The organism is Cupriavidus sp. 05N38, assembly GCF_056397345.1.
In genome coordinates this window covers 1-57,671 of the sequence record NZ_JBFTNF010000031.1, presented here as the reverse complement: position 1 = coordinate 57,671, position 57,671 = coordinate 1, and the positions used below count along the sequence as shown (strand labels likewise).

51 protein-coding genes and 3 pseudogenes (1 of these 54 running past the window's edge) are annotated in these 57,671 nt (G+C 64.0%); 33 read left to right on the top strand and 21 right to left on the bottom strand.

Annotated elements, in window-relative coordinates; all coding sequences use genetic code 11:
• Positions 1 to 197, bottom strand: partial view of an alpha/beta hydrolase gene (locus tag AC1DK4_RS22540; protein WP_441621091.1) — the start only. It extends 991 nt beyond the left edge of the window; only the first 197 of its 1,188 coding nucleotides appear in the window; the start codon lies at positions 195 to 197; its stop codon lies off the left edge, out of view.
• Between the two features lie 228 nt (positions 198 to 425).
• Positions 426 to 1,484, bottom strand: a complete 1,059-nt coding sequence (locus AC1DK4_RS22535) for a porin (RefSeq protein ID WP_441621039.1) — start codon at positions 1,482 to 1,484, stop codon at positions 426 to 428.
• A 263-nt stretch (positions 1,485 to 1,747) separates the two neighbouring features.
• Here AC1DK4_RS22535 and AC1DK4_RS22530 point away from each other — a divergent pair, with 263 nt between their 5' ends.
• Entirely contained in the window at positions 1,748 to 2,575 is an 828-nt protein-coding gene (locus tag AC1DK4_RS22530; protein WP_441643482.1) for a hypothetical protein, read from the top strand.
• Positions 2,576 to 2,783: 208 nt separating this feature from the next.
• On the opposite strand, the gene AC1DK4_RS22525 is transcribed toward AC1DK4_RS22530, so the two are convergent.
• Positions 2,784 to 3,758, bottom strand: a complete 975-nt coding sequence (locus AC1DK4_RS22525) for a GlxA family transcriptional regulator (protein ID WP_441621035.1) — start codon at positions 3,756 to 3,758, stop codon at positions 2,784 to 2,786.
• A 185-nt stretch (positions 3,759 to 3,943) separates the two neighbouring features.
• Here AC1DK4_RS22525 and AC1DK4_RS22520 point away from each other — a divergent pair, with 185 nt between their 5' ends.
• Entirely contained in the window at positions 3,944 to 5,134 is a 1,191-nt protein-coding gene (locus AC1DK4_RS22520) for an MFS transporter (protein ID WP_441621033.1), read from the top strand.
• A gap of 117 nt (positions 5,135 to 5,251) precedes the next feature.
• Here the strand turns inward: AC1DK4_RS22520 and AC1DK4_RS22515 are convergent, their stop codons facing one another.
• Positions 5,252 to 6,577: an MFS transporter gene (locus AC1DK4_RS22515; RefSeq protein ID WP_441621031.1), complete on the bottom strand. Its 1,326-nt coding sequence runs from the start codon at positions 6,575 to 6,577 to the stop codon at positions 5,252 to 5,254.
• A 74-nt stretch (positions 6,578 to 6,651) separates the two neighbouring features.
• Positions 6,652 to 7,803, bottom strand: a complete 1,152-nt coding sequence (locus tag AC1DK4_RS22510) for a lactonase family protein (protein WP_441621089.1) — start codon at positions 7,801 to 7,803, stop codon at positions 6,652 to 6,654.
• A 155-nt stretch (positions 7,804 to 7,958) separates the two neighbouring features.
• On the opposite strand from AC1DK4_RS22510, the gene acnA reads away from it, so the two are divergent.
• The 3 genes from acnA to AC1DK4_RS22495 are packed head-to-tail and all read left to right on the top strand — an operon-like array spanning position 7,959 to position 12,276.
• Positions 7,959 to 10,595, top strand: a complete 2,637-nt coding sequence (gene acnA / locus AC1DK4_RS22505) for an aconitate hydratase AcnA (RefSeq protein ID WP_441621030.1) — start codon at positions 7,959 to 7,961, stop codon at positions 10,593 to 10,595.
• Between the two features lie 28 nt (positions 10,596 to 10,623).
• A complete protein-coding gene (locus AC1DK4_RS22500; RefSeq protein WP_441621028.1) occupies positions 10,624 to 11,520 on the top strand; it encodes a GntR family transcriptional regulator in 897 nt (298 codons plus the stop codon).
• An 18-nt stretch (positions 11,521 to 11,538) separates the two neighbouring features.
• Positions 11,539 to 12,276, top strand: coding sequence for an ABC transporter substrate-binding protein (locus AC1DK4_RS22495; protein WP_441621026.1), 738 nt, complete (start codon positions 11,539 to 11,541; stop codon positions 12,274 to 12,276).
• A 142-nt stretch (positions 12,277 to 12,418) separates the two neighbouring features.
• On the opposite strand, the gene bglX is transcribed toward AC1DK4_RS22495, so the two are convergent.
• Positions 12,419 to 14,707: a beta-glucosidase BglX gene (gene bglX, locus AC1DK4_RS22490; RefSeq protein WP_441643485.1), complete on the bottom strand. Its 2,289-nt coding sequence runs from the start codon at positions 14,705 to 14,707 to the stop codon at positions 12,419 to 12,421.
• Between the two features lie 273 nt (positions 14,708 to 14,980).
• On the opposite strand from bglX, the gene AC1DK4_RS22485 reads away from it, so the two are divergent.
• A complete protein-coding gene (locus AC1DK4_RS22485) occupies positions 14,981 to 16,504 on the top strand; it encodes a glucan biosynthesis protein G (protein WP_477131787.1) in 1,524 nt (507 codons plus the stop codon).
• A 327-nt stretch (positions 16,505 to 16,831) separates the two neighbouring features.
• A complete protein-coding gene (locus AC1DK4_RS22480; protein ID WP_441621083.1) occupies positions 16,832 to 17,518 on the top strand; it encodes an ABC transporter substrate-binding protein in 687 nt (228 codons plus the stop codon).
• Positions 17,519 to 17,692: 174 nt separating this feature from the next.
• On the opposite strand, the gene AC1DK4_RS22475 is transcribed toward AC1DK4_RS22480, so the two are convergent.
• Positions 17,693 to 18,334 (bottom strand): DsbA family oxidoreductase, encoded by a 642-nt coding sequence (locus AC1DK4_RS22475; RefSeq protein ID WP_441621024.1) that lies wholly within the window; start codon positions 18,332 to 18,334, stop codon positions 17,693 to 17,695.
• A gap of 186 nt (positions 18,335 to 18,520) precedes the next feature.
• A complete protein-coding gene (locus tag AC1DK4_RS22470; protein WP_441621022.1) occupies positions 18,521 to 19,021 on the bottom strand; it encodes a winged helix-turn-helix transcriptional regulator in 501 nt (166 codons plus the stop codon).
• Between the two features lie 224 nt (positions 19,022 to 19,245).
• Here AC1DK4_RS22470 and AC1DK4_RS22465 point away from each other — a divergent pair, with 224 nt between their 5' ends.
• From AC1DK4_RS22465 to AC1DK4_RS22455, 3 genes are all read left to right on the top strand, one after another.
• A complete protein-coding gene (locus AC1DK4_RS22465; RefSeq protein ID WP_441621020.1) occupies positions 19,246 to 19,890 on the top strand; it encodes a cysteine hydrolase family protein in 645 nt (214 codons plus the stop codon).
• A complete protein-coding gene (locus AC1DK4_RS22460; RefSeq protein WP_441621019.1) occupies positions 19,887 to 21,464 on the top strand; it encodes an aldehyde dehydrogenase (NADP(+)) in 1,578 nt (525 codons plus the stop codon). The genes AC1DK4_RS22465 and AC1DK4_RS22460 overlap by 4 nt, the downstream gene beginning before the upstream one ends.
• Positions 21,465 to 21,548: 84 nt before the next feature.
• On the top strand, positions 21,549 to 21,842 hold the full coding sequence (locus tag AC1DK4_RS22455) for a hypothetical protein (RefSeq protein WP_441621017.1): 294 nt from the start codon (positions 21,549 to 21,551) through the stop codon (positions 21,840 to 21,842).
• Positions 21,843 to 22,040: 198 nt separating this feature from the next.
• Here the strand turns inward: AC1DK4_RS22455 and fumC are convergent, their stop codons facing one another.
• Positions 22,041 to 23,441: a class II fumarate hydratase gene (gene fumC / locus AC1DK4_RS22450; protein ID WP_441621015.1), complete on the bottom strand. Its 1,401-nt coding sequence runs from the start codon at positions 23,439 to 23,441 to the stop codon at positions 22,041 to 22,043.
• Positions 23,442 to 23,647: 206 nt separating this feature from the next.
• Here fumC and AC1DK4_RS22445 point away from each other — a divergent pair, with 206 nt between their 5' ends.
• A complete protein-coding gene (locus AC1DK4_RS22445; protein ID WP_441621013.1) occupies positions 23,648 to 23,836 on the top strand; it encodes a hypothetical protein in 189 nt (62 codons plus the stop codon).
• A gap of 144 nt (positions 23,837 to 23,980) precedes the next feature.
• Here the strand turns inward: AC1DK4_RS22445 and AC1DK4_RS22440 are convergent, their stop codons facing one another.
• Entirely contained in the window at positions 23,981 to 24,454 is a 474-nt protein-coding gene (locus tag AC1DK4_RS22440; RefSeq protein WP_441621011.1) for a winged helix-turn-helix transcriptional regulator, read from the bottom strand.
• 142 nt (positions 24,455 to 24,596) lie between these two features.
• Between AC1DK4_RS22440 and AC1DK4_RS22435 the strand changes: the two genes are divergently transcribed.
• Complete coding sequence (locus AC1DK4_RS22435; RefSeq protein ID WP_441621009.1) at positions 24,597 to 25,790, top strand: MFS transporter; 1,194 nt, start codon at positions 24,597 to 24,599, stop codon at positions 25,788 to 25,790.
• Positions 25,791 to 26,117: 327 nt separating this feature from the next.
• A complete protein-coding gene (locus AC1DK4_RS22430; RefSeq protein ID WP_477131786.1) occupies positions 26,118 to 26,555 on the top strand; it encodes an HU family DNA-binding protein in 438 nt (145 codons plus the stop codon).
• A gap of 149 nt (positions 26,556 to 26,704) precedes the next feature.
• On the opposite strand, the gene AC1DK4_RS22425 is transcribed toward AC1DK4_RS22430, so the two are convergent.
• Positions 26,705 to 27,670, bottom strand: coding sequence for a Bug family tripartite tricarboxylate transporter substrate binding protein (locus tag AC1DK4_RS22425; protein WP_441621005.1), 966 nt, complete (start codon positions 27,668 to 27,670; stop codon positions 26,705 to 26,707).
• Between the two features lie 288 nt (positions 27,671 to 27,958).
• Between AC1DK4_RS22425 and AC1DK4_RS22420 the strand changes: the two genes are divergently transcribed.
• From AC1DK4_RS22420 to AC1DK4_RS22385, 8 genes are all read left to right on the top strand, one after another.
• Positions 27,959 to 28,828: a LysR substrate-binding domain-containing protein gene (locus tag AC1DK4_RS22420; protein WP_441621004.1), complete on the top strand. Its 870-nt coding sequence runs from the start codon at positions 27,959 to 27,961 to the stop codon at positions 28,826 to 28,828.
• A 488-nt stretch (positions 28,829 to 29,316) separates the two neighbouring features.
• Positions 29,317 to 30,102, top strand: coding sequence for an alpha/beta fold hydrolase (locus AC1DK4_RS22415; RefSeq protein WP_441621002.1), 786 nt, complete (start codon positions 29,317 to 29,319; stop codon positions 30,100 to 30,102).
• A gap of 41 nt (positions 30,103 to 30,143) precedes the next feature.
• A complete protein-coding gene (locus AC1DK4_RS22410; protein WP_441621000.1) occupies positions 30,144 to 31,757 on the top strand; it encodes an MFS transporter in 1,614 nt (537 codons plus the stop codon).
• 107 nt (positions 31,758 to 31,864) lie between these two features.
• A complete protein-coding gene (locus AC1DK4_RS22405; protein ID WP_441620998.1) occupies positions 31,865 to 33,226 on the top strand; it encodes a sigma-54 interaction domain-containing protein in 1,362 nt (453 codons plus the stop codon).
• Positions 33,227 to 33,891: 665 nt separating this feature from the next.
• Entirely contained in the window at positions 33,892 to 34,833 is a 942-nt protein-coding gene (locus tag AC1DK4_RS22400) for an acetaldehyde dehydrogenase (acetylating) (RefSeq protein WP_441620996.1), read from the top strand.
• A 13-nt stretch (positions 34,834 to 34,846) separates the two neighbouring features.
• Positions 34,847 to 35,869, top strand: coding sequence for a 4-hydroxy-2-oxovalerate aldolase (gene dmpG / locus AC1DK4_RS22395; protein ID WP_441620994.1), 1,023 nt, complete (start codon positions 34,847 to 34,849; stop codon positions 35,867 to 35,869).
• 73 nt (positions 35,870 to 35,942) lie between these two features.
• Positions 35,943 to 37,280: an MFS transporter gene (locus tag AC1DK4_RS22390; RefSeq protein ID WP_477131785.1), complete on the top strand. Its 1,338-nt coding sequence runs from the start codon at positions 35,943 to 35,945 to the stop codon at positions 37,278 to 37,280.
• A gap of 87 nt (positions 37,281 to 37,367) precedes the next feature.
• A complete protein-coding gene (locus AC1DK4_RS22385) occupies positions 37,368 to 38,138 on the top strand; it encodes an IclR family transcriptional regulator (protein ID WP_441620992.1) in 771 nt (256 codons plus the stop codon).
• Positions 38,139 to 38,149: 11 nt separating this feature from the next.
• On the opposite strand, the pseudogene AC1DK4_RS22380 reads toward AC1DK4_RS22385, so the two are convergent.
• The 6 genes and pseudogenes from AC1DK4_RS22380 to AC1DK4_RS22355 all read right to left on the bottom strand — a co-directional run.
• Positions 38,150 to 38,320 (bottom strand): annotated as a pseudogene (locus tag AC1DK4_RS22380) (helix-turn-helix domain-containing protein); the annotation flags it as partial.
• Positions 38,321 to 38,388: 68 nt separating this feature from the next.
• Positions 38,389 to 39,207, bottom strand: coding sequence for an enoyl-CoA hydratase (locus tag AC1DK4_RS22375; RefSeq protein WP_441620990.1), 819 nt, complete (start codon positions 39,205 to 39,207; stop codon positions 38,389 to 38,391).
• 38 nt (positions 39,208 to 39,245) lie between these two features.
• Positions 39,246 to 40,661 carry an aldehyde dehydrogenase family protein gene (locus AC1DK4_RS22370; protein ID WP_441620988.1) on the bottom strand — a complete coding sequence of 472 codons (1,416 nt, stop codon included), beginning with the start codon at positions 40,659 to 40,661 and terminating at the stop codon, positions 39,246 to 39,248.
• Positions 40,658 to 41,428 carry an enoyl-CoA hydratase/isomerase family protein gene (locus AC1DK4_RS22365; protein ID WP_441620987.1) on the bottom strand — a complete coding sequence of 257 codons (771 nt, stop codon included), beginning with the start codon at positions 41,426 to 41,428 and terminating at the stop codon, positions 40,658 to 40,660. The genes AC1DK4_RS22370 and AC1DK4_RS22365 overlap by 4 nt, the downstream gene beginning before the upstream one ends.
• A gap of 3 nt (positions 41,429 to 41,431) precedes the next feature.
• A complete protein-coding gene (locus AC1DK4_RS22360) occupies positions 41,432 to 43,528 on the bottom strand; it encodes an acetate--CoA ligase family protein (protein ID WP_441620985.1) in 2,097 nt (698 codons plus the stop codon).
• Positions 43,521 to 44,525, bottom strand: coding sequence for a Bug family tripartite tricarboxylate transporter substrate binding protein (locus AC1DK4_RS22355; RefSeq protein WP_477131784.1), 1,005 nt, complete (start codon positions 44,523 to 44,525; stop codon positions 43,521 to 43,523). Before AC1DK4_RS22355 ends, AC1DK4_RS22360 begins: the two co-directional genes overlap by 8 nt.
• 127 nt (positions 44,526 to 44,652) lie before the next feature.
• Here AC1DK4_RS22355 and AC1DK4_RS22350 point away from each other — a divergent pair, with 127 nt between their 5' ends.
• From AC1DK4_RS22350 to AC1DK4_RS22340, 3 genes are all read left to right on the top strand, one after another.
• Positions 44,653 to 45,561, top strand: coding sequence for a LysR family transcriptional regulator (locus AC1DK4_RS22350; RefSeq protein ID WP_477116205.1), 909 nt, complete (start codon positions 44,653 to 44,655; stop codon positions 45,559 to 45,561).
• 211 nt (positions 45,562 to 45,772) lie between these two features.
• Positions 45,773 to 46,423 carry a Rossmann-fold NAD(P)-binding domain-containing protein gene (locus AC1DK4_RS22345; protein ID WP_441620980.1) on the top strand — a complete coding sequence of 217 codons (651 nt, stop codon included), beginning with the start codon at positions 45,773 to 45,775 and terminating at the stop codon, positions 46,421 to 46,423.
• A 95-nt stretch (positions 46,424 to 46,518) separates the two neighbouring features.
• Positions 46,519 to 46,905: a tautomerase family protein gene (locus AC1DK4_RS22340; protein ID WP_441620978.1), complete on the top strand. Its 387-nt coding sequence runs from the start codon at positions 46,519 to 46,521 to the stop codon at positions 46,903 to 46,905.
• A 180-nt stretch (positions 46,906 to 47,085) separates the two neighbouring features.
• Here the strand turns inward: AC1DK4_RS22340 and AC1DK4_RS22335 are convergent, their stop codons facing one another.
• Positions 47,086 to 47,979 (bottom strand): LysR family transcriptional regulator, encoded by an 894-nt coding sequence (locus AC1DK4_RS22335; protein ID WP_441620976.1) that lies wholly within the window; start codon positions 47,977 to 47,979, stop codon positions 47,086 to 47,088.
• A 133-nt stretch (positions 47,980 to 48,112) separates the two neighbouring features.
• On the opposite strand from AC1DK4_RS22335, the gene AC1DK4_RS22330 reads away from it, so the two are divergent.
• The 7 genes and pseudogenes from AC1DK4_RS22330 (at position 48,113) to AC1DK4_RS22300 (ending at position 54,647) form a co-directional block, all read left to right on the top strand.
• On the top strand, positions 48,113 to 48,742 hold the full coding sequence (locus tag AC1DK4_RS22330; protein ID WP_441620974.1) for a cysteine hydrolase family protein: 630 nt from the start codon (positions 48,113 to 48,115) through the stop codon (positions 48,740 to 48,742).
• A gap of 88 nt (positions 48,743 to 48,830) precedes the next feature.
• Positions 48,831 to 49,016: a hypothetical protein gene (locus tag AC1DK4_RS22325; protein WP_441620972.1), complete on the top strand. Its 186-nt coding sequence runs from the start codon at positions 48,831 to 48,833 to the stop codon at positions 49,014 to 49,016.
• A 30-nt stretch (positions 49,017 to 49,046) separates the two neighbouring features.
• Entirely contained in the window at positions 49,047 to 49,883 is an 837-nt protein-coding gene (locus AC1DK4_RS22320) for a D-2-hydroxyacid dehydrogenase family protein (protein ID WP_441620970.1), read from the top strand.
• Between the two features lie 3 nt (positions 49,884 to 49,886).
• Positions 49,887 to 50,012 carry a hypothetical protein gene (locus AC1DK4_RS22315; RefSeq protein WP_441620968.1) on the top strand — a complete coding sequence of 42 codons (126 nt, stop codon included), beginning with the start codon at positions 49,887 to 49,889 and terminating at the stop codon, positions 50,010 to 50,012.
• 1,521 nt (positions 50,013 to 51,533) lie between these two features.
• Positions 51,534 to 53,327, top strand: a complete 1,794-nt coding sequence (locus AC1DK4_RS22310) for a methyl-accepting chemotaxis protein (protein ID WP_441621081.1) — start codon at positions 51,534 to 51,536, stop codon at positions 53,325 to 53,327.
• 9 nt (positions 53,328 to 53,336) lie between these two features.
• Positions 53,337 to 53,744: pseudogene (locus tag AC1DK4_RS22305) on the top strand (hypothetical protein); the annotation flags it as partial.
• A 414-nt stretch (positions 53,745 to 54,158) separates the two neighbouring features.
• Positions 54,159 to 54,647 carry a helix-turn-helix domain-containing protein gene (locus AC1DK4_RS22300; protein WP_441621079.1) on the top strand — a complete coding sequence of 163 codons (489 nt, stop codon included), beginning with the start codon at positions 54,159 to 54,161 and terminating at the stop codon, positions 54,645 to 54,647.
• Here AC1DK4_RS22300 and AC1DK4_RS22295 read toward each other — a convergent pair.
• From AC1DK4_RS22295 to AC1DK4_RS22285, 3 genes are all read right to left on the bottom strand, one after another.
• Entirely contained in the window at positions 54,611 to 55,105 is a 495-nt protein-coding gene (locus AC1DK4_RS22295; protein ID WP_013956719.1) for an Lrp/AsnC family transcriptional regulator, read from the bottom strand. The two genes, AC1DK4_RS22300 and AC1DK4_RS22295, sit on opposite strands and share 37 nt — an antisense overlap.
• A gap of 97 nt (positions 55,106 to 55,202) precedes the next feature.
• The gene (locus tag AC1DK4_RS22290) at positions 55,203 to 56,141 is read right to left on the bottom strand and encodes a 2-hydroxyacid dehydrogenase (protein ID WP_441620966.1); all 939 of its coding nucleotides are present in this window, start codon (positions 56,139 to 56,141) and stop codon (positions 55,203 to 55,205) included.
• Between the two features lie 4 nt (positions 56,142 to 56,145).
• The gene (locus AC1DK4_RS22285; protein ID WP_441620964.1) at positions 56,146 to 57,000 is read right to left on the bottom strand and encodes a GNAT family N-acetyltransferase; all 855 of its coding nucleotides are present in this window, start codon (positions 56,998 to 57,000) and stop codon (positions 56,146 to 56,148) included.
• Positions 57,001 to 57,380: 380 nt separating this feature from the next.
• Between AC1DK4_RS22285 and AC1DK4_RS22280 the strand changes: the two genes are divergently transcribed.
• Both AC1DK4_RS22280 and AC1DK4_RS22275 read left to right on the top strand, forming a co-directional pair.
• On the top strand, positions 57,381 to 57,506 hold the full coding sequence (locus AC1DK4_RS22280; protein WP_269148712.1) for a hypothetical protein: 126 nt from the start codon (positions 57,381 to 57,383) through the stop codon (positions 57,504 to 57,506).
• Positions 57,507 to 57,530: 24 nt separating this feature from the next.
• Positions 57,531 to 57,671: pseudogene (locus AC1DK4_RS22275) on the top strand (ABC transporter permease); the annotation flags it as partial.

Here is a 57,671-nt window from a genome sequence, read left to right as displayed (position 1 = left end):
CGCGGCCCCTGCACCCAGCAGGCGCAGCCCGCATCGAGAACGAACGGCACGAGGTAATGCGTGATGGCCATCTCGCGCGGATGCATCAGCGAGACGACGGTCTTCTCCTTGCCGGTCACGCTGAACAGGAAGCCAAGCGTGCGTTGGCCGTCGGCCGTGCCTAGCGCGTAGGGCACCATCTGATATGAGCGGTTCATCAGGCGGGCGTCCCACGATGCGCCTCGCATCCCTGCCGTCACCTGCGGCTTGTCTTGTTCAGTCACGCTGTCTCCTTGGTAAATGCTACCGTCTCAATAATCTAGTATCTATTTGATATGCTGTCAAATAATTTTGGAATGGCTGCCCGGACTCATGAAAAAAGAGCGTGCCACGGATGCGGCACGCCTCAAGGCGCGACCTGGCCGGCGCGCCAGTTGACGCAAGGCTCAGAAGTTGTGCCGCAAACCGATCACGGCGCCAAACTGGTTGGCACCCGCGATCACCGAGCCGTCATACCCGTTTGCGCCCAGTGCGGAACCGCCCTTGTTCAGCGTATATGACGTCGACAGATAGGCATCGGTGCGCTTCGAGAAACGATAGTCCGCCGACAGAACGATCGACATCGGGTCCTTCGCCGATGTGCGGTCGTTGGTCTTGTAGACCGCGCCGGTCAAGGCGAATGCCTGGCCGAAGTTGTAGGTCACCCCCGTCCAGAACAGATCGGTACGCGTCATTGACGACAGGATCTGGCTGACCAGACGCCGATAGCCAAAGTACGCTGACACCGGACCGAAGTCGCCTGCGGCCGAGGCTACATAGCGACGCTCAGTTCGCCCCGCGGTGGCAGCGGATGTACCGTTGAGCTGGTCGTAGACGCCGGCCAGGCGGAATCTGCCCATGTCGTACGAGAACCCCGCGCTCATCTCGCGGCCAACCCTGCTGTTGCCCGGCACTTCCGAACCGTTCGCAATCGTGGAGTCCACGCCGAAGCTGTACAGCGCCGACGCCGTCAGCGCGCCGAACTTGCCGGTGTACTTCACCGCGTTATCGGTACGGCCTGCCAGCCACGTATCGTGCGAGTACGACGAATACTTGGGCGCGAAGAACATCGGATCGAAGCCGATGACCAGGTCGAATGTCAGGTTGTGATGCCGCCCCATCGTGACCTGCCCGTACGGTGTATCGAGCCCGACATACGCCCGGCGCCCGAACAGCCGCCCGCCCTGTGCCGCCGCCCCGGAATCGAGCACCATCCCGCCTTCCAGCAGGAAGATCCCCTTCAGACCGCCACCAAGGTCCTCGACACCACGCATCCCCCAGCGGCTACCGGCAATGTTGCCCGACGTCATGCGCACGAGGCTCGAACTCTGTTTTGCAGCATTCGGCACGTGGTTCAGATATTCGATGCCCGCATCCGCCACGCCGTACAGCGTGACAGACGATTGGGCGTGCGCGGTCGCACCGGTCGCTAGCAGCGCACCGGCGATGGCCAGGCTCCGTTTCATTTCTCCTCCGTAATTGATCTTGGATCGTGGCCGAGCGTTGGCCCACGATGTGCCGCCCAACGCTATCCGTCACTCAGCGGTTCCGAATCCACCGACGACTGAAATTGATATGCACACAATTAAAGTTACGGGATTTTTGATACCCAGTCAAATAATGGTATTCCCTAGACGCACGGTGGCATGAACTCTCGCCCTATGTCCGCAGGCCACCGTACTTCGACAACCTGTCGCGAGACGCAGCGCCCCTTCAGGATATCAAGGGCATGCGGCCCCTGGTCATCCTTGGTGATTCGGTGACTACCGACCATATCTCGCCGTCTGGCGCGATCAGCATCGGCACACCGGCTGCCGACTTCCTCCTTGCAAAGGGYATCGAGAAGCGCGACTTCAATAACTACACGACACGCCGTGGGAACCACGACCTCGCGGTGCGTGCGACGTTTGCCAATATCCGCTTGCGCAACCACATCGTGCCGGGCGTGGAAGGCGGCGTCACGAGGCTGATGCCGGACGGCACGCAGATGCGCGTCTACGAGGCGGCCACCGAATACCTGAAGCGAGATGTCCCGCTCGCGATCATTGCCGGCAAGAACTATGGTTGCGGCTCATCGCGTGACTGGGCGGCCAAGGGCGTTGCATTGCTCGGCGTGAAGGCGGTGATCGCCGAAAGCTTCGAGCGGATTCACCGCACCAACCTGGTCGGCATGGGCGTGCTCCCCTTGCAGTTCGAGGCAGGCACCACGGCGGAATCGCTCGCGCTCGACGGGAGCGAGACGATCGATATCCTCGCGCTGGCGGACCGCCTCGATATCTCCGGCCGCATAGAGGCGATCATCCATCGCAGCAATGGGACGACGATCAACGTGCCATTGACGATCCGGCTCGATACCGGCGAGGAAGTTGAATACTGGCGTCACGGCGGCATCCTTCCTCTCGTCTGGCGCGAGTATGTCTCCGGAAAATCCGAGGACCATGTATCCCACTCGGCAAAGCGTGTCCAGCCTGAAGTGGGTGGGCCGCAACACGAGCTGCCCGATGCCATGCCGGGTAGCGAAGTTCCCAGCGCGACCCAGGGTGCGACGTTAGGCTGATGGACAGGGAGGTTTGCCTCCCTGCTCTTTCCAGCTCATGCATTGCAAGTGTCGATTGACCGCTAGCCGGCGTAGGAACGCGTGCCGATCCCGGCATGCGCCCGCGCCACTGCAAGCACGACCTCCCGCCTGCGGCACGATGACGGTGGTCCTCTCCGCTGTGCCAGCGTCTTTTGCCGGCCTGGCAGCGATTCGCACGTCGTTGCGCTCAGTACGCATCTCCCTGGTCGGCGTGCAGAACCGATCCACGAATGTCCCTGCTCAAGCGACGGACAGCCTGGGGCGGCTGCCCGATGGTGCGCACGAATGCGCGCCTCATGCGCTCCCGGTCGGATAGACCCACTTCGTGCGCGATCACGTCCAGCGAAAGACGCCCCTTTTCCAGCAAAAGCCTCGCGGCTTCCACGCGCAGATGCTCGACGGCCTTGGCGGGCGATTGACCGGTCTCCGCGCTGAATGCCCGGCTGAACTGGCGCGGGCTTAGCCCGGCGACATCGGCAAGTTCGTCGACCGTCAATGCGTTACGCAAATTGGCGTTCGCGTAGTCGATGGCCTTCTGGATCCTGTCGGACTTCGGGTCGAGGTCAAGCAATGTCGAAAACTGCGACTGGCCGCCCGCGCGCCGGTGATAGATGACAAGCTTGCGCGCTACCGTGCGCGAGACGTCCTGGCCATGGTCCTTTTCAATCATGGCGAGCGCCATGTCGATCGTCGCCGTCATGCCCGCGGACGTCCAGATCGGTCCGTCCACGATGAAAATCTGGTCCTCCTCGACAGCGATCTTCGGAAAGCGGCACTGCAGATCGTGTGCGAACCGCCAATGGGTGGTCGCGCGCCGGCCATCCAGGACGCCCGCTTGCGCCAGGATGAAGGCGCCTGTGCACGGCGCCGCGATCCGCCTCGACGTCTTCAGCGAGCGCCTGACGAATGCAGTCAATGCCGCGGAAACGATGTCAATCTCGACGCCAGAGCCGAACATGACTGTGTCGAATGCGGCATCGCCGAAGGGCTGCGACTCGACGCGGATGCCTGCCGACGACGACACCAGTCCTCCCCCCTCCGACAGAACTGTCACGTCGTACGCCCGCTCTTCGAGTACGACGTTTGCCAGCTCGAACGCGGTGACTGCCGCCAAGCCCATCAGATAGAAGTTCGGGAATACGACAAAGCCGATCGTGTGCATGGGGCACCCTGTTTCACGTCCTGAATTGGACGTATATATGACATTTGAGACGCGGTCAACGACGATTATGATCGACTGGCAGTCAAAAAGCCGGCCGGGCCGGAGGCCGGGACTGCGTACCAACTCCGCGGCGACACGCCGCCTCGCAGGCCGTCCCCCAACCGCGTTTCGCAAAGAACCTTCGTATGGATCGTCGACTACTGATACTGGCGCTTGGCATGTTCGCAATGGGTACCGACAACTTTGTCGTCGCCGGTATCCTTCCAGGTGTGGCGGCCTCGCTGCATACATCCGTCAGCCTGGCTGGCCTCATGGTTACGTTCTACGCGCTGACCTATGCGGTGGCTGCGCCAGTGATGGCAGCCGTGGCGGGCGACTTGCCGCGCAAGCTTCTGCTCGTTTCGGCGCTTGGGATTTTTGTCGTCGGCAACGCGATCAGTGCGCTCGCCACCGACTTGCACTGGGTCCTGGTGAGCCGGGCCCTGGCAGGATTTGGCGCCGCGCTGTTTTCTCCAACTGCATTGGGCGTTGCCTCGGCAATTGCCACACCTGAAAAACGCGGCCGCGCGCTGGCCACGGTAACGGCGGGCCTCACGGGAGCCACGGCGCTCGGTTCGCCAATAGGGACTTTTATCGGCGGATTCGGCAGCTGGAGGACAACCCTCTGGTTCGTCACGGCGCTCGGGATTGTGGCGATGATCGGCGTCTGGACGATGCTGCCCTCCGTTCCCCTGCCCGCGTCCGTCAGGTTGCGAGAGCGGCTTGCGCCCGTGCGCGACATGCGCATCGCGCTTACCTTGCTGACTTCCTTATTCGCGTTCGGCGGGTTCCTGATGGTCTACACGTATGCGGGCGTGGTGCTGGAGGCCGTGACGCACGGCGATGAACGCATTCTCGCGGGGATGTTCCTGTTGTGGGGCGTCGCCGCGACGGTCGGGAACCTGATGTCCGGCCGTCTCGTGGACCGATTCCAGAGCCGCAACATCATCAATGCGATGCTATGGATCGCCATCATCAATTTCTGTGTGCTGCCGTGGACCTCTGCGCATGCGCTTGGCGCTATCGTTGCGCTGATCGTCTGGGGGGTATGCGGGTGGGGGCTTATCGTTCCGCAACAGCACCGTCTCGTGCAACTGTCGCCGCATGTGGCGCCGCTGCTGCTTGCCCTGAACAATACGGCCACTTATATCGGACTTGCCTGCTCGGGCGTGCTTGGCGGTGTAGTGCTCCGATCGATAGGCGCGCGGTACCTGAGTCTCGTCGCGGCCGCGTTGATTGCGGTGGCATTCGTTCTTGCCACGGCCGCGCATCGTTGCATGGCGCGGCCGCGTGCGCAGCATCGTGCTTCAGCTGGTAGCGAGATCGAACCTGCCTGATTCGTCGACGCCGCCTCGCTCTCAAGCACCGCCACAACCAACGCTTATGGCGCGCGGCCGGATGGCGGCTGGCCGTACCCGATCCTTCACGCCATTCGCATACCGCCGGCGGCGGGACTACGGCGTCTGGGCAGACGCCGCGGGAACATCCTCCGTGGAGCGGGCCTCCGCGATCCGGATGAAGAAGGCCATCAGGAAGGCAACCACCAGCAGGCTGGCGAGGAACAGCAGGCCCGTGGCGGCGCTGTGACTTTGGCCCTTGATATAGCCGATGGCGAACGGGCCTGCGAATCCCCCGAGGTTGCCGATCGAGTTGATCACCGCGATCGACACGGCTGCCGTGGAGCGTGTCAGGAACAACGTAGGCAGCGCCCAGAAGGGCGACTTGAACGCGTAGAGGCCGGCCAGGCTCACGCCGATCAGCGCGATGGCCATGTAAGGATCCGTCAGCACCCCTGCCCCGACCAGCGATGCCGCGGCAACCGCCAGCGGCAACGCCGAGTGCAGCCGCCGTTCGTTCCTGCGATCGGAACTGCGCGACCAGAAAATCATGACGATGGTGGCGAACAGGTAGGGCACCATCGCGATGACGCCGATCTGTGTATGCGTCAGGTTCGCCGAGAAGCTCTTGATGATCTGCGGCATCCAGTAGCCGACGCCCAGGCTGCCGCACTGGTAGACAAAGTAGATGAAGGCCAGGTACAGCACCCTGGGGTTGCGCATCACCTTCATCGTGCTCAGGTGAACCGCCTGCGGACGCGCCTGCCTGTCGCGTTCGAGTTCATCGTTGAGCCATTGCTTCTCGGCGTCGGTCAGCCATCTGGCGTCGGCCGGCCGATCGGTCAGGTACAGGTAGCAGAGCACGCCACCGAGGACTGCCGGCGCGCCCTCCAGCAACAGCATCCAGCGCCATCCGCTCCACTGCATCCAGTGCACGTTGTCCATGATCCACGTGCTTAGCGGCGCGCCGATGATGTAGGACACCGGAATCGCCGCCGTGAACAAGGCGACCGTCGTTGCCAGCTCCTTCGCGCGGAACCAGTGCGTCAGGTAGACGATGATGCCGGGAAAGAAGCCCGCTTCGGCAACGCCGAGCAGGAAACGCAGGACGTAGAGTTGTTGCGCGGTCTGCACGAACGCAGTGGCTACCGCCACCGCGCCCCACGTCACCAGGATTCGTGCAATCCATCGCCGCGCTCCGAACTTGTTGAGCATCACATTGCTGGGTACCTCGAAGAGAAAGTATCCGATGAAGAAGATGCCCGACACAAAGCCAAACGCTTCGCTGCTCAGTGCCAGCTCCCTGTTCATCTGCAGCGCGGCATATCCGATGTTCGCGCGGTCCAGATACGAAATGATGTAGAGAACGAAGACGAACGGGATGATCCGCCAGGTAATCTTCCTGACAATGGCCGCGTCGTCCAGGGTGATGGAATTCGGCATGGTGAGTGCGCCGGCGTTCGAACTGCCCGGCGTTGGTGACGTTGCTGGAATGCTGTGCGGCCGGGACATGCCGGTTACGCGGAGAAGATCATGCAGACGGGGCTGCCGGATTGCACACTGAACCCTGTTGGCTTGAGCCGGCCACTGGTCTTGTCGATGTGCATGGCGACGATCGAGTCGCTGTCTTCGTTCAGCACGTACATGTAGCGGCCGCCCGGTGCCGATGCGAAGAAACGCGGCGTGCGGCCTTGCGACGCTACTGCATCGACAAAGCGGAGATGACCCGTGGCCTGGTCGATGTGGAAGATGGCGATGCTGTCGTAGCCGCGGTTGGACGCATAGACGAAGCGGCCCGTCGCATCGACTTCGATCTCCGACGCACGGCTGTTGCCCGTGAACGTATCGGGCAAGGTGGACGCGATTTGCAGCGGCTTCAATGCGCCGGTGTTTCCGTCATAGGCGTATGTGGTGACAGTCGAGTCAAGCTCGTTGACGATATAGCCGAAGCGGCCATTGGGGTGGAATGCGATGTGGCGCGGTCCCGCTGTTTCGCGGGATTCGACAAAACCCGGCGCGGCCGGCGAGAGCTTGCCGTCGGCAAAGCGAAAGGTGAAGGTACGGTCCAGCCCCTTGTCGGGCACCACGACAAACTGGCCGCTCGGGTCGAACGGATTGAAGTGCGGCTTGGCCTGCTTCTGCTCAACGCGATGCGGGCCGACCGGGCCGTCGAGCTTCACCAGTTGCGTCATTTCACCGAGCGAGCCGTCGGCTTGCAGCGGCAGGACGGCGAGGCTTGCGCCGATATGGTTCGACACCACCACGTGCTTGCCTGTCGGATCGATCGCGAGGTGAACCGGATTCTTGCCGTGGGTGCTCTGGCGATTGATGAATTCGAGCTTGCCGGTGGCCTTTTCCACCGCGAAGGCGCTGATGTCGCTGAGGTCGCCATGAACCGCGTAAAGACGCTCGCCATTACCGCTCAGGGCCAGGAACGACGGATTGACGAGATCCTTGACGAGCTGCGTCAGTTGCAGCGCCCCCGTCAGCGAATCGATGCGGAAGACGCTGATGCCCTCCCCTCGCGCGTCGCGCTCACGGGTGGTTCTCGATCCTACGTATGCGTACATGTTGTTTCCTTTGGATGTGGTCTGGCTCCCCGGCGCGGCGGCATCCGCGGCGGCATCCGCGGCGCTGGCATACAGGCCAAGGGCTGAAACAGCCGACATGCCGACCGCCCCGCCAAGCAGGCGGCGGCGCTGGGCATTCAGCGCAGGAACAGCTCGGAGCGGGAGGGATTTCAAGGGCTTGTCTCCTGTAGTCCGCGGGTCATTGGGGTTTCCGCTTGATTGCATTTTTACGTAAACATGTGCAATATTCAGTCATGGAAAACACCTACCTCCCCGTCGAAGGCCAGTTTTGCGCTGGTGGCATCACTTATCGCCACATGGATTTGCCGGCGATGCTGGGCGACTCGCTGGCACGGCTACCCGTGGTCTTGCGCCTGTTGCTGGAGAACGTGGCGCGCAACATGGATGGCGAAGAGCGCGCAGATGCCATTTCCGCCATCGTCGCGTGGCTGGACACAGGCACCAGCGAGGCGGAAATCGCCTTCCAGCCGGGCCGGGTCTTGATGCACGACACCACGAGCACCCCAGCCCTGGTCGACATCGCCGCGATGCGGGACGCCCTTGCCGAAGCCGGTGCGGATCCGAACGCGCTCAATCCGGTGCTGCCGGTGGACTCGTCCGTCGATCATTCGCTGGCCGTCGAGGCGTTCGCCCGACCGGACGCGGCAGGTGTGAACCTGCAGATCGAGAGTCAGCGCAATGCCGAGCGCTACAGCTTCCTGCGCTGGGCATCGAAGGCCCTTCGCGGTGTGCGCATTCACCCGCCGGGCACGGGCATCATGCATACGATCAACCTTGAGCAACTCGCCACGGTGGTCGCCACGCAGCAGCGCGAAGGAAACCTCTGGGCGGTGCCCGACACCCTGATCGGTACGGACAGCCATACCCCGATGATCAACGGCATCGGCGTACTGGGCTGGGGGGTGGGCGGACTCGAAGCCCAGACGGTGATGTTCGGCATGCCTGTCATGCAACGAATTCCCGATGTCATTGGCGTGCGACTCACCAATGCCCTGGCACCCGGCGTCCTGTCCACCGACCTTGCGCTGACGGTCACGCAGCGCCTGCGCGCGATCGGCGTGTCGGGCGAATTCGTCGAGTTCTTCGGTCCCGGTGTCGCCACGCTGACGGCCGGAGACCGGTCCGTGGTGGCCAACATGGCGCCAGAGTACGGGGCCACCACCGGCTTCTTCCCGATCGACGACCAGACGCTGGCCTACCTGCGCGCCACGGGGCGCCCCGCGCAAAGCGTGACGCTGGCCGGCGAGTACGCGCGACGCACCGGACTGTGGTTCGACCCGCACGCCACGCCGCGCTACACGCGCGTGATCGAAGTGGACCTGGCCAGCATCGGCATGCATATTGCCGGCCCCCGGCGGCCGCAGGACCTGCTCTCCTATACCGATACCGCCGCGGCATTGGCGCGGTTTCCGTTCGAAGGCAAGCGGCAGGCCGACATGCCCCGCTACCCGGTGGCCATCGCTGCCATCACGAGTTGCACCAACACCTCAGATCCGGCCTTGCTGATGGCCGCCGGCCTGGTGGCGCGCAAGGCGCGCAAGCTGGGTCTGTCGGTGGCGCCCTGGATCAAGACCTCGCTGGCCCCCGGATCGCCCGCCGCGGCTGCCTACCTGGAACGCAGCGGCCTGACCGACGATCTGTCGGCCGTGGGTTTCGACATCGTCGGCTTCGGCTGCACCACCTGCATTGGAAATTCGGGCCCGCTGACGCCCGGGATCCGCGACGTGCTCGCAAATGGATCGGCGTGGCCGGTGGCCATGCTGTCGGGCAACCGCAATTTCCCGGGCCGCATTCATCCCGACCTGAACCTGGGCTTCATCATGTCGCCACCGCTCGTGGTGGCGTTCGCGCTGGCTGGCGACGCCGAGCGCGACCTGAGCCGGGACCCGGTACAAATCGCAGCCGATGGCACCTCCGTATTCCTCAAGGACCTGTGGCCCACGCGGGAGGAGGTGGCGGCCCTGCTGGCAAACGGTACCGACCCTGCCGACTACGGGCGCGCGTTCGCCATGGCGTCGCGTAATCCGGCATGGGCAGCCTTGCCATCGGCCGATGCGCCGCGCTACCCGTGGGACGCACGATCGACGGCATTGCGGCGCCCTCCGTTTGCCGCGCTCGACCAGGGCTCCCAGCTCGGTGACTACGACGCATGGCCGCTGCTGGTGCTCGGTGACGACATCACCACGGACCATATCTCCCCGGCCAGCGCGATCCCGAAAGACAGCTTCGTGGCCGACTTTCTGGTCAGCCGTGGCGATGACCGGAACGACCTGAACGTCTTCGCATCGCGCCGGGGCAACTGGGAAGTCATGATGCGCGCGGCGTTCTACAACAAGACGCTGGTCAACCTGCTGCGACCGGATGCGCCGACCGCGCATACCGTGCACGTGCCCAGCGGCGACGTCCTGCCGATCTTCGAGGTGGCGCAGCGTTACCGTCAGGATGGCGAGTCGGTGGTGCTGATTGCCGGGGAACGTTACGGCACCGGCTCATCGCGCGACTGGGCCGCCAAGGGCCAGCGCCTTTTGGGAATCCGGGCAGTGATTGCGGTAAGCTTCGAGAGAATCCACCGCTCCAACCTGATCGGCATGGGCATCCTGCCGTTGCGCATGCCTTCGGGCGTCGATCCGCAAGCACTGGCAATCCAGCCTGGGGACAAGGTCCATATCGGCGCGCCTGCGCAAGACCTCTCGCCACGCTGCAAGGTGCCGGTCAGCATTGTGCGCCGGGACGGGATGGTGGATGAATTCGAAGCCACCGCTGCCGTGGAAACCCGGCTTGAAGTCGATCTGCTGCGGCGCGGTGGCGTCATCCCATCGATCTTGCACAAGACGCTGGAACAACAGGGGGGTGCCATTGCCACGGCATGATTGCCCCTCCCCCGGCGGCTCGGACATCATGAATCACGACAGATCCATCGCGACGCAGATCGTCGAACTGATCCAGGCGGAGCGGCTGCCTGCCGGCGCTCACCTTCCGGCACAAATGCTGGCCGACAAGCTGCGCGTCTCGCGCTCTCCCGTCAACGAAGCGCTTGCGCTGCTGCACGAGAAAGGCATTCTCACGCGCGAGAAGAACCGGGGATTCTTTCTCGCACAGCCGGTAAGCACGCCGGCTACGGAGCTTGCTTCGCAACTGGGCCTGGCGGAGCCCGACGTCGTCGGTGCCGCCTATTTCCAGATTGCGGAAGACCTGCTGAAAGGCTCACTGCCCACGGAAGTCTCGGAGCAAGCCATCAGGACGCGCTACGGGCTGACCAGCACGCAGCTCAACACGGTATTCAAACGCATCGCACAGGAGGGCTGGGGAGAACGCAAGCCGGGCTACGGCTGGGAGTTCTCCACGATGCTGACCACGCCTGACTCGCTGCTCCAGTCGTACCGGATGCGGCTGGCGCTCGAACCGGCCGCCTTGCTCGAACCTGGCTATCGACTCGATGCGCGCACCATCGAAAGGCTGCGCACGGCAGAACTCCACCTGCTCAACGGCGGCATCGAGACGGACACGGCTGACCAGCTGCATGAGCGTGGCGTCCGCTTTCACGAATCGCTTGTCGAGGCCTCGGGCAACCCGTTCTTCATTGACGCGATCCGGCGCGTCAATCGCGTGCGCCGGCTCCTGTCCTACCGCTCGATGCGTGATCGAGAACGGTATGAGGAGCATGCAAGGCAGCATTTGCACCTGCTGGAGTTGCTGGAGCGGGAACGCAACGTGGAGGCGTCCCAGGCCATGCGCGAACACCTTGACCACACCCTTGCCGCGCTGGCCCGGATCAGCGAAATTCTCGAACCTTAGTTTCACGACTGGAACAACATGACTGCAGACAAGCAACTGCTCGACGCCTTCGCGCCCACCGGGGTATTGCGTGCTTCGATCAATCTCGGCAATCCGATCCTCGCGCACCGTGCTGGCGACGGGAGTGCCGGCGGGGTATCGGTGGACCTGGCGCATGCGCTCGCAGAGCGCCTTGGCGTGCCGCTGGAGCTTGTCGTCGTCGACGCCGCGGGGAAGTCTGTCGATATCGTGTCGAATCAACAGGCCGACGTGGGCTTCTTTGCCATCGATCCGAAGCGCGGCGCCGCCATTGCGTTCACTGCTCCCTATGTCCTGATCGAGGGCTATTACCTCGTGCGCGATGATTCCGAGGTGCGGACCAATGCCGATGTCGACCGCGCCGGCACGCAAGTGGTGGTGGGCAAAGGCAGTGCGTACGACCTGTACCTGACACGTGAACTGCAGCACGCGCAGATTGTGCGCTCGCCAACATCGCCCACCGTGGTCAAGACCTTCCTTGAACAAAACCTCGACGTGGCCGCCGGCGTCAAGCAACAGCTCGAGGCAGACATTGCCGGGCTGTCCGGGTTGCGTCTCCTGGGCGAGCGATTCATGGTGATCCGCCAGGCCATGGGTGTTCCGAAGGCGCGCGGTGAACGAGCCGCCACCTTCCTGGCGGATTTTATCGAAGAGATGAAAGCTTCGGGAATGGTGGCTTCCGCGTTGCGGCACCACGGAATCCAGGGGGCCACGGTCGCACCGGCATCGCCTTCCTGAGGCAAGCGCCGCGAGCGTCCGCTTCGCCGTGCGGATTCAACCGGTTGAATCCACACGCCAGAGCGGACATCCCTCAAGCCCTGCCCTGCGGGAACCGGCGTCCCGCAGGCCCGAAGGCGATCCGCCAAGGCGGACCAGCATGCTACTGGAGCGCGAAGCGCTGTTCCCGCACCGCTTGCGAGTCGAGCCCGATCTGGACATTGAAATCACCCGGCTCGACGACATACTCGAGTGCCGCGTTGAAGAACTTCAGCTTCTCTTCATCGATGGTGAATTGCACCACGCGCTCCTCACCCGCCTTTAGCGCAAGCTTGCGGAAGTCCTTCAACTCCTTCACCGGCCTGACCACGGAGGCCGCGACATCCTGGACATAAAGCTGGACAACTGCCTCGCCGTCGCGCTGCCCGGTGTTCTTCACGGTCACGCTGGCCTCGATCCGGCCATTGCGTGGCATGGTCCGGCTCGACAGCGTGACGTCGGACATGCTGAATTCCGTATAACTCAGGCCGTAGCCGAACGGGTACAGCGGGCCGGACGGCTCCTCGAAATATTGGGAGGTGTAGTTCCTTGGCTTGCCTTGCACGAACGGGCGCCCGATGCGCGGATGGTTGTAGTAGGTCGGAATCTGCCCGAGCGAGCGCGGGAAGGAAATGGGCAGCTTGCCCGCCGGATTGTAGTCGCCGAACAGCACGTCGGCGATGGCGTGGCCGCCCTCGGTGCCGGCGTACCAGGTTTCGAGCAGCGCGTCGGCATTCGCCTTTTCCCAGTTGAGATCCAGCGGGCGGCCGTTCATCAGCACCACCACCAGCGGCTTGCCGGTCGTCCTGAGCGCCTTGAGCAGGATTTCCTGGCTTCCCGGCAACGACAGGCTCGTGCGGCTCGACGCCTCGTGCGACATGCCGCGCGACTCGCCCACCGCCACCACGATCACATCGGCGCTTCGCGCTGCCGCCACGGCCTCGGCAATCATGTCGCCCGGCGAACGCTTGTCCTGCACGATCTCCGGCTTGTCCCAGTTCATGAAGTTCAGGTACCCGACCACCTCGGCGTCGTCGGTCACGTTCGCGCCGCGGGCATAGACCACGCGGCCCTTGTCGCCAACGGCATCGCGCATGCCTTGCAGCAGCGTGACCGATTGCTGGGACTTGCCTGCCGCCGACCAGCTCCCCATGATGTCGATGGGCGCGTCCGCCAGCGGCCCGACGACCGCAACCGTGGCGGTCTTCTTCAGGGGCAGCGTGCCACCGCGGTTCTCGAGCAGCACCAGCGACTTGCGCCCGGCGGCGCGTGCCGCCGCCCGGTGCAGGCGGCTCTCCGCGTCGACGTCCGGCGGGTCCTGTTGCGCGACACCGATGCGCCGGTAAGGGTCCTGGAACAGGCCCATGTCGTACTTGGCGCCTAGCACCTCGCGCACCGCATCGTCGACGTCGCGCATGGCGACTTCGCCCGATTTCACCAGCCCGGGCAGGTACCCCAGGTAGGCCGAGTCGTGCATGCTCATATCGACGCCGGCCTGGATGGCGAGCCTGGCGGCCTCGCGCCCGTCCTTTGCCACGCCATGCAGCGGCAGTTCGTCGATTGCCCCGTGGTCGCTCACCGTGATGCCCTTGAACCCCCAGTTCTTGCGCAACAGGTCCCGCAGCAGCCACCTGTTGGAGGTGGCCGGCACGCCGTTGATCGAGTTCAGCGCAATCATGACTCCGCCGGCGCCGGCGTCGATGCCGGCCCGGTACGGCGGCAGATAGTCCTGGAACATGCGCAGCGGGCTCATGTCGACCGTGTTGTAGTCGCGCCCGCCTTCCACGGCCCCGTATAGCGCGAAGTGCTTGATGACGGCCATCACGCTGTCGGCGTTGGCCGGCGAGGTTCCCTGCAACCCCTTGACGCTGGCCCGGGCGCACAGCGAGACGAGATAGGGATCTTCGCCGAATCCTTCTGAGGTGCGCCCCCAGCGCGGATCCCGCGAAATATCGAGCATCGGCGCAAAGGTCATGTCGAGGCTGTCCGCGCTGGCTTCGATGGCCGAGATACGGGCGGCCTGCTCGACTACCTCCATATCCCAGCTCGACGCGAGGCCCAGGCTGATCGGGAATATGGTGCGGTGCCCGTGCACCACGTCGTACGCAAAGAAGATGGGAATCTTCAGGCGGCTGTGCTTGACCGCCGCGTCCTGCATCGGCCGGTTGTCCTGGCGCCGTACCGAATTGAAGGTGCCGCCAACCCGTCCCGCCGCGATCTCCTTGAGCAACTGGGGCTGCGGCATGTCGTCGCCGATGCTGATGAGGCGCATCTGGCCAATCTTTTCCTCGAGCGTCATCCGGCTCATGAGATCGGCGATCAATGCGTCCTTGTCGCCGCGGGAATCCGATGCGGGACCGGCAAGCGCCGACGAACAGGCCAGGCTGGCCAGCAGGACCAGCGAAGAAAGCATTCTCATCAATAGTTATCCAAGTGTCCACGGGACCATGCGGCGCGACAGGCAGCCACTCCGCGATTGGGGCCTTCCCCCGGTTCCGGAGGTGTGCAAAGCGAAATACGTTATCTTTCTGCACTGTGCCCGCAGTTTACCGCCCCCACGCCAGCGGCTTTCGCCGCACGTGCCGCGGCAGCATGACTTAAGTTGCATTTTCTGGAGATTTTCGTGGTTCTTGCCGCCATCGCCGTGTCGTTACGTACCAGGAAACAAGCCGCCTTGGGCGCGCTCATGGCCGCCTGGGCGCTGCTGTATGGCGCCCAGGCTTGCGCGTTCTCCCTGGAYGACGTGACSCYSCGCGCCAGGACSCTGGYCRACAYGCCATATGCCGCGCCGGTCAGCAACCTGCCGCCCGTGTTCAGCCAGATGCAGTTTGCCGACTACATCAAGATCCAGCCCCGAGCCGACGCGATGGAGTGGAAGGACCAGGGCACGCCGTTCCGCCTGGGCTTCTACCACCAGGGCATGCAGTTCAGCAGCCCGGTTCGCATCAACGAGATCGTCGGCAGCGCGGTCCATGAGATCAAGTACAGCCCGGCGCGGTTCGACTTCAGCGACCTGAAGTTCGACGCGTCCGCAACCGGCAACCTTGGCTATGCCGGCTTCCGGGTGCTGTATCCGATCAACCGCCCCGGCAAGCTCGACGAGATCATGAGCGTGCTGGGCGCGAGCTATTTCCGGGTGCTCGGCAAGAACCAGGTGTACGGCCTGTCCAGCCGTGGCCTGGCCATCGACACCGGGATGCCGGTGGCGGAAGAGTTTCCGGCCTTCCGCGAGTTCTGGATCGCACGGCCCGACCCGCAGGACAAGCACCTGGTGTTCTACGCCCTGCTTGACTCGCAACGCGCCACCGGTGCCTACCGCTTTGACCTCATCCCGGGCGAGGACACGATCCTCAAGGTGCAGGCGCGTATCTTCCTGCGCGGAGCCGTTGCCAAGCTCGGCGTGGCGCCATTGACCAGCATGTTCCTGTTCGGGCCGAACCAGCAACGCGATCCGCACAACTTCCGGCCGGCCCTGCACGACTCCAACGGTCTCGCCATCCACGCGGGCAATGGCGAATGGCTGTGGCGGCCGCTGAACAACCCGCGCAACCTCGCCATCAGCACCTTCCAGGTGACCAATCCAAGGGGCTTCGGGCTGCTCCAGCGCGGGCGCGAGTTTTCCGCGTATGAGGACCTGAAGGACCGCTATGACCTGCGCCCGAGCGCCTGGATCGAACCGCAGGGCAATTGGGGCAAGGGCAAGGTCGAACTCGTGGAAATCCCCTCGCCGGACGAAACCAACGACAACATGGTCGCCTTCTGGACGCCGGACCAGTTGCCGCCCAGGGGCCAGCCGTTGCAGGCCGACTACACGATGCACTGGACCATGAACGAGCGCGCCCTGTTCGACAAGGATCTGGCCTGGGTCAAGCAGACACTGCGCTCGGCAGGAGAAATCACGCAGGCCAACCTGATCCGCCATCTCGATGGCAGCACCGGCCTGGTCGTCGATTTCGAAGGCCCCGTCCTCGCAAACCTTCCCTCCGGCACGCAGGTCGCCGCACAAGTCAGCGTTGGCGACAACGCCGAGCTGCTGGCCAATGTCCTGGAGCCAAACCCCGTCATCAAAGGCTGGCGGCTGAATCTGCGCATCAAGGTCAGGGATCCGAAGAAGGCGGTGGAGATGCGCGCCGCGCTGGTGTCTGGCGCCAGGACGCTGAGCGAGACGTGGAGCTACCAGCTGCCGCCATTTTCGGTCGAGGGGCAATAAGATTGCCGCGGCGCATCGGGGTGGCATGATTGAGATGTCGCCAAAGCTCACGCAAGGGACGAACATGATCAGACGCCGCCTTCCACTCCTCGCTCGCGGGGCGCTGGCCGGATTTCCCCTGGCCTTCGGCGCTTGCGCCACGACAAACCCGGTCGTTCCCGAACCTCGCCAGCAGGCGGGCTTCCGATGAACCGCATCCGACGTTCGATCTGCAGGCTCGGCCCGGCCGCCGCCGCAATGGCCCTGGCCGGGTGCGCCGCCTCCCAGGCCCCGGCGGGCGCCGATTCGCGCACGGGCGCGATCGCCGAACTGGGCGGCAGCGGAACAATGCGCGCGGCCATCAACCTCGGCAATCCGATCCTCGCGAGCCGCGCCGCGAACGGCGAGCTCCAGGGTGTATCGGTAGATCTCGCGCGTGAAGCAGCGCGCCGCCTCGGCCTGGCGCTCGAGCTGGTGCCGTTTGCTTCGGCAGGCAGCGTGGTTGACGCCGTCAAGGCCCGGCAAGTGGACCTCGCGTTCGTTGCGATCGACCCGGTCCGCGCGGCGGATATCGAATACACGGCGCCATACGTGATCATCGAAGGCGCCTACCTTGTGCGCAACGATTCGGCCCTGCAGCGCAACGACGAGGTGGACCACGCGGGAACCCGGGTAGTGGTGGGCCGCGGTAGTGCCTACGATCTGTTCCTCACGCGCGAACTGAAGGCGGCCACGCTGGTGCGCGCGCCGACCTCGCCGGCAGTCACCGACATGTTCCTTGCCCAGCGCCTGGACGTTGCCGCCGGCGTGAAACAGCAGCTTGAGGCGGATGCCCGGCGCGTTGGTGGCGTGCGCTTGCTGCCCGGCCGCTTCATGGTGATCGAGCAGGCCATGGGTGTACCGAAGGGGCGCGGCGCCGCGCGGGCCTGGCTCGGCAGCTTCATCGAAGACATGAAGGCTTCGGGCTTCGTCGCCGATGCGCTGCGACGCCACGGCATCGAGGGCGCCGGCGTGGCACCGCGTGCGGGGGCGTAGATAGAGGCGGGCGCAGAGCGCCATGCGCTATCCCGGCATCGAAGCAGACAATGCACTTGAGGCGGCGGAGCAGACAGAAGACCGGGCCGATCGGGCCGGCGCATTCCGGTCAGCATCCCGCCCGCGGGCAGCCCTGGTGTGGCGAGCCGCCGTTGCGGCGCGGAGATCTCGCGGCTACGCCTCGGCCAGGATCCGCTGGATGGCTTGCTCGAAGGCTTCCACGGGTTGTCCGCCGGTCACCAGGTAGCGGTTGTTGAAAATGACCGAGGGCACCGACTGGATACCCATTGCCTGGTATTCCCGTTCTTCGGCCCGAATCTCATCGGCATAGTCACCGCTCTGCAATATGTGGCGCGCCTGCGCGGCGTCGAGTCCTGCCGATTCCGCCGCTTCGACCAGGACATCGTGGCTGCTTGGATCCTTTCCCTCGCCATGGTAAGCCTGCAGCAGTGCCAGCTTGAGCGGCAACTGCCTGCCCTCCATGCCGGCCCAATGCAGCAGGCGGTGCGCATCGAAGGTGTTGTAGACCCGCGTACGCGGGCCAAAGGCAAAGCCGACGCTGGCGCCACGCTCGCGGATCGTGGCCTGGGTCTCGGCGATCTGGGCCTGCGTGCGCCCATACTTCTTGCCGAGATAGTCGACGATGTCCTCACCGTCCGGCCCCATCTGCGGATTCAGTTCGAAGGGATGCATGACAATCTCGGCGTCGACGGCGTCGCCGAGGCGCGATAGCGCAAGCTGGAGCGAGGACAGGCCGATAGCGCACCATGGGCATGCGATATCCGAGACAAAATCGATTCTGAGCGGTTGTTTCATGGTTTTCCTGGCGGGCGGCGGACATGCTGCGCGACCCGTCCGATATGAAGGCTGGAAGCGCAGAGAGTAGCCCGGATTGCCAATGCTTGCAGGCTCGTGTCGCCGCGCATGCCCGCAGCCGCCGCCGCCGGGGCCGGGGCCGCTAGAGCGTCAAGGACGCTTCGACAGCGCCGGGCGCTGGCGCGATTACTTCAACTTGAAGGCAACGCGCCGGGCTTCGCGTTCCGCCGCGAAATGACGGCCGGTCGAAGCCACGAGATCCTTGCGCTCCACGGGGATGCCGCAGTGCGGACATACGCTGGCCAGGCCGACATCGTGGCCGCATGCGCGATGCACGAAATGCATCGCCACTTCCTCATCCTTGTCCTTGCACCACGTTTCGCCCCACGCCCGTAGCGCGTAGATCACCGGGTAGAACGCCCACCCCTTGTCCGTCAGGCGGTATTCGTGGCGCAACGGCTTTTCGCTGTACGGCTGGCGTTCGACCATGCCATCCGCTTCAAGCGCCTTGAGCCGCGAAGTCAGCATCTGTGGCGTAGCGCCGGTCTGGATCTGAATTTCCTCGAACCGCGTGGCGCCCATGTACAGCTCCCGCAGTACAAGGATCGTCCACCGGTCGCCCGCGACATCTACCGAGCGCGCCACCGGGCATACCGTATCCGCCCTCTCCTGCGTTGCATGTGCCACGACCACCCTCCAACACTAACTATTGATTTCATAGTAACACAGTTCCTGGACTTGCTATCTGCTCCCTGATCGGGCTGCAAGCCTTGTGTTTCTTGACACTATGATTTTCATAGTTATACTGGGACGTACCGATGCGCGAGACGTCGCCCATCCCGAACAAAGCAGTCCGGCGCCACTGCGAAATGCGACCCCGGTCGCACATGCTTTCTGAATGGAGTACTGAAATGGCTAATCCCGTGTATCCCGCGGAGCGCACCGGCCTGCTGCTGGTGGATCCGTATAACGATTTCCTATCCGACGGCGGCAAGCTGTTCCCGATGCTCAGGAACGTGGCAGACGACGTTCGCCTGCTCGACAACCTGCGCGCATCCGTGGCGACAGCGCGCGACGCCGGCATCCAGGTGTTCTACGTACCGCATCGGCGCTGGCAGCCAGGCGATTACGACAACTGGGACCACCCGAATCCCACGCAGCGCCTGGTCCAGCAGCGCCACACTTTCGCCAAGGGCACGTGGGGCGGCGAATGGCATCCGGACTTCGTGCCGCAGGATGGTGACATCGTCATCCAGGAACACTGGGGCCAGAGCGGGTTCGCCAATACCGACCTCGACTTCCAGCTCAAGCAGCACGGCATCACGCATGTGATCGTCGTGGGCCTGCTGGCCAACACCTGCATCGAGTCGACGGCACGCTTCGCCATGGAGCTTGGCTATCACGTCACGCTCGTGCGCGATGCCACGGCTGCTTTCAGCAAGGAAATGATGCATGCCGCGCATCATCTGAACGGCCCGACCTTTGCCCACGAAATCCTGACCACCGCCGAACTGGTTACCGCCCTTCCCGTCGCCTCGCAGGAGAACGCAGCATGAACCTCACAGGCAATCTCCTCATCGGCGCGCAGGAAGTGGGCGCCACGGCGGGCAGCATGCAGGCGCTGAACCCGGCAAGCAATCTCGAGTTCGCGCCAGCCTTCGCGTTCGGCGGACTCGATGAAGTCAATCGCGCGGCGCAACTGGCCGACGACGCGTTCGACAGCTACAACAGCACAAGCCTGGAGGTGCGCGCAGCGTTCCTGGAACGCATTGCCGACGGACTCGACGCCAATGCCCAGGCGCTGGCCGAACGCACCGCGCTGGAAACCGGCCTGCCCGCCGCCCAGCTTGCCGGGGAAGCCGCAAAGGCCGCTACCCAGTTCCGGCAGTTTGCGACGGTGGTGCGCCAGGGGCGCTTCCGGCAGGCGACGATCGATCCCGCGCAGCCGGAGCGTCAACCGCGCCCGCGCATGGATCACCGCATGCAGAAGATCGGCCTCGGTCCGATTGCAATCTTCGGGGCAAGCAATTTCCCCATCTCGTACTCGGTCGCCGGCGGCGACACGGCATCGGCGCTGGCAGCCGGATGTCCCGTCATCCTGAAGGCACACAACGCGCATCCCGGCGGATCGGAAATCATGGGCCGCGTCATCCAGCAGGCCGTAAGAGACTCGGGCCTGCACGAAGGTGTCTTCTCCCTGCTGCGCGGCGGTGGCAATGCGATCGGCGAAGCGCTGGTGGATCATCCGCTCGTCAAGGGCGTGACCTTCACCGGCTCGGAGGCTGGCGGGATGGCGCTATACCGGCGTGCACAGCAGCGTCCGGATCCGATCCCTGTCTTCACCGAGATGACCAGCGTCAATCCCACGTTCGTGCTGCCTATCGCGCTCTTCTCGCGTGCCGGTGAGATTGGCGACGGCTTTGCCGAACGCATGCTGGTGAACGTGGGCCAGGCTTGCCTGAAGCCCGCAATCCTGCTCGCCATCGACGGCGTGGGCTACAGCGAACTGAAGCAGGCGATGATTGCCCGCGTCAAGGCGATGCGGTCTCGCACGATGCTCACGCCAGGCATCAACATGGCGTACCGCAAGAACGTGGGTCGTCAGCTCGACGCAGGCGCAGAAGAGATCGCGGCGGGCGCCGGGCCCGAAGGCGAGTGGGACGGCCAGTCATTCCTGTTCGAGGTGGACGGCGCGCGCCTGCTCGACGAGCCGGCATTGCTCGAAGAGGTCTTCGGACCCGCGGCACTGCTGGTGCGCGTCAAGGACGACGAGCAACTGATCGCCATCGCCAGGCGGTTCCGGGGCCAGCTCTCGGCGACGATGCATCTCGAGCGCGCCGATCATGCGCTGGCTACGCGGCTCTTGCCCATCCTCGAACGCCGCACCGGCCGCATCGTCATCAATGCGTTCGCGCATCCGCAGGAGGTTTCCTACGCATCGATTCACGGCGGTCCGTTTCCGGCCACCTCCGATAGCCGGTTCACGTCGGTTGGCATGAGTGCGATCGAACGATTTCTCCGGCCCGTCTGCTACCAGGGCTTCCCGGACGAGCTGTTGCCGGAGGCGCTCCGGCACGACAACCCGCGCGGCCTCTGGCGGCTGACCGACGGCGAACTGTCGAAGGCCTGATCCCGCCCGGCACCCGTCCGCGCCGCAACGGCGCGGGCGGCGCCACTTCGCAAGCAGCAAACGATCCGCACACAGGAGATACCCATGCAGTTTCTTGTTCTGGTTGCCCGTACCTCGCCCATCCCTGAAGACATCCCCACCCTCGCGGAGCGCGAAGCCGAGTCCGAGGTCATCCGCCATCTCTACCTGGATGGCGTCGTCAGGCAAATCTGGCTGCGCGGCGACGGGGGCGCCTGCATCATCGCCGAGAGCGACGATGCGCAAAGCCTGGAGCGCTCGTTCTCCGCCCTTCCGCTGGTGAAATCCGGTTTCCTGCAAGCGCCCACGGTGATCGCGCTGAAGCCCTATTCGGGCTTCGGCCCCAGGGCTGCGCCTTGATCGACAGGATGTTGTGATGCCGCCGAGGCGCTGGCCAACGTCAGGGATGACTCCGATCTGAACCGAACGGAAGAATTGAACGGAACCAAGCTGATCGAGGCGCTTGTCGTTGCGCTGCGCATCAACGCGGCCCAGCCCGCCCGTTACGTCGGGCAGCCGGGCCGTGGGTCCGGATCCGGATCCGGCGCGCCTGAGGTATCAGGCGCTCGGATGCGTCATCTCGATGGGCACGATCCAGCGGGCGTATTCTTCCTCGCTCAGATAGCCCAGCGCCAGCGCCGCCGCCTTGAGCGTCAGCCCTTCCTTGTGCGCCTTCTTGGCGATTGCCGCTGCCTTGTCGTAACCGATATGGCGGTTCAATGCCGTCACCAGCATCAGGTTCTTGTCGAGGTTCTCCGCGATCTTCGGCAGGTTCGGCTCGATGCCGACCGCGCAATGGTCGTTGAAGGCCAGGCTTGCGTCGGCAATCAGCTCGATGCTTTCCAGCACGTTGTGCACCATCACCGGCTTGTACACATTGAGCTGGAAGTTGCCCTGGCTGCCGGCGAACGCCACCGTGGCATCGTTGCCGAACACCTGCGCACAGACCATGGTCATCGCTTCGCACTGGGTCGGATTGACCTTGCCCGGCATGATCGACGAACCCGGCTCGTTCTCGGGAATATTCAGCTCGCCGATGCCGCAACGCGGCCCCGATGCCAGCCAGCGCACGTCATTCGCCATCTTCATCAGGCCGCCGGACAGGGTGCGCAGCGCGGCCGAGGTCTGCACCAGCGCATCGTGCGCGGACAGGGCAAAGAACTTGTTGGGCGCATCGACAAAAGGATGGCCGGTCAGCGTGGCAATATAGGCCGCCGCGCGCGCGCCGAACTGCGGATGCGCATTCAGGCCCGTCCCCACGGCCGTTCCGCCGATCGCCAGTTCCAGCAGGCCTGGCAGCGCGGTCTTGACCGCGTTCAGGCCGAAATCGATCTGCGCGACCCAGGCGCTGATCTCCTGGCCGAGCGTGATCGGCGTGGCGTCCTGGAGGTGGGTGCGGCCGGTCTTGACGATATCCTTGTACGCCGTGGCCTTGGCCGCGAGCGTGTCCCGCAGGGCTTCCACCGCCGGCAGCAGCTTGGTGTAGATCTGCTCCACCACCGCGATGTGCATTGCCGTGGGGAAGGTATCGTTGGAGCTCTGGCCACGGTTCACGTGGTCGTTGGAATGCACCGGCTTCTTGCTGCCCAGCTCGCCGCCGGCAATCTCGATGGCCCGGTTCGAGATCACCTCGTTGGCATTCATGTTCGACTGCGTGCCGGATCCGGTCTGGAACACCACCAGCGGGAAGTGATCGTCCAGCTTGCCGGCGATGACTTCGTCCGCCGCCCGCACGATCAGGCTGGCCAGATCCTTGGGCAACTCGCCCAGCTCGGCATTGGCCTCGGCCGCCGCCCGCTTGAGGATCCCCAGGGCACGGATGACCGGCCGTTGCCAGCGGAACCGGCTTACGCCGATGGGGAAATTGATGGTGGAACGCTGCGTCTGCGCGCCCCAGTATCGATCTGCGGGGACGTCGATGGCGCCCATCGAGTCAGTTTCGGAACGGAATTCGGACATCTGAGTTGCTCCCCAAACAAGGTTAGGCCAACGCCCTCCCGCTCTGGACGAGGGATGRCGTCTCGCGGTCAAAGATCAAGCTAACGTGAAACGATAGCGCACGTTGCCGTCACTAGCACGCGTACCCCGACGGGTGAAAGGGGTAAGTCGCCACGCATCAATGGACGATCCGCTGATCGTCCCGCAAGCCATTCTCGACACGCCCCGTGCAAGGTCAAGGCAAGTTCGTCGCCACCGCGGCGACAACGACCGCCTGCGGCAACTGGCCGACGATACGCAAGCGAGAAAGGCGTATGGAGACGGAAGCCGGCCATGAAAGCCAGCCCGAAAGGCATGGAGGGATTGGTGGTGGCGACGACATTGCCGTTGCCATTGCTGAATGGCTGAACCGCTGAACGGCTGGGCAGAAGAACGGCTGGGCGGCTGGACGCGGCGGCAGGAACCCGGAACCGGCCAAGGCCGGATCCGGCAAGTCCACCCGGCGCAACTCATGAGACAAGCGCCGGCGCCCCGGCAATCGGCTGCCGGGGGAAAGTGGCTCACTCCACGCCGAGGATGGCCCGGTTGCGGGCCTTGATCGTCTCCGCCGTCTTCGCCGTCGCGCCCTCGCCGGCTTCGACCCGCACGTCGCGTATCCCAAGCATGCGCTCTCCCACGCGCAGGCCTATCGGTTCGACGGGCAGGCCGCTGCTGTGCTCGACGAGCCGCAGCGGCGCTTCATGTCCGCACCACTTGTCGCCCCATTGCATCAGCGCGATGAGCACCGGATAGAGCGCCTCGCCCTTTTCCGTCAGCCGGTATTCGGTGCGCCGCTCGCTGCCCTCGGCCAGCACCTTGTCCAGCACGCCGTGCTCGATGAGGCGGTTCAATCGCGCGGTGAGCACGTTGCGCGCGATGCCCAGGTGGTCCTGGAAGTCGTCGAAGCGTGTCGTACCCAGCGCGCATTCGCGCACGATGAGCAGAGTCCACCACTCGCCGACCTGTTCGAGCGCGCGGGCAATCGAACAGTTCATGCCATCAAAGGTTTTTCGGTACATGGAGCCATGTTAAGTAAAAAAGTTGCACGACGCAACTTGACCTGATATCGTAAGTTTCGTCACAAAACTTATCAGGCTGACAGCCTGCAAGCGGCCGCGCGCCGCCAAGGATTTCCCCATGGATAGACGCCTCCTCGTTCTGGCCTGCGGCATGTTCGCCATCGGCACCGACAGCTTTGTCGTTGCCGGCGTGCTGTCGCAGGTATCCGCCTCGCTAGGCGTGTCCGTCGCGCTCGCCGGGCAGATGGTCACCCTCTACGCGCTGAGCTATGCGCTGCTGTCACCGGTCATCGCCGCGGCGGCCGCGCACTGGCCGCGCAAGCGGCTGCTGCTCACCGGCCTGGCGATCTTCGTGCTCGGCAATGTCGTGACCGCCCTGGCGCCAGGCATCGAGCTCGTGCTGGCGAGCCGGCTGCTGGCTGGCCTGGGCGCAGCCATGTTCAGCCCGACGGCGACGGCCACCGGCGCGTCGCTGGTGCCGCCCGAGCAGCGTGGCCGGGCACTCGCCATCGTCATCGCCGGCCTGTCCAGCGCGACGGCGCTGGGCGCGCCGCTGGGCACCTTCATCGGCGGCTGGCTGGACTGGCGCGCGACCATGTGGTTCGTCGCCGCCGTCGGCACGGTGGCCGCGCTGGGCGTGGCCTGGCGCTTGCCGGACATCCCGACGCCGCCGGCCGTCAGCCTCGCGCGCCGGCTCGCGCCGCTGGGTGAGGCGCGCGTGCTGCTGACGCTTCTGACCACCTGGCTGGTGTACGCGGGCCTGTTCCTGGTCTACACGTATATCGGCTTGAGCTTCGACCGCGCCACGGGCGGCGACGCGCGCGTGCTGGCGGTGCTGCTGTTGCTTTGGGGCGTGGCCGCGACGGCCGGCAACCTGGCTGCGGGCAGGCTGACCGACCGCTTCGGCGGCCGCCGCATCATCAACGCTGCGATCGCCATCGTCGCGCTGGACTTCGTGCTGTTGCCATGGACCTCGGCCTCGCTTGTGACAGCCGTGCCCGCCCTCATCGTGTGGGGCCTGTGCGGCTGGGGCCTGCTGGTGCCACAGCAACACCGCCTGATCAGCGTCACGCCCAGCGCGGCGCCGCTCCTGCTGGGGCTGAACTCGGCCGCCATTTACGTCGGCGTGTCGATGTCGGGTCTTATCGGCGGGGCCGCCATCACCTTGTTCGACCGTCACGCCCTCGGCCTGGTCGGCGCGGTCTTCATCACGGTGGCGTTGTTCGTCGCCGAATGGGCGCAACGGCGCATCGCGCGAACCGATCGCGCGCCGGCCGGCACGCCTGCCGCGCCGCCGGTCGCGGCCCGCTGAAGCGGTGGAACTCTCCGGCAGGAAGGCATGAGCCCGGGGGGGATCCGCCGTGTGGCACCCGCAGCGATCGATCTCGAAGTCGACGAGATGCGCCCTCGCATTGCGCCCGACACCTATTGCCGCCGGCTTTGCTCGCAGGAAGGACGCTCTCGCGAAGCGCGTCGGCGAGCTGCCGGGGCCTTCGGGCAATCGCACCTGCGAACGCATTGCCGCCACGCTACAGGCGGCCTGACGACACAAACGTCTGCCCACGATGCGAAAAATTCGCTATATTCTCGCCTAGCCGCCGCCGGCGGCCATTTCCGCTTATCCGAGGATCCTGCCCACATGGCAACCAAAGCAAAACCCACCGCGAAGACCCCTGCCAAGCCCGCTGCAAAGAAGGCCGCTGCCCCGGCCAAGACGGTAGYCGCACCGGCCAAGAAGGCCGCAGCCGCTGCGCCGGTTGCCAAGCCGCTGAAGGACACGTTCAACAAGTCCAGTCTGCTGGCCCACCTGGTCGCCCAGACCGAACTGGATGCCAAGACCGTCAAGACCGTGCTCGCGCATCTGGAGACCACCATCCTGAGCGCCGTGCACAAGAAGGGCGCCGGTGAATTCACCCTGCCGGGCCTCCTGAAGGTCGTGGCCACGCAGGTACCGGCGACGAAGAAGCGCTTCGGCAAGAACCCGTTCACCGGCGAAGACCAGTGGTTCGCAGCCAAGCCGGCAACCGTGAAGGTTAAGGTCCGTGCCATGAAGAAGCTGAAGGACGCCGCGCTGTAAGCAGCGCGACCTCCCAGACGCAAGAAGGGGCAGCTCACGCTGCCCTTTTTTTATGGAATGCGCGCGAGTGGCGACGACCAGGTCCGTGTCGAAAGGCGAGCAAGGTGATCGGGGGCCAATCGGGCTACCCATTCCCGGCGGAGCAGAACCTACTCAATAACGATCCCGGCGTCCTCTGCCAACTGCCGATAGCGAGCGGTCTCGACGCGGACCCGCCGGCGGAAGGCCTCCGCATCGCCTCGCACGACGGCAATCGAGTGCCKGGCGAGCGCCTTCTCCAGATCCGGGTCATTCAGCACCGCCTGCAGTTCCGATTGCAGCCGTTGCAGCACCATCTGCGGGATGCCGCGCGGGCCTGCCACGCCGAACCAGAACGAACCGCAAGGGTTCGCTATGCCAAGGTCGGCAAAGGTGGGGACTTCCGGATACTGAGATAGCCGTGCCGTAGCGCTGGTCGCCAGCGGTCGCAGCGAGCCCGTATCGATATAGCGCCTCGCGGTACCGACCGGGTCAATGCTCAGATCGATCCGCCCGCCCAGGACGTCTGCAAGCACTTGCGTGCTGCCCCGATAAGCGACGGGCAGCATATCGAGCTGAAACGTAGTGGCAATCATGGCGCCGATGAGGTGTGGCGCCGTCCCTGGGCCAGTGGTGCCATAGGTGACCATGCCCGGCCGGGCGCGCGCTTGTGCCAGCAGTCCGGCAAAGGACTGGATATCCGAGCCGGTCCTGACCGACAAGATGACCGGCGTTTCCGCGACGAGGCCGACAGGCGCCCACGCGCCTTCCGCGGCGATGGCCAGATGAGGTCGCAGGGCAGGCAGCAAGGCGAATGTCGTCGAGCTGGCCAGCAGCAGTGTGTACCCGTCTGGCAGCGCCTTTGCCACCCGCTCCGCCGCGGTCACGGTGGATGCGCCGGGCCGATTCTCCACCAGAACTGGCTTGCCTAGCCTGTCCTGTAGTTTGTCGGCCAGCACGCGCGCAATCGTGTCGCTGGTCCCGCCAGGACTGAAGGGGACAACCAGGTGCACGGGGCGATCGGGGAATGCGAACGCGCAGGCAGGCGCGGTGAGCACCGCCGCCATCGCCAGCAGGGCGCCGTATACGAATTGCACAGTCACGCGAGTCAAGGACATCGCTGTATTAACGGCAAAACGGCGACCAGGCTTAAGGGGACAGGAGGCAATCGGCAGCCCATCATGTCCCCGTGACCCCGCCGATGCTTTACCGAGCGGCATACTTTGCGCGACTTCGCAGAGAGCAACGGTGGACGTCTTGCACTGGACAGTCTGGGCAGTCCCTGAGGGTCAGGCGGGATCAGCCCTAGCCCTATCCACTCCATTGAAGCCCGTTTCTTTGACATGATCCCGATTCTATAGGAATGGGCTCAAGCAGATATTCACTTGTCGAACCTTCATCTCAAGAGATGGGTGGAATGCAGAGTTGAACGTGACGCCCGCGGCGATCGGGCAACTCATTCGCGGCCTCGAAAGCTATTCGATATTGAACTGTTCCACCGTTCCAGCTCCGGGCCGTCGCGACTGGCATTAACGGATGCCGCACGTGCTGCGCTGCCAGACCTTCAAGGCGGCTTCGATCTCCTTTCAAACGCGGTAGAGAGACTGAAAGCGAGCAAGTCACGCATTATCTTTACCGTGACGGTCCCGCCGGCATTTGCGGAAAAATGGCTCCTGTGGCGGGTTGACCGCTTTCAGCGGCGCCATCCTTATTACGATCTGCGGATCGAGACCAGTGGCCGCTTGGTCGATTTCACCTCCGAACGGATCGATATCGGCATCCGATATGGTGCTGGCGCATCGCCGGATGTCACGTCGACGTTTCTGCTGCGCGACGAGTTCTTTCCGGTATGCAGCCCAACCCTTTTACAGGGTCCCAGCGCATTGCGAGAGCCGAGCGACCTGAAGCATCATGCCTTGATACATGACACGTCGATGATTGGCTTCGGCATCTTTCCCTCGTGGCGCTCGTGGCTACTCCACGCGGGGTATGGAAATGTTGTCGATACCGACCGCGGCCTTCAACTCAATGATTCCGCGATGGCGGTTCAGGCAGCAATCTCTGGACACGGCGTCGCACTTGGCAGAACAACGCTGGTCGAGCGCGACCTGGCGGAGGGGCGCCTTATAAAGCCCTTTGAATACGTTCAGGGGTGCGAGTTAGCGTACTACCTAGTTCACAGGAAGGAGAGCGCCCAGCATGCACCGGTACAGGCGTTCAAGGAATGGTTGCTGGAAGAGGCGGGCTCTGGCTAGGCGCAGGCAGTCGCCTCAGTCTTGCACAGTGGATGCGGCGCGCTGGAACGGGTCGGGTCGGCAATAGAGAATGAGAAGGGAAGCCAGCAAAAGGAGCCGACCTATCTGCCTACTCGCAAGCCAAGCTCAACGCGATAGCACCAACTGGACACAGTAGTGCACCTGTGGGCTCGCACGGGTCTAGTGAACCTRCTCGCCCCTACACAAGCACGCGTCGCTGAAGTGGCCTTGCTCGCCGGGCGCCGGCAAGTTTTGTCTCGGTCTTGAGACGCATCCAGTCGCAGCTCTTGGATAATCGCGTTGCCATCGCACACGTATGGGCTCATACGTGGCGCCTCCAAAACTAAATAATCACCATTGAATCAATGGCTTACCAAAAAACATAACATTACCGACGGCGGTGGCATGCCGATTGCGAAGTCCCTTGGGCAGCCGGCCCGCGCATAGTGCGCGTGCCGAACATGCGCACAAAATGGAGGTGACAAGCAATGGTCCAGAAGAAACTCGTGGCAATCGGCGATGTGTGTGCTTGGGTGTCCGGGCAAGGCCCGGCAGTGGTGTTTTGTCATGGATTCACCACCACCAGTGAGTTTTGGAAGTCGCAGGCAGAGGACCTGTCGGCGAACCACACGGTGGTCTGCATCAACTTGCCCGGCCATGGGATCTCACCGGCGCCGCGTGAGCGTGCCTATACGATGGCAGCTTTCGTAGACGACCTGCATGCGGTTTTCACCACGCTGGGTCTCAAGGACGCGGTCCTAGTGGGACTGTCGATGGGCGGCACAGTTTCGCAGCTCTTCGCGCTCAAGCATGGATCGCTGCTGCGGGGACTCGTTCTGGTCGGTGCAACCCCGCATGGCCTGGGCGAAGACGTCGACGCGGCGCGCGTGCTGGAGGCCATCGATGTGTACGGCGTTGCCAAGGCGAGCCAGAACGTCATCGAGCGGTCGTTCGCGCCATCGGCCAGCCGCGAACTCATCGACTTCGGCAAGGGCGAGGTAGTGCAGACACCTGAGCATGTCGCCCGTCAGGCAATCGTTTCGCTGAACGGCAGCGATACGCGCGATCGCCTGTCGGGCATCGCATTGCCTACGCTCGTCATCTGCGGGACCGAAGACACCATCACACCGCCGCGGGAGTCCGTGCAACTCGCTGCAGGCATTCCCGGAGCGAGGCTGCACATGGTTGAAGGCGCCGGCCACTTCCCGATGCTGGAAGCGCCGCAGGCATTCAATGCCGTCCTCGGCGCGTTCCTTGCCGAACAGACCTGCTGAAGCGCCCTCTTCACGCATACCTGCCATTTAGGAGCTCCATCATGTCAGCAGGAACCATCGCCGCGCAGCCGTCGGCAGTCAACACCCGGGAATCGCGCCAGGTCGTCCTGGCCGCAGCCTTGGGCACGGTATTCGAGTGGTACGATTTTTTTATCTATGGAAGCCTCGCCGTATTCTTCGGCAGCTTGTTTTTCCCCAAGGGCAACGAAACCGCGGCGGTGCTTGCGTCGCTGGCCACCTTCGGCGCGGGCTTTGTGCTGCGCCCGTTCGGTGCCATTGTGTTCGGCAAGCTCGGCGACACCATTGGCCGCAAATACACCTTCCTTGTGACGATGCTGATCATGGGACTGGCTACCGCGGCCGTCGGATTGTTGCCCACCTATGAGACCATCGGTTGGCTGGCCCCTGCCACGCTGGTCACGCTGCGGCTTCTGCAGGGCCTGGCGGTCGGGGGTGAGTTTGGCGGCGCGGTGACCTATATTGCCGAGCATTCGACGGCAAGGGACCGCGGCCTGATGACAAGCTGGCTGCAGATCACGGGAACCGTAGGGCTGCTGATGTCACTGTTGATCATCATGGCGTTGCGGCAGATCATGTCCGAGACCGCGTTCGCGGCCTGGGGTTGGCGCATCCCGTTCGTGCTGTCGATCGGACTGCTGGTGGTTTCACTGTATATCCGACTGCGCCTGCATGAGTCGCCTGTGTTTGCCGAAATGAAGGCCCATGGCAAGACCTCGCGCAATCCGATCCGGGACATCTTCGGCGATCGCAAGACCCTGCGGCTAGTCTTGCTGGCGATCTTTGGCATCGTCGCAGGCCAGGCGGTGATCTGGTATACCGGCCACTTCTACAGTCTCTACTTCCTGACCTCGACGCTCAAGCTTGACTACCAGTCGGCGTACCTGTACCTGACCGTCGCGTTGGTGCTAGGCACACCGTTTTTCGTCGTATTCGGCCGGCTGTCAGACCGGATTGGCCGCAAGTGGATCATGCTGACAGGCTGCCTGTTATCTGCGCTGCTGTTCATACCGATTTTCAAGGGGCTGACTACCTATGGGAATCCGCAACTCGCCGAGTTTCGCGAGCGAACCAGCGTGGTGGTCCAGGGCGGCGATTGCCGGGAGGAGCAGTCTTTTCTCGGCCAACTGTTCAATCCCAAGCTGACCACGCCGTGCACGCGCGCCAAAGCCTTTCTTTCCGCCAATGCCGTGCCCTATGTTGCCAAGCCCGGCGACGGCCCGCTTGAAATCGTCCTGAATGGCAAGCTCACAGCGGGCTTTGATGAGACTCGGCTCAAGGCTGACCTGGTGGCCGCGGGCATGCCGCTGAAAGCAGATCCGGCGCGCGTTGATGCGCCCCGCATGATCGGACTGCTGTTCGTTCTGGTACTGCTCGCGACCATGGTCTATGGCCCGCTCGGCGCGTGCCTGGTCGAACTGTTTCCCACGCAGGTGCGCTACAGCGGCGTATCAGTAGCACTGCAGTTTGGCAATGGCTGGATCGGCGGCTTCGCGCCGTTCATCGCGACGGCGGTCGTGGTGCGGACCGGCGATATCTTTGACGGCCTGCTTTATACCGTCATCGTGGCTGCGGTCTGTTTCGTCATCGGCGCATGGCGGCTGCCAGAGACGCGCGGGCGCGACATGCGCGCCTAACGCGGCGACAAGGCGCGGGCGGTCGGCATGCCTCCTGTTGACTGCCCGCCGATGGCTGCCTAATCTAAAGAGCGAGACGAGGCGTCTCATCATTGAGATAGTGTGCCATGCCCTTCCCCGAACTTTCCGGCAACAGTGACAGCCAGGCGTCATTCCTGAAGCTCGTGCTCGATCATGTCTCTGACTGCCTCGTTGCGGTGGATACCGAAGGACAGATCGTTCTGATCAATGAGCCTTACTGCAAGTTGCTGGGCGGCACTGAGGCGGATTTTCTTGGACGGCATATCACTGAGGTGGTCTCTCCGCACACGCGCCTGCACAAGGTGGCGCGCGGCGAGGAAGTGGTGGGCGGCGCGCCGCTGCAGGTTCGGGGCTGCAAGCTGATCACCCGGCAGGTTCCGGTCCTGCATGAGGGGCGTATCGTCGGTGCCGTTGGCCTCGCGCTCTTTTCCAACTACGAACTGCTCAAGCGCACTTACGCCCTGGCATTTACGCCAGGCATCGCTCTGCAGAATGCCCGCAGCGGCTGGACCACCCAGCATACGGCTGACGATATCCTTGGCACCGGCCCGGAGATGGACGCATTGCGGCAACAGATCCGCGTGGCATCCTCGCATGCGTTTCCGACCCTCTTGCAAGGAGAGACCGGCACCGGCAAGGAGCTTGCCGCGCATGCCATCCACAGCGGCTCGGATCGTGCCCAGCGGCCTTTTGTCTGGGTCAACTGCGCCTCGATCCCTGAGCAATTGATCGACGCGGAACTGTTCGGCTACGAGGGGGGTGCGTTCACTGGTGCGTCGAGTCGCGGAAAGCCGGGCAAGTTTGAACTGGCTTCCGGCGGCACGCTGTTCCTCGACGAGATCGGCGACATGCCTATGGCGCTGCAGACCAGCCTACTGCGTGCCATTCAACACCAGCAGATAGTACGCGTGGGCGGGACATCTCCGCTGGACATCGACGTTCGCATCATCTGCGCCACCCACCGCGACCTTGCGCAAGCTGTCGAGACCGGCCGTTTCCGAGCGGATCTCTACTACAGGCTCTCCATGTTCCGTGTTTTGTTGCCGCCGCTGCGGGACCGCAGCGATCTGCGGGGACTGGTCACCCAGATCTATGCACGGCTCCTTGCGCGGCACGGCCTGGATCCCAGGCCCTTGCTAGACGACGTAATGGAAGCACTGCTGCAGCATCGGTGGCCAGGCAATGTGCGTGAGTTAGAAGGGGTATTGATTCGCTACAACCTTGACGGGAAAGTCGATATCCCCGCCGCTCAGGGCGCGGCCCCCCCTCAATCGGCGACAGAAGTGGCGACCTTCGACCTTCACACGCACCTCGAACGGCAGAAGCACGCCATGATCCAGACCGCGCTTCGACATTGCGGCCAGGACCGTAACAAGGCTGCAGCGTTGCTTGGCATCAGCCGTGCGTCCCTATATCGGGAACTACAGGCAGCCCGCCCTCGGCAGTGACCTAAGGCACTTCGGAAGCGGTCCAGCCGCTGGCCGCAGCCAGACGGGCGTGACGGGGCGACCGAAGGAGTCCAAGCGTGGATTTCAGCAATCGGTGCCGGCGGCAGCGGGGGTCGGCGGGTTCACCGCCCCGCCTGAACGAAGCAGGCTCTTGAAGACCCAAGGGTGGTGCCACCGTCTCCGGCGCATGAGCCGCTCTACGTATTCCTTGTGATGAGGGCGGCCACGATATTGCTTTGGGAGTTCCCACCGCCATCGACTCGGGCTTGTAGATGCTCGGCCGTGCATTGAAGGTGTCGAGCCTGTCGACTGGAGAGCGTCCGATTCGGGAACGATGCAAACCGCGCCGCCGGCGGCAAAGCCTGCGGAAATGATTTCCTCCTCCGACGCTACCCGCCGCCGTCGCAAAGCCCCCGCCCCGCGCTCCGTTTGAGTGTCCTACGTACCACTATTTCAGCTGACCCTCTGCTTCGCGGGCACTATTCGCACCTTTAATTTCTCAACATATAAGAAAGCTTCTCATAAGTTGATAATTACGAAGCCGCGGGTTAATCTTCGCCCGCAGTACAGACCCGCCAACGCACAGCGCGAATCCGCACACGGCTGACTCACCCCCGGCACCCGCAAGAAGGGCAGGCAGCAGCGGTGCACCAAAGGAGGCTCAATTGGTAACGAAGAAACTCAAGGCCGCGATCATCGGATCGGGCAACATCGGCACGGACCTGATGATCAAGATCCTGCGCCACGGCAAGCACCTGGAAATGGGCGCCATGGTCGGGATCGACCCGGCATCCGACGGCCTGGCGCGCGCCGCCCGCATGGGCGTGGCGACCACGCATGAGGGCGTGGAAGGTCTGATCGGGCTGCCGGGATTCGCCGACATCGACGTCGTGTTCGACGCCACCAGCGCCGGCGCCCACGTGAAGAACGACGCCCGCCTGCGCGAAGTCAAGCCGGGCATCCGCATGATCGACCTGACGCCCGCGGCCATCGGCCCGTACTGCGTGCCCGTGGTGAACCTGGAGCATTGTCTCGACGCGCTGAACGTCAACATGGTCACCTGCGGCGGCCAGGCCACGATCCCGATGGTGGCAGCCGTGTCGCGCGTGGCGAAGGTGCACTACGCCGAGATCGTTGCGTCGATTTCCAGCAAGTCGGCCGGTCCCGGCACGCGCGCCAACATCGACGAATTCACGGAAACCACCTCCAGGGCCATCGAGGTGATCGGCGGCGCCGCCAAAGGCAAGGCCATTATCGTGCTGAACCCCGCCGAGCCGCCGCTCATCATGCGCGACACCGTCTACGTGCTGAGCGCCGCCGCCAACCGTGTGGAAGTGGAAGCCTCCATCGAGGAAATGGCCGCCGCCGTGCAGCAGTACGTGCCCGGCTACCGCCTCAAGCAGAAGGTCCAGTTCGACGAGATCCCGGCCAGCGCCCCGCTCAACATCCCCGGCCTCGGCAAGTTCAGCGGCCTGAAGACCTCGGTTTTCCTGGAGGTCGAGGGCGCCGCCCACTACCTGCCTGCCTACGCCGGCAATCTCGACATCATGACCTCCGCCGCGCTGGCCACCGCCGAGCGCATGGCGCAGTCCGTTCTGACCGCTTGAGGAGACACCCGCCATGCCTTTCAACCCCGGCAAGAAGCTCTACATTTCCGACGTGACGCTGCGCGACGGCAGCCACGCCATCCGCCACCAGTACTCGATCCAGAACGTCAGGGACATCGCCCGCGCGCTCGACAAGGCCCGCGTCGACTCCATCGAGGTCGCGCACGGCGACGGCCTGCAGGGCTCCAGCTTCAACTACGGTTTCGGCGCCCACACCGACCTGGAGTGGATCGAGGCGGTGGCCGGCGAGATCTCGCACGCGCGGATCGCCACGCTGCTGCTGCCCGGCATCGGCACCATCCACGACCTGGACAACGCCTACAAGGCCGGCGCGCGCATCGTGCGCGTGGCCACGCACTGCACCGAGGCCGACGTCTCGCGCCAGCACATCGAGCGCGCCCGTGAACTTGGCATGGACACGGTCGGCTTCCTGATGATGAGCCACATGACCACGCCGGAGAACCTGGCGGTCGAGGCCAAGAAGATGGAAAGCTACGGCGCCACCACGATCTACGTGGTCGACTCCGGCGGCGCGCTGGGCATGGACGACGTGCGCGCCCGCTTCCGCGCCCTGAAGGCCGTGCTCGACCCGTCGACCACGACCGGCATGCACGCGCACCACAACCTGTCGCTGGGCGTGGCGAACTCCATCGTCGCCGTCGAGGAAGGCTGCGACCGCATCGACGCCAGCCTGGCCGGCATGGGCGCCGGCGCCGGCAACGCACCGCTGGAGGTGTTCATCGCCGCCGCCGACCGCATGGGCTGGGACCACGGCACCGACCTCTACGCGCTGATGGACGCCGCCGACGAACTGGTCCGTCCGCTGCAGGACCGCCCGGTACGAGTCGACCGCGAGACCCTGGCGCTGGGCTACGCCGGCGTGTACTCCAGCTTCCTGCGCCACTCGGAAGTCGCCGCGAAGAAGTACGGCATCAAGACGGTCGACATCCTCGTCGAACTGGGCAAGCGCCGCATGGTCGGCGGCCAGGAAGACATGATCGTCGACGTCGCACTGGACTTGCTGAACAAGGCATAACCTGCCGCATCCGCCGCGCCCCGGTGGCACAACCGACGGGGCGCAACGCATCAATACAAAAGAGACACGAACAATGAGACAGACTGTAACCGGCTCCAATGTGGGCGGCATGGCTGCACCCAGGGAGTCCCTGATCACGTCGACCGACCGCCGCCGCGCGCTGGTGGGCAGCGCGGTGGGCMGCACCATCGAGTGGTACGACTATTTCCTGTACGGCACCATGTCGGCCACGGTGTTCGGCAAGCTGTTCTTTCCCGCGACCGACGCTGTCACCAGCCAGTTGCTGGCCCTGGCCTCGTTCGCGCTCGCCTTCCTGATCCGCCCGATCGGCGGCATCGTCTTCAGCCATATCGGCGACCGCATCGGCCGCAAGAAGACGCTGGCCATGACCCTTGGCATCATGGGCGTGTCCACCGTCGCCATCGGCCTGGCCCCGACCTACGAGAGCATCGGCGTGTGGTCGCCCATCATCCTGACGCTGCTGCGCCTGCTGCAAGGGCTGGCACTGGGCGGCGAGTGGGGCGGCGGCCTGCTGCTGGCGGTGGAATATTCGCCGCCCAAGCGTCGCGGCTTCTACGGCGCGGTGCCGCAGATCGGCGCACTGGTCGGCCTGGCGCTGGGCAATCTGATCACCTCGGGCCTGAGCGTCGCCTTCTCGGAGGAAGCGTTCTATGCCTATGGCTGGCGCATTCCGTTCGTGCTGTCGATCGTACTGGTGCTGGTCGGCATGTGGATCCGCAACACCGTGGACGAAACCCCGTCATTCAAGCGCGTGATGGCGAGCAAGACCGAAAGGAAGGTGCCACTGGTCGAGACCGTGACGAACCACTGGCGCGCGGTGCTGGTGGTGATCGGCGCCAAGTTCGTCGAGACGTCGACCTTCTTCCTGTTCGCCACGTTCACGGTGTCGTACCTGGTGGGCCTGCACTATGCCCGCGTCGATGCCCTGAACATGGTGCTGGCCGCCGCCGTCATCGGCTCGCCGATGATGCTGGTGTACGGCGGCCTGTCGGACCGCATCGGCCGCAAGACGATGTTCGTGCTGGGCACTGTCGCCGCCATGGCCTACGTGCTGCCGTTCTTCTGGCTGATGAACCAGGGCTCGGTGTGGCTGTGCGCGCTGGCGGTGATCGTCGGCTTCGCGCTGATCTGGCCGATCTACGGTTCGGTACTGGGGACGTTCTTCGCCGAGAGCTTCCCGCCTGACGTGCGCTACACCGGCGTCTCGCTCGGCTACCAGGTCGGCGCGGCTATCGTGGGCGGCCCGATGCCGCTGATCGCCACGGCCCTGCTGGCGTACTACGGCGGCAGCTACATCCCGGTGAGCCTGTTCGTGATCCTGTGCGGCGCGGTCTCACTGGTCGCCGTAGCTTTCACGAAGGACCGCAGCGGCCAGTTGCTGGACGACTGAGCCCGGCTTTAGCTGCCCACGCAATTTCCTGAGCCGTTCCCCCCGACGCCGCCGCGACCACTGGTCCGGCGGCGTTACACTTATGGCATGACCGACACGACTTCCCCCACTCGCACCCTTGCCAGCCAGACGCTTTTCCGCGGCCTGGACGTCGTCGATGCCGTCGCGGCCGGCGCCCTGACCGTGCAAGAAATCGCCGATCGCACCGGGCTGCCGTTCAGCACGACGCACCGGCTGGCGTCGGCGCTGGTGCAGGTTCGCTACCTGAATTTCGAACCCCGGCGCGGCTACCGGCTGGGGCCTCGCCTGCTGGAGCTCGGCTTCGCTGCGTACCGCGACTCGGACATCACACGCAGCGCGCGCGCCGGCATGGAGCAGCTTGCCGAGCAGACCAAGGACACCGTCCACCTCGCCCAGCTCGACGGCGACGAGATCATCTACCTCGACAAGATCGGCGGACAGCGCGCGATCAGCGTGAATTCCCGCATCGGCGGCCGCAAGCCGGTCTGCTCGACCGGCGTGGGCAAGGCCCTGATCCTGGACGAGAGCGAGGAGAAGTGGCGTGCGCGCTACGCCTACGATGCCCAGCGGAACAACGTCCACGTCCCACTCGACAAGTGGCTGGCCGGCATGCGCGGCTACGCAGTGGGCGGCTATGCCTTCGACCTGGAGGAAGACGCCCCCAGCATTCGCTGCGTGGCGGTGCCGATCCGCGACGCCAGCGGCCAGACCGTGGCGGCCATCAGCGTCACGGGCACGGCCGACTACACCGACGAAGCACAACTGCGAGCCCTGATTCCAATGGTGCGGCGGGTCGCGGCATCCATCAGCGAAAGGATTGGCGGCAGGCTGGCGTAAGCAGCCCTCGCGCTGATCTTCGGTGGGCGGCCGGGTATCGCCGTGGCCAGTGGCGCCTTCTTCCCGCCGTTGGCAAAGTCGGCCAGCCAGCGATAGACGTTGCGCAGATTGACACCAAAGGCCGCAGCCACGTCTCCCGCCGTCTGGACTTCGCGAATCGCCTTAACCGCCCGCTGCCCCATTGTCTGCAAGGCTTGGTGTTCGATCGACCGAGCATCCGAGTGTCGTCGGGCGCGGGAACGACTACCGGTCAACGGCCGGTAAATCGGGCAGGTCTGCGCTCGATGAAATGCGCAACCCCCTCCGTAAAGTCCTCGCTCTGGATGCTTTCGAACATCTCGGCATTGGCAACCCGAGTTGCTTCGGCCAATGACTGGAACGGTTGCTCCCACAATTGCCGCTTCATCACGCGGATAGATCGGGGCGAAACGTTCTCTGCCAAGTCGTCGGCATAGTCGAGCGTCGTAGCCATGAGCGTGTCCACATCGACCACACGGTCGACCAGGCCGATCCGCAGCGCCTCGTCAGCCAGCACCTTTCGCGCCGAGTACAGCAGGTCGGCGGCGCGACCGGGGCCGACCACGCGTGGCAGTAGCCAGGAGATACCGTGCTCGGCAATCAAGCCCCGACGCGCGAACGCAGTGCTGAACGCGGCGTTGGCGCTGGCGAAGCGCATGTCGCTGTACAGCGCGAACACCAGCCCCAGTCCCGCTGCCGCACCATTGATCGCCGCGATCACGGGCTTGCGCATGGCCGGAAAGTAGCCATAGCGCGTCTGATAGTCGGCGCGCCGGTTCATGTCGAACGGGCGCATCCACTGGGCGGCGCGGATGTCGCCAGGCGGCAGCACTTCGAGTTCGTTGATGTCCATGCCGGCGCAGAAGCCCTTGCCGGCGCCGGTCAGCACCACCACGCGGACGTTGTCGTCGCGATCAGCGGCCTCCATGGCGTCGCGCAGTTCGGCCTCCATGACCTTGGTCAGCGCGTTGAGCTTGTCCGGCCGGTTCATGGTGACCACGGCGATCCGCTCGCTTTTTCCGGCGCGAGCAACGGTAACCTGACTGTACATAGTGCGATTCCTTTCGATGTCGATGTCGATGTCGTGACTTAGGGGAGCTGAACGGATCGCGGCTCCAGGAACTCTTCCAGCCCATAGGCACCGCCTTCGCGCCCGACGCCGGACAGGCCGAAGCCGCCAAATGGTGCCGCGGGGTTGAAGCGGGCGCCATTGACGTCCACCTGGCCCGCCCGCAGCGCGTTGGCGAGCGCTTCGCCGGCGCTGTCATCGGCAGCCCAGACCGTGGCGGCCAGCCCGTAGCGCGTGCCGTTGGCCAGAGCGATCGCCTCGTCGACGCTGTCGTAGCACAGCACCGCCAGCACCGGCCCGAAGACTTCCTCCTGCGCCAGCCGGCTGTCTGGCGCGACGTTGCCGTAGATGGTCGGCGCGACGAAATAGCCGGTCGCTGGCACGGGTGCGTCGGCACCGCCGGAGATCCGGTCGAAGCCGGCCTCTTCCGCTTCTGCGATATGCGCATGCACGCGCTGACGCTGTAGCGCCGACAGCAAGGGGCCGATCCGGGTCTCGCCATCGGCGGGGTCGCCGAGCTTCATCGCTGCGGCAGCCTCGGCCAGCAGTTGCCGGCAGCGCGGATAGTCCTCGCGTGCAACGATCATCCGGGTGGTGGCGCTGCAGGTCTGCCCCGAGTTGAGGAAGCAGGAACTGATCGTCGCCTTGACTGCCCTGGCGAGATCCGCGCCCGGCAGCACGACGGCCGCCGACTTCCCGCCCAGCTCCATCGACACGCGCTTCATGTCGCCGGCCGCCTGCGCGGCGACCTTGCGGCCGACCGCCGTGGAGCCGGTGAACGACACCATGTGGATGTCGGGATGCGAGACCAGCGCCTCACCGACCGCCGCGCCACCCAGCACGAGATTGAGGACGCCCGGCGGCAGCTTCGCCTGCTCGCACGCGGCCATCAGCCGTTCCGTGACGGCGGGAGCCAACTCTGACGGCTTCAGGACCGCCGTGCAGCCGGCCAGCAAAGCGGGCGCCAGCTTGGCAGTGATCTGGTGCAACGGGTAGTTCCACGGCGTAATGGCGGCCACCACGCCAACCGGTGCCAGCGTCACGCGGGAATTGCCGAGCGTACGGACGAAGTCGAATGTGTCGGCCAGCGCCGCCGTGGCGCGCCACGCCGCGATCGGTGCATCCACCTGGATGCGGCGTGACAGCTTCTGCGGCATGCCGACTTCGCGCGAGATGTCATTGGCGAGTTCCGCCGCGCAGCCTTCCAGCGCGTCGGCCAGCGCATGCAGATACGGCGCCCGCCCGGCTGCGCCCAGCGCCTGCCAGTTTGGCTGTGCCCGCGCGGCCGCCGCCACTGCTTCGGCCACATCGTCTGCGGTGCCGAGACGGACCTCGGCCAACGGGGCTTCGGTCGCTGAATCGTAGACGCGGATCGATTCACCGCCTCGCATCGTGCGACGTGCGCCGTCGATATAGTGTTGGGTCAACTGCTTCACTGCGACTCCCTTGTTTTGCGTTGATCGAGGAACGCTGCCATCACACGCTGCGGTTCGCCGTCGGCATAGCACTCGAGCTGCGCCCGGATGCCGGCGACACAGGCCTCATCGAAACCCGGCTGCGTCATGGCGCGAAAGCGCTGTTTGGACAGGCGCACGGCGGTCGGCGGCAGCGCCGCGAGCGACCTGGCCTGTACGAGCGCCTGCGTCATCAGCTCGGTCTCGCCGCACAGCGCCGTCACCAGGCCAATGTCGAAGGCGCGCTGGCCACTGACCAGTTCGCCCGACAGCGACATCTGCACGTTATGCGTGTGCCCCACGTGCAGCGTCATCAGATAGGATCCGACGATGCTCGCCAGGCCTGCCTTGACCTCCGGCTGTCCCCAGCGGCTATCCGCCGTGGTCAGGCGCCAGTCAGCGCACAGCGCCAACTGGAAACCCGCGCCGGCAGCCACGCCCCGCACGGCTGCCACGCAGGGCTTGTCCAGGTCGCGGACAGCCTGGTACATCGCCCGCTGCCGGTTCAGCCAAGGCACGAGCTGCTGCCAGGTCACGGTGGCGGCCTCATCGAGGTCCTGCCCGGCGCAAAACGCCCGCTCGCCGGCACCGGTCAGCATGACGGCGCGCACGGACGGATCGGCGTTGAGCCGGCCCAGCGCTTCGATCAGCTCGCCGCGCAGGGCGTCGTTGACCGCGTTCATGCGGGCCGGGCGATGTAGCGTGACGATGGCGATCTCGTCATCCTGTTCGACACGTACAGCTTCCATGCTTCAACTCCCCTTGAGTTCCACCACGGCATCGACCGCCATGACGCCTTCACCGGCTGCCATCACCATCAGCGGATTGATGTCGACCGATGCCAGCGCAGTCCGGTGACGCAATGCCCAGTCGCCGAGCGCGACCGCCGACGACGCCAGCGCCTCCAGGTCGAGCGCCGGGATATCGCGATAGCCGTCGAACAGCGGTGCCAGGCGCAGCCGCGCGCAGGCCGCCTTGACGTCTTGCGCCGTGAACGGCGCCAGCAGTGTCACGACGTCCTTGCGGAGCTCGAGCAGCGTGCCTCCCTCCCCGATCATGACCAGCGGCCCGAACACGGGATCGACCGAGACGCCCAGCGCGAACTCATGCTGGCCCTTGACCATCGCCGCCACGACCACCCGTGGCAATGCCACGCCCAACCGCTGCAGCGTGTCGAGGCAGGCCTGCGTCGCGCGGGCCACGCTCGCGGCATCGGTGACTCGAAGGTGCACGAGGCCATGCTCGCTCTTGTGCGGGACCTCCGCCGCGCAGCCCTTGACCACCACAGGCACCCCGCCGAGCGCGTTAAACGCCGTCACCGCCGCATCCACGCTGTCGCATAGCCAGTGCGGCACGGTCGGTACGCCGGCTTCGGCGAGCAAGGCCAGGCTATGGGCTTCATCCTGCAAGCCGCTGCCGTCGAGCTGCAGTGCGTCGGGGCAGAGCGGCGCCGTCGCCGGTGCCGCCTCGGCCAGCCGATGATGCGCGGCGTATTGCGCCAGCGCTGCTATGGCATCGGCTTCAGTGACGAAAGCCGGCACGCCGTGTCGCACAAAGACCTCGCGGACCGACTGTTGCGGCGCGCTGGCCACCAACGGTTTGGCTTGGTTCGCGCTGAAGGCGGCGGCGTCGCGCGCCAGTGCCTCGACGTCGTAGCCGGGACCTGCCACCGGAATGCCGACCATCACCATGTCGGCCTGCGGATCGGCGCCCAGCGCCTGGAGCACGCGCGGGAACATGTCGCCCTTGCCCAGCAGCGCCGCGGTCATGTCGAGCGGATTGCTGGCCGTGCCGAACTCGGGCAGGATCGCGCCCAGTTCGCGCAGCGTTGCCGCCTGGAGTTCGGTCAGCGGCAGATCGTGCCGTTCGGCCAGGTCGGCCGCCATCACGCCCACGGCGCCGCTATGACTCATCACGACCGTGCGGCCCTGCCCCGGGGCGCGCTGCTGCAAATACAGCGGCACCGCGCGGACCAGTTCGCCGATATCGCGCGCACGCCAGATGCCGTGACGGGCCAGGAAGGCATCGATCGCGGCGTCGTTGCCGACCAGCGCACCGGTATGCGAGGCTGCCGCCATGGCACCGCGCTGGCTGTTGCCGGCCTTGATCGCCACGATGCTCGCGCCACGCACTCGGGCCACCTCCGCCGCGCGGGCAAGCTGAGCAGGGTCGGACACCGATTCGAGGTAGACCAGGATCAGCCGCACCTCCGGGTCCGCCGCCACGGCCGCGGTCATCGCGCAGGCGTCGAGATCGGCGTCGTTGCCCGTCGCTACCAGGTAGCGCACGCCGTAGCCGGCCTGGCGCAGCAACGCATAGGGCATGACGCTCGCCGCGCCGCTCTGGCTGATGATCGCGATCGGGCCGTCCTGGGGCGCCACCTCCATGAACATGGTCGAGAAATTGAGCACCGCTCCGCTGGCGAAGTTGGCCGTACCTTGCGCGTTCGGCCCCACCAGCCGCATGCCGCTGTCTCTGGCCACCGCCACCAGTTCCTGCTGCCGCTGGCGTCCCGCCTCTCCCGTCTCGGCGAAACCGGACGCCATGATGACGGCAGCCTTGACGCCAGCGGCGCCGCACTGACGCACCTGTTCAAGCGTGGCATCGCCGGACACGGCAATCACCACGGCGTCCGGCGCCTTGCCGATCGCACCGAGATCAGGGTACGCGCGATAGCCCTGGATGACCGCGCGCCCCGGGTTGACCGGAAACACCTCGCCCGTGTAGCCGAAGGTGCGCATGTAGTGGATCGGCCGTCCGCCTACCTTGTTGGGGTTGTCCGAGGCGCCGATCACGGCCACCGAGGCCGGCGAGAACAGGGCGTCGAAGGTTGCAGTGGTCTCAGTCAAGGCTCGCTCCCGATGCCTTGACCACCGGCGCCCACTTGCCCGCGTCATGCTGGATCAGCCTGGAGAAGTCCGCGGGCGTACCCGGCAGCGGCCGGGCACCCAGCGCGGCAAGCTGCTTCTGCACGTCTGCCTGCGCGAGCACGGCCTGCAGTTCGCTGTTCACGCGGCGGATCACGTCTGGTGTGGTTCCTTTCGGTGCCGACAGGCCGAACCAGATGGTCACGTCGAAGCCCGGCAGGCCGGCCTCGGCAATCGTCGGCACCTTGGGTAGCGCTTCCGAACGGGTCGCGCCGGTCACGCCTAGCGCTTTGACCTTGCCCGCGTTGATGTACTGCCCCTGGCTCGACACCGTGTCGAACATCATCGAGATGCGTCCGCCAAGCAGATCAGTGAACGCCGCGGCCGAGCCCTTGTATGGCACATGGACGATATCAATTCCGGCCATCGACTTGAACAGTTCGCCGGACAGATGGTTGGAGCTGCCATTGCCGGCAGAGCCGAACGTCAGCGTGCCCGGCTTCTGCCTTGCCAGCGAGATCAGCTCCTTGATGTTGCCGACCGGCAGGTTGTTCGACACCACCAGTACGTTGACCGTGGAGGCCACCGAGCCCACGGCATCGAACGCCTTGAGGGGGTCCACCTTCAGCGAGCGGTAGRGCCACGGGTTGATCGCCATAGTGCCGGTGGTGGAGAAGAAGAGCGTATAGCCGTCGGAAGCCGCCTGCGCAGCGGCCTCGGTGGCGATGGTGCCGCCGGCGCCGCCGCGGTTATCGACCAGCACAGGCTGTCCAAGCTGCTGCGACAGGTGCTGGCCGATCAGTCGCGCCATCGCGTCAGTGGGCCCGCCGGCCGGAAACGGCACGACCAGGCGGATCGGTTTGGCGGGATATCCGGTCGAGGCGGCAGCGGCGGCACTGAAGGCGGCCGGGATGGCAGCGAACAGCAAGGCACATAACGGTCGCCGGAATGCGCGAAGCACAGCGGAATAGCACGGCATGTTGTCTCCAGATGTTGCGTAAGCCCTCTCTGCAGGGAGGGATGTCCTTAGTGTATGGAGTCCTAAGCCAACTCAAAAGAGTATAATCATCGATATCTGATATCCATTTTTTGGATGGAGTGCCAGTGTGAACCTGAAACAGCTCGAAACCGTGGCGCTGGTGGCCGAAGTGGGATCGCTGTCACGTGCGGCACGCTCGCTGGGGATTGCCCAATCACTGGTGAGCCGTGCGATTGCCCAGATCGAGGCGGAATGGGGCGACCGGCTGTTCGAACGAACCGGCCGGGGCGTGGTGCTGTCGGAATTCGGCCAGCGAATCTTCCCGCATGTCCAGTTGCTGCTGGCCCAGTCGGCACGGCTGCGCGACGAGGTCAAGGACGCGGCGGGCGTTCCGTTCGGGCAGGTGAGAATCGGCGCGCTGCCGTCAATGGCGCCACGCTTGATACCGGCGCTGTTCGAGGACCTGCGCGCCACGGCGCCAGGTGTCCGGCTGCGCGTGGCCGAAGGCTTCAGTGGACAACTCGACGAGGAACTGGAGTCGGGCCATCTGGACCTGGCGGTCATCAACCGCTATGGTCCMGGGCCCCGCCAGGGCGAAGACGTGCTTGCGGAGGTCGCCACTTACCTGATCTGCGCACCCGGGCATCCGCTCGCCGGCGTGCCGAAGGTGCCCATCCGCAAGCTCGCTGGACTCCCGCTTGTCCTGCCACCGGCCCCCAACGGCCTGCGATCGATTCTCGACCAGCACGCACGTCAGCTCGGCATCTCGCTGGATGTGCAACTGGAAGTCGAATCGCTGAATACGATGAAGGAAGTTGCGCTTTCGGGTGGCGCGTTGACGATACTTCCGATGCTCGCGGTCGATAGCGAAGTTGCCGCCGGACGTCTATGCGCAGTCGAGATTGTCGAACCGCGCTTGCCGCGGACCATTGCCATGGGCGTCACGCGCCATCATCCATTGTCCCGCGCAGCACGACTCGTTCTTTCTCGCCTTCATGACTTGGTGCCCGAAGTCGCAAGGAGCAGTACTGCCTAGCTCGATTGTGCATGGCATCCGCCCGATGAGAGCGACGCCAATTTCGAAGAAGCGCGGACCGGCAAGGGTTCGCGCTGCTGATCGTATGCACCGCTGATGCAGAGAATTGTTAGGTAGACTCCGCTTGTGAAACCCGGTTGGCCTGGCAGCCCTTTCGTCTCTGCGCGCAGGCAACGGCCCGTCGACAAGTTCCCTCGCGGAGTATCTACCCATGGCAAACCGAATCGTCATCATCGCAGGCGCTACTGGCTTGGTCGGCAGGGAAATTCTGAGTGGCCTGCTGGCCGATGACACGGTGACGGAGGTGCACAGCCTGGTACGCAGAATGCCGGCGATCCGACATCCCAAGCTGACGAACCGGATCGTCGATTTTTCCGCATTGCCGCCGTTGCCTCATGCGGACGAGTTGTATCTGGCGCTTGGAACGACAATCAAGGTCGCGGGCAGTCAGGAAGCATTCCGCGCGGTCGACTACGACGCCAACCTGGCCGTGGCCGGCGCGGCGCTCTCTGCCGGCGCAAGAAGGATCGGCGTGGTCAGTGCGATGGGCGCTGACGCCGGCTCCAGGGTCTTCTATAGCCGCGTGAAGGGCGATATGGAGGAAGCGTTGACACAGATGCCAGTCGAACGGCTGGTCATCGCGCGTCCGTCCCTGCTGGTCGGGGACCGGGAGTCTCTCGGTCAACCGACCCGGCGCGGCGAGGAAATAGGATTCGCACTCGGCAACGCGCTTGGCTTCCTGATTCCAGCCAACTACCGGCCAATCGAGGCGGCTGCGGTTGCAAAGGCGCTGCTGGCCGCCGTCCCGTCATCCAAGGGCAAGACCATTCTGTCCTCCGGTTCCATGCAGCCAAAGACATAATGTGCGGCAACACCCGGCGCTTTCGCTGGCCGGGCAATCAATCCGCGTGCGGGCGGCCTGGGCCTGCTGCTCGATCCGTTGACTTCCGAGGGACAATGGCAGGCAAGTTGCGTTGGCGAGAATATGAGAACCTAGGTCGCTTGCCAACAATCAGCGAGGTCATCTACCAGGCCATGATCGACGTTGCCAATGTGCCACGGAACGACAAGTTTCAGATTGTCCATCGGCATGCGGATGGTGAACTTGTTTACCCCCTGGATGGCTACCTGGGTATTCGCTACACACCCAATATCGTATTCATCCAGGTGACCTGGAATGTCGGCCGTACCACCGAAGTAAAGAAGAAATTCTACAAGGCTGTCGCCGAGGGAATCAACCGGGAGACGCCCGTCCGGATCGAGGACGTCTGGATCAGTCTTGTCGAGGTCGAGCCGGAAAACTGGTCGTTCGGGAATGGCGAAATGCAGTATGCGCCAAAGTAATTACTCCGCGTTATCTCCCGTACTTCAAGGCGCGGGACACAGGCAATTTACCACTGGGCGAGTGACAAATTTTTGGTCCTTCGAGGAAATCCGGGGCTGAATCGCTTGTATCCTCGGCGCAAGTTTGAGCACCGGAATGTCGCGCGCCTGATGCTACGCGTCACACCGTGCAATCGCGCGTCATTGATGCTTGGTGGCCAGAATCTCGGCTGCGAATGCAGCGAAGGATAGCGCTTTTGGCGAGGGAAACCTTCCGGCCGGATAGACCGCATTCACATCCACTCGTGCCAGCGTATAGTCGGCCAGCACAGGCACAAGCTGGCCTGCAGCGAGTTCGGCTTGGCACATCAGCGCTGCGGCCCTCGTGATGCCCAATCCTTCACGAGCGCACACGATTGCCGCTTCTGTGGAAGTAAGCAGGTAGCGCGGTTCGACGTCGATGGTCTCGGTGCTGGCACCTTGTGTGAAGGTCCATGGCCAGCGAAGCGAGTTCGTGGGGCCAACGATCAAATCGTGGGACTTCAGAGCTTCGGGAGACTCCGGCGCACCGTGTTCGGCCAGATAGGCTGGCGCGGCTACCAGCAACCGGTCCAGCGTGGTCAGCTTCTTGACGCCAAAGTCGGAGTCTTTGAGCCGCCCAAAGCGTATTGCCACATCCACGCCTTCAGCCACCAAGTCTTGCAAGCTGTCAGCGGTCAACAGTTCCACCTTCAGCAGCGGATGCGGATGCACGAAGCGGGCCAGGTTTGGCAAAACTACGCGAGTGGCGAGAATGGATGGCATTGCAATGCGCAGAACGCCTTGCAGGCTGTCTTCGTCCCGCGCGGAGGCCTCGGCCTCCTCCAGTTCGATCAGGATCTGGCGCGCCTTCTGCAGGAAGACTGTGCCTGAATTGGTCGGAACGATCTTGCGCGTGCTGCGCAAAAGGAGTCTCACGCCCAGCCGCTCTTCCAGCTCGGAGACGATCCGCGAAACGGATGGCTGGGACAACCCAAGCTCACGCGCAGTAACGGAAAAACTGCCCGACTCCGCAGCCCGGATGAACACCTTCAGTTCCAGAAACCTGTCACTCATTTGCGGGACGAATATTTGTTGTTCACCTGCGCCGGATAGTAACGCACAGGCCGAAGCCTCAAACTTTGATCAACGGCTGACGCCCCAAGGCCATCTGGCCAGCCACTTGCGGAAGCCTTCTGAAGGAGCAGTAATGAGCATGCACAACTATCCAAAGAACGCGACGGCCCTGATCCTGGTCGACGTGCTGAACGACTTTCTCTCCGTCGATGGCAAGCTTCACCCAATGATCGAGCCCATGTTGGTGAAGACCGACCTCGTCGCGAAACTCCAGCGCCTGTTGGCTGGCAGCCGCAAGATGGGTCTCAAGGTGTTCTTTTCACCACACGGCGTGGACGAACATAGCTTTGACGACGTGCCACATGTGCATCCACGATTCCAGTTTGGGATCGACAACAAGGTGTTCTGGAAAGGCACCTCGGGAGCCGACTTCTACGCACCGCTCAAACCGTTACCGCACGAAGTGATCATCAGTCAGCACCGGATGTTCGACTCCTTCGCTGGCACGAATCTCGAGGAGCAACTACGTGCCAATGGCATCGAGTACGTGGTGCTGGCCGGCCTGACGTCGCACACGTGCGTGGAGGGTACCGGCCGCCATGCGCTTGAAGCCGGCTTCCATGTCACCTTTCTCAGCGATGGCGTGGCCGACTTCACCGAGCAAGCGCATCGGGCGGCGATTGAGCTGTCCTATCCAACGTTCGGACACGCGACGCAGACCATTGACGAATTCCTGAGTAGCGTGACTGGGGAGAACACATGAGCAACATCGCAATCGTCTTCCGCAACGGAAATGGTCGCACGGCCCATCTATCGCAAGCAGTGGTCGACGGCGCCGCGAGGTCGTTGGCATGATCGTAGAATCGTATCCGGTGGATTCTCTAGATGAGACTGGATGGGCAGACCTTGCCGTAGAAGACTGGCTCGACAGCCCCGTGCTCTCGGCAGTGACTTTCACGGCGTCCCAGATGCTGAAGACGCCTAGCCTGAAGGCCAAGATCCAGAATGCAGGTTATGTGCTTTCCGGAGCATTTTGAGTCAAATGAACCAGACTGATTGGAGATGGCATGACGACGACCTCCGCCAAGAAGAAAATTGCCATCCTGGATGATTACCAGAGCGCGGCCCTCACGGTGGCCGACTGGTCTGCAGTGAAGGAGAGGACGGAGATCGTTGTCTTTGACGACCACGTCGACGACGAGGACATCATCGTCGAGCGACTGCGTGATTTTGATGTGGTATGCGTCATGCGGGAACGCACGCCCTTCCGACGCGCCTTGATGGAGCGGCTTCCGAAGCTCAGGCTGATTGCATCCACCGGGGCGAGGAACGCCGCGATAGATGCCAATGCAGCGCAGGAACTCGGGATCGAGGTCGTCCATACGGGCTATACGTCCACGCCCACGATTGAATTCACCTGGGCGATGATTCTGGCGAGCATGCGGAACATTGCGGGAGAGAACGCGTCGTTGCGCGATGGCGGCTGGCAGGTCGGGATTGGCAGCGACCTGGCGGGCAAGACCCTTGGTCTCGTCGGCCTTGGCAACATCGGCTCCGAGGTGGCCCGGATCGGTCGTGCGTTCGGCATGCGGCTGCTGGCATGGAGCGAGAACCTGACGTCCGAAAAGGCGGCGGCACATGGCGCGCAGTGCGTGTCCAAGGAGGCATTGTTTTCGTCCTCCGATATCGTGTCGATCCATCTGATTCTCAGCCAGCGCACGCGTGGCATGATTGGCGCACAAGAGCTCGCGCTGATGAAGCCGACCGCGCGGCTGGTCAACACTTCGCGCGGGCCGATCGTTGTGGAGAAAGATCTGGTCGATGCTCTCAGTCGCAGGGCGATTGCCGGCGCGGCGATCGATGTCTACGATCATGAGCCACTCCCGCACGATCATCCGTTCTGAGTCTTGCCAAACGTCCTGGCTACGCCTCATGTCGGCTATGTGACAGAGGGTCTCTATCACACGTTCTATCAGGACTCGGTCTCGAATATCGTCAACTGGCTCGATCGCCAGGCCGGCGCCATCGAGTAGTGGCGGGGGCGTGTCACATCTCGGCTTCCGGCTGGTGATTAGAGTCATTGGGAGCGCCAAGTTGCGGTCTGTGGAAAGGACGCATCTGTGCGCTAAGCCCGAAGGCCGCCGGACTGGTAGTGGCACCTACTTTACCGCGCAGAAATATGACGACCACTTGTGCGTGATACCTGTCACGAATGGCGGCTCGCCGAGCGTACACCCAGGGGGGACGGCTACCGACGGTGCTATTGATTTTGACTCGTTGCGCTTTGCGTGCAAGGAAGGCATTGACGCCGAATTGGTAGAAGACCCCGATCGAGATGCCACAATGCTTTTCGGGGGCAAGCATGCGGCGCCGCGATAAACGCACCTTGTAATTGCCCCGCCAAGACTTCTACATCCAAAGCATGCCTGCGCTGCTCGCAGTAGTGAGAGAAAACAGCCCCGAACACCCCTATGGGGGCTCTCCCCAGGAGAAGGTTCCCGGCGGAACTCCAGAACTTGATCGTGCATACGGGTGCGTTGTGGCGATACCCCTGGGCGGTGGGGCACCCAATTGCATGGCATGGTAGGAATTCAGCGGCCATTTACATGTCGAGTCGCTTCGTCGCGATGGAGAAATTTCTCGCACGTCGGTGATGACATCACAAAGGAAGCCTGACCTGTACGGTCGCTCACCACGATACTGCGGCTCACGGGTCGTGGCCGCAAGCAGCAGCGACCGATACGGGCGGGCGGCCAGCCTGGGTCAGCCATCGTCACCAGGGCGAGGAGCCTCCAACGGACGTAGGGCTTGCACGGCGTGCTTGAGCTGCAGAATCCAGTCGTCAAGCTGGTCAGGCCGCTGGTCGAACACGACAACGCCGCGCCGTTGATGACCGAGTGCGCCATGCCGTGCAAGCGTAGCAGGTCGTCGCGCGAGCCGGCCGGATCACAGCTACGCGGGCGGATGGCGTCGATGATCCACCACGCGCAAGATGGCGGTCGTGTCGAACCTGTCCGGAAGCGCTTGCAGCGCCTCGGCATCTACCTTGCCATATGGGGTCCGCGTTTCAGACATGACTGGGCTTCCGGACGGAGTGCGCTGGTGCGGGAATTGCGCAGGCGAATCGCCTGGTCATCCTACCCTCTCGCTCGATTCGGCCTGAATGCGGCGATACGCTCCGCAATGCGGGCACCTTCTGCCAACCGAATCGCTCGCAGCGCCCGTTCCCCTTTGTCCAGCGCCGCATGATTTCGGTCCGGGCCTTCGTTATTGAGACGGAACCGCTTGATGCCGCGCGACTCGATCGCTTGTTGGCGTATCGCGTACCTGCCCTCCTTAGAACTTTGTTAACGACTGCAGCGTTTCGCCCGATGGCCGTTTCTGCCGCCCCATCGAAGCGATGCTTGAGCACCGTCGTGCCGTGAAGCAAGTTCGTCTATAGCAGAGAAAAAAACGCGGGGGATCTGCGGTTTCGCGCCATTTGTCGGTGATATTTGCGCAGCATGCGGACGTACCATCTTGTCGGCATATTCGCCCGACCTTTTCGCTATATGATGCGCTCGTCCATCCGCACACGCGTTGTCTGTACCAGCATCGTTCTTGTCGCTCTGTCGATTGTTTGCTGCACGCTCGCAAACTACTTCATCGCGAGGGCCAGCCTCAACGAGGCCATCGATCGCAACCTAGCCTCGATCACGGATAACCGTGCCGTGGCCATTGGCGAGTGGGTCGCCGGCAAAACCCACATGATCGCATCGCTTCAGGATGCGGTCCTGACACCTGAATCGATGCCTTTCCTTTACCAGATCGCTGCCGCGGGAGGGTTCTGGGATGTGGGCGTCGGCTATCCGAACAAGACAGCGAAGTTCACGGACTGGCCTAACATCCCGTCCAGCTATGACCCTACCACTCGCCCTTGGTACAGCGCCGCCGAGCAAGCCGGCAAACCGGTCGCGACGCCATACGTCAGTACTAGCGGTGCGTTGCTCGTCGCCTTGGGCGTACCGGTGACGCGCGACGGTGTGATGAAGGCTGTGGTCGTTGGCGATATTGCGTTAAACAGCGTGGTCGACGGCATCAAATCGATTCGCCCAACACCCGCAAGTTTCGGCATGCTGATCGATGGCACCGGCCGCATCATCGCGCATCCGGATCCAAAGCTAAGGTTCAAACCTGCTACTGAAATTGCCGCGGATTTCGCTCGCATCACAGCAAGTGCTTCAGGAACGACCAAAGGCACGTTCGAACTCGCGGTCAATGGAGCGAAAAAGCTCGTGCGCGCTCAACCGGTTCCGGGCACGGATTGGCAGGTTGTGGTTGCGCTAGACAAGTCCGAGGCGACTGCTGGACTTCGTTCGCTGATGATTGCCTCGCTGTCGTGTCTGGTTATCGTCGTCTGCATTGCCTCCGTCATCGTGGGAGCCATTACCACGACAGCGTTCCGACGCCTTCGCGACGTATGCCAAGCAATGGCGACGATCGGCTCTGGCAATGGCGACCTGACCCAGCGTTTGCCGGCCGACGGCCGGGATGAAGTTGCCAAAATCGCGCGATCTTTCAATCAGTTCGTCGATAAACTTCAGAGCGTAATGCTGCGCATCCGCGATAGCGGCGAACTTGTTCGTGCTGCTGCGAGCGAGATCGCCGCGGCAAGCCTCGACCTTTCGTCGCGCACTGAGTCTGCGGCGGCGAACCTTCAGCAAACGGCTGCGTCGATGGACGAGATCTCGGGCATGGTGGACCAATCAGCCGCCGCGGCGCGCGATGCCGATAGACGATCCACCGCAGCCACAAGGATTGCGTCACGGGGCGGCGAGGTGGTGGCGGATGTGGTTGGCACCATGGCAAGAATCGAAGAGGCATCCGACCGTATCGGTGCAATCATCGGCGTGATTGACGGCATTGCCTTCCAGACCAATCTCCTGGCGCTCAATGCTGCGGTCGAGGCGGCGCGAGCAGGCGAGCAAGGTCGCGGTTTCGCCGTTGTCGCGCAGGAAGTCCGTAGCCTTGCGCAACGAAGCGCACACGCTGCGCGCGAGATCAAGCACCTCGTCGACTCCAACGTCGAAAGCGTCACCGCAGGTTCAAATCAGGTACGCCAAGCCGGCGCGACGATGACAGAGATTGTCGCGAATGCAGCAGATGTCCAGGCCAGCATTTCTGAAATTGCCCGTGTGGCCACCGAGCAGACGCAAGGCATCCAGGAGGTCAATCACGCTGTCATGCAGTTGGACGGGATGGTCCAGCAGAACGCGGCCCTCGTGGAGCAGTCTGCTGCCGCGTCAACCGCGCTACAGGAACAGGCAAATGCTCTGGCATCAGCGATCGGTCAGTTCAAAGTGGAGTGACGCTTTAACGTGGACAGAATCTTCATCGACGGCGAGTGGGTTCGACCCGTCTGGCAAGTCCGCGCGGCCGTCACCAACCCTTCGACGCAAGACGTTGTTGCAGAGATTGCCTTGGGAAGCAGGCAGGACGTCGTCACCGAAGCTGGAACCATCAAGGCCCGCATCGCGGTGTTCGCGGGCGGCGCTAGGGAGTCCTCGTTCTGCCGCCAATTGGGCATTCGCTTTCCCCAAGCAACCGTTCGCCAGTCCATCGTGCGCGTGTCCGGGGTGGCCGAGCACCTCCCCGACGCCCTGCATACCGCGCGCGTGTCGATCACCCGCCGCAGCGATGGCAGCTATAACCTTGCCATCAGCGGCCGCAGACGCGGGGACCCGACGGCGCAACTCGTGCGCTTCGCGCCGCAGTTTCTCGCGTTGCTGATTGGAATTGACACGTTTTCGGAGTGTAGTAATCGCGGCATCGTGCGCACGGGTATCTGGACAAGCGGTGCCTTGCCTTGCGGAAAGAGAAGGCGGACCACGCAACTCAGCACGGAGGCGCGACTGCCCATATACCCTCGCTGCTTGAGTTCTTGCCAGATCAGTTTAGGAAAGCGACAGCCCTGGGCACGCTCTCCCTCCAGCATGGCTCCAACATAGTACCGTTCCACGAGAAGCTCAAGCGAGTGATTCAAGATCCTCCCGCAGCACTGCAGCGAGATTAAAAGGCTCCGTCACGCACGACGGATTGAGGATCACCGGATCGCCCCGGCTACACCCGTACCGCAGTTTCTGCGTTCCGGACAGCTCAGTTTGCAATTCGATATGGACTAGATCGGCAAGATCAGCGTGATGCACGGCAACGTTGCACTTATGCTCGACTGCATGAGTAAGACCGTTGCATCCTCTCTACCGCACGCCCCAGGCCCCACTGCGGATGCCCCTGATCATCCCCGCCTGGGCGCCGCACTGGCCTATATTCACCAGCATCTGGGCGAACCGCTGCCACTGCCGCTGCTTGCCGACCTGGTCCAGCTCAGCGTCGGAAGATTCGTGACCGTGTTCCGGCTGACGGTCGGAATGACGCCGCACCGCTACATCAGCCTGAAGCGCGTCCGGCACGCACAGTGGTTGCTCAGGCACGGCCACTCTCCAGCGCTGACGGCGCACGAGTGCGGCTTCTATGACCAGAGCCACCTGACGCGCTGCCTGAAGAGCGCCTGCGGCATGACGCCACGGCAGTTCCAGACGGCAAGTGCCCCGCTCCCCGCCGATATGGGCCGCAGCCCGCCAATGCCCAGGGCTCAAGTTGCCGATGGAAACAGGCGTTCGATCGGATAGTGCGTCTTGATGAAAGGCGACTTGATCACGATGAAGCTGAAGTACTTCTCGATCCCGATATTGCGCTCCAGCAGGCTTTCCATCAGTTCCTGGTAGTGGTTGACTCCACGGGTGATGAACTTGAGCAGGTAGTCATAGCCGCCGCTGACAAGGTGGCATTCGACGATCTCGTCCACCGCGCACACTGCCTTCTCGAAGCGCGCAAAGTCCTCGCGATGGTGGTCCTCCAGCGTGATCTCGGTGAACACCGTGAGAATATCGCCCAGCTTGTCCATCCGGATCTGGGCGCTGTATCCGCCGATATAGCCGGCCTGCTCCAGCCGCTTGACGCGAATCAGGCACGGGCTTGCAGAAAGACCCACGGCATCGGCGAGGTCCACGTTTGTCATGCGGCCGTTCTTTTGCAGCTGGGCAAGGATGCGGAGGTCGAGTCGGTCGAGTTTGATGGGGGCGGACATGGGCTTTCAAGACTGGAATGACTGGATCACATTGTCCCCGCATGGTTCAGCGGGGGCAATCGGGGCACGCCCGGAAAGTAAGGTTTCGCATCGCCTTTCAGTATCCTTTCGCACGGTCCACCAGCCCGATCAGGGGCTCACCGCGCTGCAGGCGGCGCAGATTGTCGAGTACGACCCGCGCAGCGGTGCCCGGCTGCGTCATGCTGGCAATATGGGGCGTGAGCCATACCCTGGGGTGGCGCCACAACGGGTGGCCGGCAGGCAGCGGCTCGGGGTGCGTGACGTCGAGAATGGCCTCGCCGATCTGCCCCGCATCCAGCGCGCCCTGCAGGTCGGCATCGTTCAGATGCTGCCCGCGCCCGACATGCACCAGCCCTGCCCCATGTGGCAGGGCGTCAAACACGCGGGCGCTCAATACTCCACTTGTTTCATCCGTCAGTGGCAGCAGGCAAACCAGGATATCGGTGCGGGCCAGGAACGCGTCCAGGGTCTGCGGGCCGGCATAGCACTGAACCCCTTCCAGGCTGTGCGGCGACCTTGCCCAGCCGGCACAGTCGAACCCGAACAGCCGCAGCCGCTCCAGCACGGCCTGGCCCAGCGAGCCCAGGCCAAGCACGCCTACGCGGCACTCGTGTGCCGCGCGCACCTGCAGGGGCTTCCAGGCTTCCTGCGCCTGCTGCCGCCGGTACGCCGGCATGTCGCGATGCAGCGCAAGGACCGAGAACACCACGTACTCCACCATCCCATCGACGATGCCGGGCTCGATCATCCGCACCAGCGGTACGTGCGCAGGCAGCGCGTCCAGGTCGAACTGGTCGATGCCGGCTCCGGTCGAAAAGAGTACCTGCAGGTTCGGGAACCGCTCTGCGATGCGGTCTGGCGCCTCCCAGGCTGCCAGGTAGCGGACCTTGTCGGGATCCCCGATTTCGGGCCAGATGCGGAAATCGATGCCAGGCGCCTCGCGCGCAAACACCTTGGCCCAGTCCCGGCCGCGCACGGGATCCGCCTTGTACAGAAATGTCGTGTCTTGATGCATTGTTTTATCCGAGGGCCTTGTCGGCCAGCGCAAAGGGAAGAAATGGTGCTGTTGGCGAAGCCGGGGTGCCGCGGGCCAGCACCGTCGCGTCGGCGACGTGCGCCAGGCCAATGCAGCCGAGCCAGTCCTCGAGTTCGCCATCGGCGTGGACGTCCAGGCGCAGCACGCGCCCGGTCACCAGGCCGGCCAGGTGCGCGATCATGGCCTTGGCCGACATCGCGCAGGGTGCGACCACGGGGCCGACCATCGCGCCGCGGCCAAAGCGCCGCAGGATCGCGAAGCCGCGGGGCCCGTCGGCGTGATCGATCACCACCGTGCCGATCGACTGGCTCAGCCAGGCCTGGATCAGGGACGGCCGTGCAACACCGCGGGCCCCCTGCTCCATCCCGACCAGAAGTTGCAGGTCATTGCGCCCGCCAGGCCGCAGGCGGCAGCCTTCAGGCAGCGCCATCAACGGTGCGGGCAACGCTTTACCCTCGTATTGATGCACCTCACCGATGCGCTCGAACCCCATGCGCGCGTAGAAGCGATGCAGCTTCCCGGGGGCGTGAAGCAGCACAGTGCGGCCTTCCAGGCCGGCACACAGCGCCTCCAGCAACAAGCTGCCAATGCCCCGCTCGCGGAAAGCCGGGGCGACGATAAGCAGTCCGACCGATGCGCCGCGCTCGTCCCATAGCCAGCGCATGCCGACACCGACAACCGCGCCGCCGACTTCGGCGACGCGGCCCTCGCCCATCTGGAACAGCCGCTTCCAGTCGCTGGGGCGGTGCGGCCAGCGTACATCTTCGGAAAGCGAAAGCGCGACGGGCAGATCGGACTGTGCCATCACGCGGATGGCTGGAAGCTGCGCGGAGTTCATTGCAGTAAGTGTCAGCGCCGGACGAAGCCAGAGAGCCCTGATGATGCGATGAACAGGCAAGGCCCGGATAGGAAAAATTTGCTACGTCGGATGGTGCACCGATGCAGTGCCACGCCTAGGGTAATCCCGAGGATTGTTGCGGTGCACATGCACGTACGCAGTGCGCATGGCAGGCAATGCCAAACCGCCCTCGCGAAACCGCAGGTTTTACTGCTACGGCCTGCAATACCCCACAAAGCCATCGGTCCCACATGCTTCAATGGCAGGGGATGACACATTGCGCGCCCGTGCTGCCAAAGCAAGAGCTTGCCCCGCGCCGCATGGTCGTGCGCTTTCACTTTCGCGATCCCCCGAACTCCGGCCCCCCAGGAGCTATTGCCATGTCAGACAAGAAGCCGCTCGACGGCCTCATCGGCCCTGCTGAATCCACGCGGGTCATAGCCGCCCTGCGCCATGGCGCCAGCCGGCGCGACATCCAGAGGTTCCGTATCTGGCTTGCCGCCTGATCCGGACTGGAAAGGAGAGACACCATGAACCTGTTCATCTTGCGTCTGCTGGCGCGGCGCATCGGTCTGGCGCTGATCTCGCTACTGGCCGTCTCGGCCATCGTCTTCGCCATCACCGCGGTATTGCCCGGCGATGCCGCGCAGGAACAGCTCGGCCAGGACGCC

Bases quoted from the DNA above. Each gene is read 5' to 3' on its own strand.
- AC1DK4_RS22475 (WP_441621024.1), bottom strand. From the start codon at position 18,334: ATGAAACAACCGCTCAGAATCGATTTTGTCTCGGATATCGCATGCCCA.
- fumC (WP_441621015.1), bottom strand. From the start codon at position 23,441: ATGTCCGAATTCCGTTCCGAAACTGACTCGATGGGCGCCATCGACGTC.
- AC1DK4_RS22510 (WP_441621089.1), bottom strand. From the start codon at position 7,803: ATGTCGGCTGTTTCAGCCCTTGGCCTGTATGCCAGCGCCGCGGATGCC.
- AC1DK4_RS22525 (WP_441621035.1), bottom strand. From the start codon at position 3,758: ATGCACACGATCGGCTTTGTCGTATTCCCGAACTTCTATCTGATGGGC.
- AC1DK4_RS22365 (WP_441620987.1), bottom strand. From the start codon at position 41,428: ATGGAAGCTGTACGTGTCGAACAGGATGACGAGATCGCCATCGTCACG.
- AC1DK4_RS22335 (WP_441620976.1), bottom strand. From the start codon at position 47,979: ATGAGTGACAGGTTTCTGGAACTGAAGGTGTTCATCCGGGCTGCGGAG.
- AC1DK4_RS22340 (WP_441620978.1), top strand. From the start codon at position 46,519: ATGGCAGGCAAGTTGCGTTGGCGAGAATATGAGAACCTAGGTCGCTTG.
- AC1DK4_RS22500 (WP_441621028.1), top strand. From the start codon at position 10,624: ATGAATCACGACAGATCCATCGCGACGCAGATCGTCGAACTGATCCAG.
- AC1DK4_RS22415 (WP_441621002.1), top strand. From the start codon at position 29,317: ATGGTCCAGAAGAAACTCGTGGCAATCGGCGATGTGTGTGCTTGGGTG.
- AC1DK4_RS22480 (WP_441621083.1), top strand. From the start codon at position 16,832: ATGCGCGCGGCCATCAACCTCGGCAATCCGATCCTCGCGAGCCGCGCC.
- dmpG (WP_441620994.1), top strand. From the start codon at position 34,847: ATGCCTTTCAACCCCGGCAAGAAGCTCTACATTTCCGACGTGACGCTG.
- AC1DK4_RS22320 (WP_441620970.1), top strand. From the start codon at position 49,047: ATGACGACGACCTCCGCCAAGAAGAAAATTGCCATCCTGGATGATTAC.
- AC1DK4_RS22495 (WP_441621026.1), top strand. From the start codon at position 11,539: ATGACTGCAGACAAGCAACTGCTCGACGCCTTCGCGCCCACCGGGGTA.
- AC1DK4_RS22290 (WP_441620966.1), bottom strand. From the start codon at position 56,141: ATGCATCAAGACACGACATTTCTGTACAAGGCGGATCCCGTGCGCGGC.
- AC1DK4_RS22460 (WP_441621019.1), top strand. From the start codon at position 19,887: ATGAACCTCACAGGCAATCTCCTCATCGGCGCGCAGGAAGTGGGCGCC.
- bglX (WP_441643485.1), bottom strand. From the start codon at position 14,707: ATGCTTTCTTCGCTGGTCCTGCTGGCCAGCCTGGCCTGTTCGTCGGCG.
- AC1DK4_RS22385 (WP_441620992.1), top strand. From the start codon at position 37,368: ATGACCGACACGACTTCCCCCACTCGCACCCTTGCCAGCCAGACGCTT.
- AC1DK4_RS22345 (WP_441620980.1), top strand. From the start codon at position 45,773: ATGGCAAACCGAATCGTCATCATCGCAGGCGCTACTGGCTTGGTCGGC.
- acnA (WP_441621030.1), top strand. From the start codon at position 7,959: ATGGAAAACACCTACCTCCCCGTCGAAGGCCAGTTTTGCGCTGGTGGC.
- AC1DK4_RS22465 (WP_441621020.1), top strand. From the start codon at position 19,246: ATGGCTAATCCCGTGTATCCCGCGGAGCGCACCGGCCTGCTGCTGGTG.
- AC1DK4_RS22520 (WP_441621033.1), top strand. From the start codon at position 3,944: ATGGATCGTCGACTACTGATACTGGCGCTTGGCATGTTCGCAATGGGT.
- AC1DK4_RS22285 (WP_441620964.1), bottom strand. From the start codon at position 57,000: ATGAACTCCGCGCAGCTTCCAGCCATCCGCGTGATGGCACAGTCCGAT.
- AC1DK4_RS22455 (WP_441621017.1), top strand. From the start codon at position 21,549: ATGCAGTTTCTTGTTCTGGTTGCCCGTACCTCGCCCATCCCTGAAGAC.
- AC1DK4_RS22330 (WP_441620974.1), top strand. From the start codon at position 48,113: ATGAGCATGCACAACTATCCAAAGAACGCGACGGCCCTGATCCTGGTC.
- AC1DK4_RS22515 (WP_441621031.1), bottom strand. From the start codon at position 6,577: ATGCCGAATTCCATCACCCTGGACGACGCGGCCATTGTCAGGAAGATT.
- AC1DK4_RS22405 (WP_441620998.1), top strand. From the start codon at position 31,865: ATGCCCTTCCCCGAACTTTCCGGCAACAGTGACAGCCAGGCGTCATTC.
- AC1DK4_RS22440 (WP_441621011.1), bottom strand. From the start codon at position 24,454: ATGAACTGTTCGATTGCCCGCGCGCTCGAACAGGTCGGCGAGTGGTGG.
- AC1DK4_RS22280 (WP_269148712.1), top strand. From the start codon at position 57,381: ATGTCAGACAAGAAGCCGCTCGACGGCCTCATCGGCCCTGCTGAATCC.
- AC1DK4_RS22435 (WP_441621009.1), top strand. From the start codon at position 24,597: ATGGATAGACGCCTCCTCGTTCTGGCCTGCGGCATGTTCGCCATCGGC.
- AC1DK4_RS22410 (WP_441621000.1), top strand. From the start codon at position 30,144: ATGTCAGCAGGAACCATCGCCGCGCAGCCGTCGGCAGTCAACACCCGG.
- AC1DK4_RS22535 (WP_441621039.1), bottom strand. From the start codon at position 1,484: ATGAAACGGAGCCTGGCCATCGCCGGTGCGCTGCTAGCGACCGGTGCG.
- AC1DK4_RS22295 (WP_013956719.1), bottom strand. From the start codon at position 55,105: ATGTCCGCCCCCATCAAACTCGACCGACTCGACCTCCGCATCCTTGCC.
- AC1DK4_RS22375 (WP_441620990.1), bottom strand. From the start codon at position 39,207: ATGTACAGTCAGGTTACCGTTGCTCGCGCCGGAAAAAGCGAGCGGATC.
- AC1DK4_RS22325 (WP_441620972.1), top strand. From the start codon at position 48,831: ATGATCGTAGAATCGTATCCGGTGGATTCTCTAGATGAGACTGGATGG.
- AC1DK4_RS22300 (WP_441621079.1), top strand. From the start codon at position 54,159: ATGCACGGCAACGTTGCACTTATGCTCGACTGCATGAGTAAGACCGTT.
- AC1DK4_RS22310 (WP_441621081.1), top strand. From the start codon at position 51,534: ATGCGCTCGTCCATCCGCACACGCGTTGTCTGTACCAGCATCGTTCTT.